Below are 57,671 nucleotides of genomic sequence, written 5' to 3'. Positions count from 1 at the left end.
CATGCGCGTTTCATGAACCCGTCTTTTCAATTCCTTTGCCTCAAACGACCTGACTCAGGGGACGCCATGTCACTCGAACCCTTCATCGATTCGAAACCGTTCACGTTCGGTATCGAACTCGAAATGCAGATCGTCAATACCCACGACTATGATCTGACCAAAGCCGGCACGGATCTGCTGCGCCTCATCAAGGACGAAAAAATTCCCGGCAACATCACGCCGGAAATCACCGAAAGCATGATCGAGCTGTCGACGGGCATCTGCACGTCGCACGAACAGGCGGTTGCCGATCTGCGCAAGATTCGTGACACGCTGGTATCCGCGGCCGACCATCTGAACGTCGGTCTGTGCGGCGGTGGAACGCATGCCTTCCAGCAATGGAGCGAGCGGCAGATCGTGGATACGCCGCGTTTTCAGTACATTTCCGAGCTGTACGGTTATCTCGCGAAGCAGTTCACGGTGTTCGGCCAACACGTGCACATCGGTTGCCCGAATCCGAACAGCGCGCTGTATCTGCTGCATTCGATGTCGCGCTTCATCCCGCATTTCATTGCGCTGTCCGCGTCATCGCCTTTCGTACAGGGTGTCGATACCGGATTTCATTCTGCACGGTTGAATTCCGTGTTCGCGTTTCCGCTGTCAGGCCGCGCGCCGTTCGTGCTGACGTGGGACAGCTTCGAGGAGTATTTCTCGAAGATGGTCCACACGGGCGTGGTCAACAGCATGAAGGATTTCTACTGGGATATCCGTCCGAAGCCGGGGTTCGGCACCATCGAGGTTCGTGTGATGGATACGCCGTTTTCGGTGGATCGTGCCGCGGCGATCGCCTGCTACATCCAGACGCTTGCGCGTCATTTGTTGCTCGACAAGCCGATCACGCCGCAAGAAGACGACTATCTGGTCTACACGTTCAACCGCTTCGAAGCCTGCCGTTTCGGACTCGGCGGCACCTGCATCAATCCGCAAACCGGTGAACGAAAGACAATTTCCGAAGATATCCTCGAAACGCTCGAACAGATCGCACCGCATGCGCAAGCGCTCGGCTCGGTCAATGCGCTGGCCGAAGTTGGCGCGATAGCGCGTGGACAGGTCAACGACGCGACGTGGTTGCGCAGTGTATTTGCCCAAGAAAAGTCCTTGCACGAAGCGGTCCGCCAGCAGTGTCTGCAGTGGCGCGCCTAGTCGCGAAGACCTGATGAAACCGTCATGAAACCGTTTGCGTGCGCCTGCTACGCGACGTTCCAACGAAAACCCGCCGCGTGCGGGTTTTTTTTCGTAAGAAAATTTTTATGATTTTTCACGCGTCCAACCCTTCAGGTTTTTCGAAAGTTTACGTATACCAGCGTAGTAGCAGTAAGCAGGTGCTGCCAATGGCTGTGGACAACTGAATAAATTCCTGCAAAGTCAATGCTCTGGGGAATTGATAACCGGGCTCCTAAAAGACGCTCTGGCCATGCCGGGCAGGCGCAATCGAGGAAACGTTCAATCCGCTGCAAATGCTTGTTGCAAGACGGTACACAGGCTGTCCAAGCGTTTTCCCCTGCTTATCCACAGCTCGCGTTGGATAAGTTAGCTGTACGATTTGCAGGTCTCGCATAGAATGTCGTTTTTTCGCCGCCTCGGAGTTTCAAGGCGGTGTATTTTTGAGATAGTACAAACGGCTTCCTCAGCGGTTGGACGAAGCTACCCACACACGCGACGGGCGTACCCGGTCAGGCAACCGCCGGCATCGCACCAGAGCGGTAAATAAACGAATCGAAGATTATGAGCGAAGGCGTATACGGAGAACAGGCGAACGGGCGAGTGACCCACAGCCTCTTGCGATTGAGCACGGCGATGCGAAGCCAGGCTTGGGAATGGGCGGAAGGCGCGGGCCTTACGCCGACCCAGGGTGAGATCCTCGTGCTGTTGATGCAACGCAAGGGGCCGATGCGTCTCGGCGAGATCGCGCGCGAAACGGCGCTGACCGCCGCGACCACCAGCGATGCGGTCAGCACGCTCGAGACCAAGGGTCTCGTCGAAAAGCGTCGCGCACTCGACGACGGTCGCGCGCTCGCGGTACGCCTGACCTCGCGTGGCCGCACCGCTGCCAAACGCGCCGCGCAATGGCCGGACTTCCTGTCCAAGGCGGTCGGCACGCTGCGCGAGGACGAACAGTCGGTGTTCTATCGCACGCTGCTCAAGACCATCTATCAGCTCGAAGCGCAAAACACGATTCCGTCGCATCGCATGTGCCTGAGCTGCACGCATTTCCAGGCGAGCAAGAATCCGAAGAAGACGCCGCATCACTGCGCGCTGCTCGACCTGAACATGTTGGATACCGATGTGCGTCTCGACTGCTCCGTGCACGAAACGGCGGACGTCGCCACCCAGAAGAAAACCTGGAAGATCTTCGCCCAGTAACCTGCGTCTTCCGTGGCAATCCGCTAACATGGCCTGGCCGGCTACGGCGGGCGGTGTACACCGCCTGCTTGCCGGCTGGTGCCATGCAAGGGTAGAGCCGTTGGCGGCAAGTCGTTAGTCAACCTGAAGATAGGGCAGGCCGATGAATCGGGAAGTACTCGCCATCCGCCATGTGCACTTCGAGGATCTGGGCAGTCTCGAGCTCGTGCTCGGCGAGCGCGGGCGGCCGGTCCGCTATCTCGATGTGGGCGTCGCCCGTATCGAGGCGCCCAATCCTGTTGGCGCGTCGCTGATGGTCGTGCTGGGCGGCCCCATCAGTGCCACCGACGACGCGCTCTACCCTACGCTCGCGCCGCTGCTGTCGTTGATCGAAAAACGTATCTCGGCCGGTTTGCCGACACTCGGTATCTGCCTCGGCGCACAACTGATCGCCCGGGCGCTCGGTGCGCGCGTCTACCCTGCGGCTCAGGCTGAACTAGGCTGGGCGCCGCTCACGCTGACCGATGCGGGCCGCGCTTCGCCACTGCGTCATCTCGATGGCGCTCACACGTCGATGCTGCATTGGCACGGCGATACCTTCGATCTGCCCGCCAACGCGACCCGTCTCGCATCGACTCCGACCTGCGAGAATCAGGCCTTCGCGTGGGGCGATCACGTGCTGGGCTTGCAGTGTCATCCCGAGATCCGCACCGACCGGTTCGAACCTTGGCTGATTGGCAATGCGAATGAACTTTCGGGCCACGGCATCGACGCCCGGCAGTTGCGCGCCGACACCGCACGATACGGTCCCGCGCTCGAAGCAGCCGGGTGCCGCATGTTCGGCGAATGGCTCGATCAGGTCGAGACGAAAGTCTGAATGGCTTGCCGAATGGAGACGTAAATGGCCAGCCAGGTGCCACGTTCATGCAGTAAACCGCGTGCGGTGCTATGCTCGATCGCTCTCAGGCTTTCACTGGACCTAATCCATGAGCGCGCTTTTTTCTCCGCTCACGCTGCGTAGCGTGACGCTTCCCAACCGTATCGTCGTCTCCCCGATGTGCCAGTACTCCGCCGAACGTGGCGAAGCGACCGCATGGCACATGATTCACCTCGGCGGTCTCGCGCTGTCCGGCGCAGGCATGCTGTGCATCGAAGCGACTGCCGTCGAGCCGGACGGCCGCATCACTCCCGGCGATCTCGGTTTGTGGGACGACGCGACCGAAGAGGCGCTCGTGCCGGTGCTGGCGGCGATCCGCAAGCATTCGCACATCAACGTGACGATGCAACTGGCACACGCGGGCCGCAAGGCATCGAGCCATGTGCCGTGGGAAGGCGGCCAGCTGATTCCCGTGTCGCAAGGGGGGTGGCTGCCGCATGCGCCGTCGGCGCTGCCGCACAAGCCGGGCGAGGAGCCGCCGCTTGCGCTCGATGTCGCCGGCCTGCACCGGATTCGCGAGGCGTTCGCCGCGTCCGCGCGCCGCGCCGCGCGTCTTGGCATCGATGCGCTCGAAGTGCATGCCGCGCATGGCTATCTGCTGCATCAGTTCCTGTCGCCGATTGCGAATCAGCGCACGGACGACTACGGTGGCTCGCTGGAAAACCGCATGCGTTTCCCGCTCGAAATCTTCGACATCGTGCGGGCCGCATTCCCTGCCGACAAACCGGTCGGCGTGCGCGTGTCGGCGACCGACTGGGTCGAAGGCGGCTGGACGCTCGAAGACACGATCGCGTTCGCACACGAGCTGGAAAGGCGTGGCTGCGACTGGATCGACGTGTCGTCGGGCGGTGTGTCGCCGCTGCAGAAAATTCCGCTGGAGCCGGGCTATCAGATTCCATTCGCGAAGGCGGTCAAGCACGCGACCGGTCTGGCGACGATCGGCGTCGGGCTCATCACCGATCCGCTGCACGCCGAGCAGTTGATCGAAGCGGGCGATGCCGACCTGATCGCGCTGGCTCGCGCGCTGCTCTATAACCCGCGCTGGCCGTGGCATGCCGCCGCCAACCTCGGTGCGACCGTCGAAGCGCCGCCGCAGTACTGGCGTTCGCAACCGCGCGACCAGAAAGCGCTGTTCGGCGACATTACGTTCGGTCAACGGTGACGCTCGTCGCACGTTGAACACACGCATCGGCTGACGGTTGAAGGAAGCCGTCGACAGCGTGTAGGATGCCGGTTGTGGCGCGATGCGCGTCGCAAGTCGACGCGGCGCTCGCAGGGCGCCGCGTTTGCTATTCGCGTCAGAAAAGGCCGCGCGCGAGACGCGCCTGACGATTGCCAGACTTGATCCCCCAGTTCTTCACAAGGATTCATTCAATGAATTCACGCAGGATCGCCGTGCGCCGTTCGGGTGTGCACGGCAAAGGCGTGTTTGCTCTCGAACCGATCGCGGCGGGCGAACGACTGATCGAATACAAGGGCGAGCGGATTACCTGGAAAGAAGCGTTGCGCCGTCATCCGCATAATCCGGCTGAACCGAATCACACGTTTTATTTCGCGCTGGATAACGGCAAGGTCATCGACGGCAAGGTGAACGGCAATAGCGCGCGCTGGATCAATCACTCATGCGCGCCGAACTGCGAGGCCGAGGAAATCGACGGGCACGTGTACGTGCATGCGCTGCGCGATATCGCGGAGGGCGAGGAAGTCTTTTACGACTACGGCCTTGTGATCGACGCGCGGCAGACCAAGAAGCTGAAAAAGGAATACGAATGCCGCTGCGGCGCACGCAAGTGCCGCGGCACGATGCTGGCGCCGCCGCAAAAGGGCAAGGGCGGCGGCAAGTCGGCAAAAGGCGCCGACAAGGCGGAAAAGTCGAGCAAATCGGCGAAGAAATCGAAGAAGAAATGAGCCGCGCCCCGGTGCGCGGCGTTCGCTGTCTGTGCTCATCGAAGCGCTGACGCGAACGCCGCCGCGGCAGTCCGGCAAACCTTCTACAAATCGACCGGCGCCGAGTGCGCCGGTTTTTTCGTGGCGCGCTGTGGGTTGGCATCGCTGGCGGTGGCAGCCCCTGCCGACGCACCGGGCGGCAGCAACGGAATCCTCACGATAAAGCGTGCGCCACCCTCCGGCGCGTCCTCGTAATGCACGCTGCCATGATGCAGCACCATGATGTCGTGGACGATCGCGAGGCCCAGACCCGCGCCGCTGTCGACGCCCGCCTCGGCCTGGCCGTCGCCGCGGAAGAACCGCTTGAACAGATCCGCCTGCTGCGAACGCGGCACGCCCGGCCCGTTGTCTTCGACGACGATCTCGGCCATGCGCAGATCATCGATCAGGGTCTGCGAAACCGTGACCGTGATACGCCCGCCGTCGGTCCGCGAAGGCGGCACATACTTCAGCGCGTTGTCGAGCAGATTCGCGATCACTTCGTGCAGCAGTACCGGGTTGCCGCGCGCCATCAGAGGGTCGTCGTTCGACGGATCGTCGAGGCGCTGGAAGCCGAGGTCCACGTGTACCGCTAGCGCGCGCGGCACCCATTCGGCGCCGGTGTCGAACGCGAGCGCGGCCATGTCGACATTGACGAAGCGGGCCGCCTGTTCGCCCGGCTCGGCGCGCGCGAGCGACAGCAATTGATTCGACAACCGCACGGCGCGATCGGCCGCAGCGCGCAGTTCGTGCACGGCGGCGAGCGTTTGCTGTGGATCGCGGGCGACCACCGCCTGCTCCGCATGCAGCTTCACCGCGGTGAGCGGCGTGCGCAGCTGATGCGCGGCATCGGCGATGAATTTACGTTGCGCATCGAGGGCGGCCTTCAGCCGATCGAGCAGCGCGTTCAGCGCGCCCGTCAGCGGGCGGATTTCGACCGGCACAAAGGTTTCGTCGACCGGCTCGAGCGACGTGTGCGTTTGCCGGTTCAGCGAATCGGCGAGCGCGGTGAGCGGATTTAGCTGCTGATTGACGACGCGCCACACGATCACCCAGCCGGCTAGCAGAAGCAGCAACAACGGCATCATGATCGCGATCAGGAACTCCGCGGCGATACGAAAGCGGTGGTGCACGGGCTGGCCGACTTCGACGACGATCGGATTGCCGGTCGGCTGATCGACGCGCACCTGAGCGACCCGCACGGTCACGCCTTCGTGCTGCGTCTCGAACACGTACGCGAAATGCATGCGGCGCACGTTGGTGCCTTGCAGCGGCAAATTGTGGTCGCCGGCGATTTCGCTGTCGCCGGTGCTGATGCGGTAGACCAGATGTTCGACCGGGTCCGAGAACATTGCTTGCGCGAGCGGCGGCACCGTGATCGGCGCTTCCGGTCCGGCAATCTGGATCTGTTTGGAGATCGCGGTCGCGAGGTCCGCGAGCGAACGGTCGACCACGTGCTGCGTGTACTGCCACGCGAGCCAGTAGGCGATCAGACCGCTCATCAGCGCGAGCAGCGACAGGGGAGCAGCGAGGCGCCGCAGCAGCGTGCGGCGCAGACTATTGGCGGCCGGCTGGTGCATGATCGTAGGCGCGGGAAAGTTGTGACCGAGTTGGAAACTGCGATAGCGACGGCGCTAGGCGCCTTAAGACAGTCCGGGGCCCGGCACCGGGCGCAGCGGGAACAGCCGATGCGCGGCGCCGGTCCGGCGCTGTCAGGCCGCGACGCGATGCGCGGCCTTCACGACGATTATGCGGCCTGGCGAATTTCCTGCAACAGATAGCCAAAGCCACGCACGGTGACGATTTCGACACGGCAGTTCTCGAGCTTCTTGCGCACACGGTGCACGTAGACTTCGATCGCGGTATCGCCGAGATCGCCGCCGAAGTGCGTCAGGTGATCCTGCAATTGCGCCTTGCTGACGACGCGGCCGTGACGCAGCAGCAGCATTTCGAGCACCGCGAATTCGCGCGGCGACAGTTCGAGCGGTTTGTCGTCGTTGAAGATGCGGCGGTCGACGCCCGACAGGCGCACGCCACCCAGTGACACTTCCGGACGCGGCATGTCGCCGTGCGGACCGCTGCGGCGCATCACCGCGCGAATGCGCGCTTCGAGCTCGGCCGGTTCGAACGGTTTCAGCATGTAGTCGTCCGCGCCGGAGTTAAGGCCTTGCACGCGGTCGTTCAGCTCGTCGCGCGCGGTCAGGATGATCACCGGGGTGTGACGGTTGCTCTGGCGGAAACGCGACAGCAGCGTCATGCCGTCGATGCCCGGCAGACCGAGGTCGAGGATCACGAGTTCGTGGCGGTTTTGCGTGAGGGCCTGTTCGGCAAAGATGCCGTCATGGACCATGTCGACGGTGAAGCCGGCTTGTTCGAGACTGCTTTGGATGCCGCGTGCGATGGGGCGGTCATCTTCGATCAGAAGGAGTCGCATGGATTTCGCTCAAGTACAATGGGTTTAGGCGTTTGGGCAAGCGGTTCGCCGGGGCGCCTGCAACACAGCCAGCGTGCGAAGCGGCGGCAGAGGCCCCACGAAGCAGCTGTCGAGCCGATTCGAAGCGCCGTTCCAGTCATCACGAAGTCATGTCCGAGATCAGCATTCACGAACTGGAAGCCGCGATCAACTTCTGGCGCGCCCGCTCACCTTCGAGCGGCGACGAACACGTTCTGTGCAAGGAGGCAAGCGCGCTCTCCAAGCCGTATGCGCTGCTGATTGTACAGCGTCAGCAGTCGCTATCACTCGATCGTTTTGACCCGATTGCAAGGCAGGCCTGGGAAGCTTACGTTCAACTTAAGAATAGCCTGTAGAACTGAAGGTTTGCCTAGGGTATTGCCTGCATTGTCCTTTCATTGTGGACCGATTACGCGGCAAGTGTATATAAACGCGCATCAGCGTCCGTAATTATTTGTATTACGTAGTAACACTGTCGATGAATGTGGCAAGCGCGATGTCGCGTTCAGTCACGCCGTTCGCTTCGTGGGTAGACAGCGTGATGTCGACCTTGTTGTACACGTTGAACCACTCCGGATGATGATCCATCTCCTGCGCCTTGATCGCCACGCGGGTCATGAAACCGAACGCCTCGTTGAAGTCGGCGAATTCGAAGGTGCGGCGAATCGCGTCACGCTCCGCCACGCTTTCCCAGCGATGCAGTTTCGCCAGTTGCTGGGTGCGCTCGTCGGAAGTCAGTTTCTGAATCATGGTGTTACCTCGCTGGTCGAACAGGCTCGCCGGCAGGCGGGCGAATCCGTTATTTTTTCACGGTTGCGCAACGCTCGCCGGACCTCGGGCCGGGTCGGTTTGCGGCGGCCTGACGTTCAAACGTCGCCGCTGGTGTGCCAACCCTGGCGGGTTCCACGCGTGATCACGCGGTCGCCGTCGAGCACGTCGCCCGCTGCGTAGGCCGGTGCATTGGCGAGCTGCGTCAGCAGCGGCGCGAAGTCGGTTTGTGCGACGCGGAACAGTTGCGCGAAGTCATCGATGACGAAGTAAGTTTGCTGGAACGTATCGATGCGGTAACGCGTGCGCATCACCCGTTCCAGCGCGAAGCCGAGCCGGTTCGGCGCCGCGCTTTGCTGGCTGTATACCGTTTCGGCCTTGCTCGAGACGATGCCGGCGCCGTAGATCTTGACGCCGTTAGAACTCGCGGCATCGCGGATCAGCCCGAACTCCACTGTGTACCAATAGAGCCGCGCGAGCAGCGGCAGCGCGCCCGCTTCATTGGCAGCGAGCGCGGCGCGGCCGTATGCGTGCATGTAGTCGGCAAACACCGGATTGATCAATAGCGGCACATGGCCGAACAGATCGTGAAAGCAGTCGGGCTCCTGCAGGTAGTCGACCTGATCGGGGCGGCGCATCCACCACGTGACCGGAAAGCGGCGATTCGCCAGATGCTCGAAAAACACCTGATCCGGCACGAGGCCAGGCACCGCGACGATGCGCCAGCCCGTGGCGGGCGTGAGCTTCGCGTTGACATCGTCGAAGCACGGCACGCGCTCGGACGGCAGGCCGATACGCTCGACGCCCGCGAGGAATTCATCGCAGGCACGGCCTTCGAGCAAGGCCGTTTGGCGCGCGTACAGCTGTTGCCAGACCGCATGGTCAACCGTGCCGTAGCGTTCGAGCGGCTGGTCGATCGTAAAGTCGGCGCGGGTCTCAAGACCGGCGTCGAACTGCTCTTTGAGTTTGGCGGTGCTGGCGGTGGACATGGCAAAGCTGCCTTGACAGGGGAAATCGCATGAAATCGGTATATGCGAGTGTAGAGCGGGGCTCACGCGCGAGGGGCGCAATATGGGCGCTAAATCGCACATATATGCGATAATCGTGCGTAAATTCGCCAATTAATGCGGGGCATCACCATGCTTGAACTCGACCACTTCGATCTCGCGCTGCTCGACGTGCTGCAGCGCTTCGGCCGCGCCACGCATCAGCAGCTGGCAGAGCAGGTGCCGCTGTCTCCGTCGCAGATCGGGCGACGGCTGCAGCGGCTGGAACAGGTCGGGGTGGTGGATGGCTATCGCGTCGTGCTGCGGCCCGAAAAGCTCGGCCTCGGCGTCACCGCTTTCACGAGCCTGAAGCTGAAGCATCACGGCGATTCGATCATCGAGCAGTTTCAGCAGCAGATCGACGTGCTGCCCGAAGTGCTTGAATGTCACGCGGTCGTCGGCGATGCCGACTATCTGTTGCGCATCGTCGCGCCGGATCTGAACTACCTGTCGACCTTCGTGATGAAGAAGCTGATGCGCGTGCCCGGTGTCGATAGCGTGCGCTCGAATATCGTGCTGACTACGTTCAAGCGCAATGGGCCGTTGCCGCTCGGGCATCTGGCGCCGGGGGCGGCGCCGGTTTGAGAGTTTGAGGCCGTCGCCGGCGGTGTCGACCGGCAGGTCTAGGGACCCGCGTTTGTGGCGCCGCGGCCCCGTAGGGACGCGATTTTTATGCCGCCTGCTTGGGCTCGTCGTCGGCATTCAGCAGATCGACATACGCGACCGGCACCAGATCCGCTTCGGATACGCCGAGGCTCTTGAACAGCGCTTCCGCTTCGGCGTGGCCGCCTTCTTCGTCGTCGTCCTGCGCGAGCACCACTTCGAGTTCGACGAAATCGCCGAGACCATCGACGCGATCCAGATGAATCCGCGTGCGCCCGCTCAGATACACGTGCCGCTCTTTCGAGACGATGCCGCGCGTGGTCAGCGCGGTCGCGAGCAGCGCATGCATCGCTTCGGGATTCGTGACCGGACTGCGCGTGTAGTACGACGCCTTCGGGCCGTCGCGGTCGTCGCGCTGGTAGAAGATCAGTTCGGCCGGCGTGCCGTCGTCGAACTGGCGCAGCTTCAGGCGGCCGCGCGGCACGTCGTAGAAAAAGTCCTGCTGGCGAAAGATCAGCGGCGCGTCCGGCGCGAGCTGCGCGGCGCGCTCGCGCAGTTGGTCGAAATGCCGGGCGCGGGCTTTGATTTCGATGTTGCGTGCCATGTCGGGCTCCTGTGGATGGACGGAGTGATCGGCGGCTTCCCGGGTTGCTGGGATTGCCGGGGCGAAGCCGCCGGGAAGGCGAAGTCAGGCGGAACGGAAAGCGATACGAGGGCGCTGCGCGAGCCCAAAACGACAATCTAGCAAAAACTTCGTGACGGAGTGGTTTCAGCTCGGCGGGCAGCAGGGAGAAGGGCGGGCATTAGCGGGACTCATATCGCAACGCGTCAGACCGTCCTCGCTCAAATCGCCCACTGCTGTTCGATCAGCTTCAAGGCCGCCGCGATCGCCGGCTCGTCCTTGCGCTCGTCGAGCGTGATGAAGCTCAGCTGCGTCGGCACCGTGATGCCATCGACGATCGTCAGCGCGTGTGCATGCGCCTCGGCGATCGCGGTTGCGTCGCGCGCAAGCGTGAGACCGACTCCCGACTTGACCAGATCGAGCATCGACGGCTCCTGGTCCACCTCGGCCACCTTGACCGGCTTCACTCCCGCTTCGCCGAAACAGCGCGACAGCAGCCGGTTGTGCGCGGACGCCGGCGGCGTCCAGATCCACGGTAGCGCCGCGAGCGAGCGCCAGTCCCGCGCACCCTTCACGCGATCTTTCCAGCCCGCCGGCGCGAGCACGCGATACTGGAAATGCGTGAGCGTGACCGCATGAAACGTGGCGCCGTCGCGTGTGTCGTCGTCGGAGGGCAGGCCGATGTAATAGCCGACGTCGAGTTCGCCCGCGCGAATCTGCTCGCGCACCCAGCCCGACATGCCGTGGCGCAGCGCCGTTTCGATCTGCGGCCAGGTTTCGACGAGCTGCTTCAGGAAACCGCCGAGGCGCAAAAACTCGGGGTCGAGAATGGTGCCGATCCGCAGACGTCCGCGCACTTCCTGGCGGAGCGTCTGCGCCGCGCGTTCTACGTCGGCTGCCGCGCCGAGCGCGCGTTCGGCGTGCGGCAGCAGCGCCTGGCCGTCGCGCGTCAGCGCGAGTCCGTGCGATGTCCGCGTGAACAGCGTCACGCCGAGCGTCTCCTGCAAGTGCTTGATTTGCAGGCTGACGGCAGGTTGGGTCAGATGCAGTTGCACCGCGGCACGCGTGAGGTTGCCCTCGCGTGCGACGGTGACGAAAGCCCTAAGAAGAGTCAGATCCATATCCTGATATTAGCGCGGCTTATAGCGCAGTTGAGCATTACTCATTGGATTTGTCGCTCGTAGACGCCGTACGCTGAGCGTTGAGCATGCTTCGGCGCGCGACATCGAGCGCGAAGTTGAAGATTTCACAGCAAAGAGGAACGAGATGAGCGAGACATATTCCGACGCAACCGCGCAGGACGCCGCCGCACGCAGCGCGGCGAGCGCACGCGCGCTGAGCCATTTCATCAACGGCAAGACCCTCGACGGCACGAGCGGGCGCTTCGGCGACGTCTTCAATCCGGCGCTCGGCAGCGTCAGCGCGCACGTGCCGCTCGCGAGCGTCGCCGAGGTCGACGCCGCGGTCGCCGCCGCCAAAGCCGCGTTTCCCGCCTGGAGCGAAACGGCGCCGATCAAACGCGCGCGGGTGCTGTTCAAGTTCAAGGAACTGCTCGACCGTCACCACGACGAACTCGCGGAGCTGATCACCCGGGAGCACGGCAAGGTGTTCTCCGACGCCAAGGGCGAGGTGATGCGCGGCATCGAGATCGTCGAATTCGCGTGCGGCATCCCGAACCTGCTGAAGACTGATTTCACCGATCAGATCGGCGGCGGCATCGACAACTGGAATCTGCGGCAGCCGCTCGGCGTGGTCGCGGGCATCACGCCGTTCAATTTCCCGATGATGGTGCCGTGCTGGATGTTCCCGGTCGCGCTCGCGTGCGGCAACACCTTCGTGCTGAAGCCGTCCGAACGCGATCCATCCGCGTCGATCCGGCTCGCCGAACTGCTGAAGGAAGCGGGCCTGCCGGACGGTGTGTTCAACGTCGTGCACGGCGACAAGGTCGCGGTCGATGCGCTGCTCGTGCATCCGGAAGTGAGTGCGCTGTCGTTCGTCGGCTCCACGCCGATCGCCGAATACATCTACACGGAAGGCACGAAGCACGGCAAGCGCGTGCAGGCATTGGGCGGCGCCAAGAATCACCTCGTCGTGATGCCCGACGCCGATCTTGACCAGGCCGTCGACGCACTGATCGGCGCCGCCTACGGTTCGGCGGGCGAGCGCTGCATGGCGATTTCGGTAGCGGTCGCGGTGGGGCATATCGCCGATGAGCTGATCGAGCGTCTGACGCCGCGCGTGAAGAGCCTGAAGATCCTCAATGGCATGGAAGCGGCGGCCGAGATGGGGCCGCTCGTCACCGGCGCGCATCGCGACAAGGTGGTCGGCTATATCGACGCCGGCGTCGCCGCAGGCGCGAAGCTCGTCGTCGATGGGCGCGCTCATCAGGTCGTGGGGCACGAGAAGGGTTTTTTCCTCGGCGGCACGCTGTTCGACGATGTGTCGCCCGACATGAAGATCTACCGCGAGGAGATTTTCGGGCCGGTGCTGTGCGTCGTGCGCGTGCCCGATTTCGCCTCGGCGGTGGAGCTGATCAACGCGAATCAGTTTGCGAACGGCGTGTCGCTGTTCACGTCCGACGGCGGCATTGCGCGTGCGTTTTCCCGACAGATCGAGATCGGCATGGTCGGCATCAACGTGCCGATTCCGGTGCCGATGGCCTGGCATTCGTTCGGTGGCTGGAAGAAGTCGCTGTTCGGCGATCATCATGCGTACGGCGAGGAAGGCGTGCGGTTCTACACGCGCTACAAGAGCATCATGCAGCGCTGGCCAGACAGCATCGCGAAGGGCGCGGAATTCACGATGCCGGTCGCCAAATAAGCTGGCGGCTTTGCGCCGCATCAAGTCGGCGAACGCGCGAGCAAAAGAGTAAAAGCGAATAAAAGCGCGTCGCGGCGTCAGCGTGGAAGTGATCGGGCTTCCACGCCTGCGTCGCAAATGCTTAGGAGGCTGAACGATGGGTCATACCGACAGTACGCCTCGCGCCGCACGTCGGCTCGAAGGCGAGTTCGACTACGTCATCGTCGGCGCGGGTACGGCCGGCTGCGTGCTGGCGAACCGGCTCACCGAAGATCCCGACATCCGCGTGCTGCTGCTGGAAGCCGGCGGGAAAGACGACTATCACTGGATTCATGTGCCGGTCGGCTACCTGTACTGCATCGGTAATCCGCGCACGGACTGGCTGTACAAGACTCAGGCCGAGCCGGGTCTGAACGGCCGCACGCTGTCGTATCCACGAGGGCGTGTGCTCGGCGGCAGTTCGTCGATCAACGGCATGATCTATATGCGCGGTCAGTGTGAAGACTACGACGAGTGGGCGCGCGTGACCAACGACAGCACGTGGTCGTGGAACGCGGTGTTGCCGGTCTTCAGGCGCAGCGAAGATCACCACGGTGGCGCCAACGAAGCGCATGGCGCGGGCGGACCGTGGCGCGTCGAGAAGCAGCGCCTCAAATGGAAGATTCTCGAAGAGTTCGCGCAGGCCGCGCAGCAAACCGGCATTCCCGCCACCGACGATTTCAATCGCGGCGACAACACCGGCGTCGGCTACTTCGACGTCAACCAGAAGCGCGGCATCCGCTGGAATGCGTCGAAGGCGTTTTTGCGGCCCGCGTTGAAGCGTGGGAACCTCACGGTTATTACGGGTGCCCATACGCAGCGTGTCGTGTTCGACGGCCGCCGCTGTACCGGGGTCGAATATCGTGGTGGCGACGTCGACTATTTCGCCAAAGCGCGTTGCGAAGTGATCCTTTCGGCCGGTGCGGTCAACTCACCCCAACTGCTCGAATTGTCCGGCGTCGGCAATGGTGCGCGTCTGCAGAATCTCGGCATCGAGGTCGTCCAGGATCTGCGCGGCGTCGGCGAAAATCTGCAGGACCATCTGCAACTGCGCATGGCGTATCAGGTGCAAGGCGTGCGCACGTTGAATACGATGTCCGCGCACTGGTGGGGCAAGCTGATGATCGGCATGCAGTACGCGTTGTTTCAGAGCGGACCGATGTCGATGTCGCCGTCGCAACTCGGCGCGTTCGCGAAGTCCGATGCCGACGATCGCTCGCTGTCGCGGCCCGATCTCGAGTATCACGTGCAGCCTTTGTCGCTCGATCGCTTCGGCGAGCCGTTGCATCGCTTCAATGCGTTCACGGCTTCGGTGTGTCATCTGCGCCCCACGTCGCGCGGCAGCATTCATATTGCGTCGGCCGATACTGCTGCACCACCGTTGATCGCGCCGAATTATCTGTCGACCGAGTACGACCGCCACGTCGCCGCGAACGCGCTACGTCTGACGCGCCGCATTGTCGCCGCGCCCGCGCTGGCGCGCTATCAGCCGCGCGAGATTCTGCCGGGCCTGCAGTATCAAAGTGAAGAAGAATTGCAGCAGGCCGCGGGCGCGGTCGGCACGACGATCTTCCATCCGGTCGGAACCTGCCGCATGGGTACGACCGACGATCCTGCCGCGGTCGTCGACAACCGGCTACGGGTTATCGGAGTCGAGGGCTTGCGTGTCGTCGATGCGTCGGTGATGCCCAACATCACATCGGGCAACACCAATTCGCCGACGCTGATGATCGCCGAGCGCGCGAGCGACATGATCCGCGAGGATCGTCGTGCGCGCGTGAGCGGCAGCATGGCCGCGCAAATCGGTGTCGCCGCGTCGATGTCGTCTGTGTGACATGCAACGTTCGATCGCAACCGAGCGGATCGGTCATGTTTTCCGCCGCGTACGTGAAGCGTGCTAACCGCATGCCACGTACGCACGGCGCGGGCCTCGTTCACTAAGTGCAAATCCCAATGAATGCGCTGCATCATTGGGGCGACAATGGCAGCCATGCTGCGTGCCGCGCCATGGATCACCGTCCGGATTGGTGCAGCACGCCAACGAGCGGCAAGGGGTGCCGCCAACATAACAAGTCGCGCAGAACTTCGCGCGGAAAGATCGTAGTGCTTCGCCTTACTCCGTATGGAAGGGAACATGATTCTCGGCGATACGATTCTCGAAACGCGCGGCCTCACCCGCGAGTTCAAAGGCTTTGTCGCCGTGAACGGCGTGAACCTGCGCGTGCGCCGTGGCTCGATCCATGCGCTGATCGGGCCCAATGGAGCGGGCAAGACCACCTGCTTCAATCTGCTCACCAAATTTCTCGAACCCACCGCGGGGCAGATCGTTTTCAACGGTGTCGATATCACCGGCGAACGTCCGGCGCAGATCGCGCGGCGCGGCATCATCCGTTCGTTCCAGATCTCCGCTGTATTCCCGCATCTGACGGCATTGCAGAACGTGCGCATCGGATTGCAGCGCTCGCTCGGCACCGCATTTCACTTCTGGAAGAGCGAGCGTACGTTGCGAAGCCTGAACGATCGCGCGATGGATCTGCTGACTCAGGTCGGCCTGACCGATTTCGCCGATGTGTTGACGGTCGAACTCGCCTACGGTCGCAAGCGCGCACTCGAAATCGCGACCACGCTCGCGATGGAGCCGGAACTGATGCTGCTCGACGAGCCGACGCAAGGCATGGGTCATGAGGACGTCGACCGCGTGACCGCGCTGATCAAGAAAGTATCGGCGGGCCGCACGATCCTGATGGTCGAGCACAACATGAATGTGATCGCCGGTATCTCCGACACGATCACCGTGCTGCAACGGGGCGAAGTGCTCGCCGAGGGCAGTTACGCGGAAGTGTCGAAGAATCCGCTCGTGATGCAAGCCTACATGGGCAGCGCCGACGCGGCGCTCGCCGGAGCCCACGCATGAATACGACGGTCGAGCGCGAAGGCCTCGAAGCGAACGAAACGAAAAGCGGCGCACCCGCGCTGGAAATCGCGGGACTGCAAGCCTGGTACGGGGAATCCCATATTCTGCACGGCGTCGATCTGTCGGTCGGCCGGGGCGAGGTCGTGACGCTGCTCGGGCGCAATGGCGCGGGCCGCACCACGACACTGCGCGCGATCATGGGCCTCACGGGCCGCCGTACCGGCTCCATCCGGATCGACGGACGCGAAACGATCGGCCTGCCCACGCATCGCATCGCGCATTGCGGCATCGGCTATTGCCCGGAAGAGCGCGGCATTTTTTCGAGCCTGTCGTGCGAGGAAAATCTGCTGCTGCCACCGCCCGTCGGCGACAAGGCACACATGATGTCGCTCGAGGAAATCTACGCGATGTTCCCGAATCTGCACGAGCGGCGCATGAGTCAGGGCACGCGGCTCTCGGGCGGCGAACAGCAGATGCTCGCGGTCGCGCGGATTCTGCGCACCGGTGCGAATCTGCTGCTGCTCGACGAAATTTCGGAAGGGCTCGCGCCCGTGATCGTGCAGGCGCTCGCGCGGATGATCATCACGTTGAAGGCGCGCGGCTACACGATCGTGATGGTCGAGCAGAACTTCCGCTTCGCGGCGCCGCTCGCGGATCGTTTCTATGTGATGGAGCACGGCATGATCGTCGAGCATTTCGGGGCTAGCGAGCTCGAAGGCAAGATGCCGGTGCTGCACGATTTACTGGGCGTATAGACACGAACTGACGCACGCCCGACTGCCTCTGATAACCACAAGCGAAGAACCAGGAGACATGCATGAAAAAGAACCCACTCGCGCGAATTGCCTCACTCTGCTTCGCGGTCGCCGCCGGCACCGCACTGACGCTGGGCAGCGCGCAAGCGGCCGACGATGCCGTGAAGATCGGCTTTATCACGGATCTGTCGGGACTGTACGCGGATATCGACGGGCAGGGCGGTCTTGAAGCGATCCGGATGGCGGTCGCCGATTTCGGCGGTAAGGTCAACGGCAAGCCGATCACGGTGCTGTACGCGGATCACCAGAACAAGGCGGACATCGCGGCGTCGCGCGCTCGCGAATGGTTCGACCGCGATGGCGTCGACATGCTGATCGGCGGCACCAACTCGGCGACCGCTCTGTCGACGAACACCGTCGCGGGCGAGAAGCACAAGGTCTACATCAACGTCGGCGCGGGCGCCGATACGCTGACCAACGAGCAATGCACGCCGTACACGATCCACTACGCATACGACACCACCGCGCTCGCAAACGGCACGGGCTCGGCGGTTACGAAGCAGGGTGGCAAGACGTGGTACTTCCTGACCGCCGACTACGCGTTCGGGAAGGCGCTCGAAAAAGCGACCTCGGACGTCGTGAAGGCGAATGGCGGTCAGGTGCTCGGCTCGGTGCGTCATCCGCTGTCGGCGTCGGACTTCTCGTCGTTCCTGTTGCAGGCGCAGGCGTCGAAGGCGCAGATCCTCGGCCTCGCGAATGCGGGCGGGGACACGATCAACTCGATCAAGGCCGCGAAGGAATTCGGCATCACGAAGACGATGAAGCTCGCCGCGCTGCTGATGTTCATCAACGACGTGCACAGCCTCGGTCTCGAAACGACGCAGGGTCTCGTGTTGACCGACAGCTGGTACTGGAACAAGGACGCCGACACGCGCAAGTGGTCGCAGCGCTACTTCGACAAGATGAAGAAGATGCCGTCGAGCCTGCAGGCTGCCGACTACTCGGCGACGATGAACTATCTGAAGGCGGTGCAGGCGGTGGGCTCGACCGACCCGGATAAGGTGATGGCGCAGCTGCGCAAGACCAAGATCGACGACTTCTACGCGAAGGGCTACATCCGTCAGGACGGCAGCATGATCCACGACATGTACCTGATGCAGGTGAAGACGCCGGCCGAATCGAAGGAGCCGTGGGACTACTACAAGATCATGGCGACGATTCCGGGCGATCAGGCTTTCACGACCAAGGCGCAGACTCGCTGCGCGCTGTGGAAGTAAGAGCGGACGGGCAGGATGCGGTCGAGGACCGCGCAGACCTGAGAGAACCGCCGGCGCTGCAGCGGTACGCGCTGGCGGGCAACCGTTTCAGATGCCGCACGCGATGGGCAGTGTCGCCGCTCGCCGCGTGCCGGCCGGATCGTGCGGTACCGATCTCACCTTGACGATGGCTTGAAGGGCTAAGGGCTTCAATGGACATCTTTGGCGTTCCGCTGCCGGCGATGCTGAGCCAGCTTCTGCTCGGGCTCGTGAATGGCTCTTTCTACGCGATTCTGAGCCTCGGCCTGGCTGTGATTTTCGGCCTGCTCAACGTGATCAACTTCGCGCATGGCGCACTGTTCATGCTCGGCGCGATGCTGGCGTGGATGGGGCTGTCGTATTTCGGTCTGCCGTACTGGGTGATGCTCGTGCTCGCGCCGCTGATCGTCGGGCTCGTCGGCGTCGCGATCGAGCGCTCGATGCTGCGCTGGCTTTACAAGCTCGATCATCTGTATGGCCTGTTGCTGACGTTCGGCATCACGCTCGTGATCGAAGGTGTATTTCATTCGATCTACGGCTCGTCGGGCCAGCCGTACGACGTGCCGTCGGCGCTGTCGGGCGCGACCAATCTCGGCTTCATGTATCTGCCGAACTATCGCGCGTGGGTTGTCGTCGCGTCGCTGATCGTGTGCTTCGTGACATGGTTCGTGATCGAGAAGACGCGGCTTGGCGCGTATCTGCGCGCGGGCACCGAAAACCCCAAGCTGGTCGAGGCATTCGGCGTCAACGTGCCTCTGATGATCACGCTGACCTACGGCTTCGGCGTCGCGCTCGCGGCGTTTGCCGGCGTGCTAGCCGCGCCGGTGATTCAGGTCTCGCCGCTGATGGGCCAGCCGATGATCATCACCGTATTCGCGGTGGTCGTGATCGGCGGCATGGGCTCGATCATGGGCTCGATTCTGACCGGCCTGATGCTGGGCGTAGTCGAAGGACTCACGCGTGTGTATTACCCCGAGGCGTCGGCGACTGTCGTCTTCGTGATCATGGCGCTCGTGTTGCTCGTGCGTCCGGCGGGTCTTTTCGGCAGGGAAAAATGATGCAGAGAAAAGTGCTCTACGGTCTGCTGCTGATCGTGCTGCTCGCGGTGCCGGTGCTCGGCATCTATCCGCTCTTCGTGATGAAGGTGCTGTGCTTCGCGCTGTTCGCGGCCGCCTTCAATCTGCTGATCGGCTATACCGGCTTGCTGTCCTTCGGTCATGCGATGTTTCTCGCGTCGGCCGGTTACGTGACCGGTTACGCGATGCAGACGCTCGGCTTTTCGCCTGAGCTGGGCGTGCTGAGCGGCACCGCGGCGGCGACGCTGCTTGGGCTCGTCGTCGGCTTCTTCGCGATTCGTCGTCAGGGCATCTACTTCGCGATGGTGACGCTCGCGCTCGCGCAGATGGTCTACTTCGTGTTCCTGCAGGCGCCGTTCACGCACGGCGAAGACGGTCTGCAAGGCGTGCCGCGGGGGAATCTGTTCGGCCTGTTGAGTCTGTCGTCGGATGTCGCGCTGTATTTCGTCGTGCTCGCGGTGATCGTCGCGGCGTTCCTGCTGATCGTGCGGATCGTGCATTCGCCGTTCGGGCAGGTGCTCGTCGCGATCAAGGAAAACGAGCCGCGCGCGGTATCGCTCGGCTACGACACCGACCGTTTCAAGCTGCTCGCATTCATTCTGTCGGCCGGTATCGCGGGTCTCGCGGGTTCGCTGAAAGTGCTGGTGCAAGGCTTCGAAACGCTGAGCGATGCCTATTGGACGATGTCGGGCCTCGTGATCCTGATGACGCTGGTGGGCGGCATGGGCACGCTGTTCGGGCCGTTGCTCGGCGCCGCGCTGATCGTGTCGCTCGAAGACAGGCTCGGCGATATCGGCGCGGCGCTCGCGTCAATGACCGGCATCGACTGGTTCCGCTCGCTCGGTGAATCGGTGACGATCGTCACGGGGCTGATTTTCATCGCATGTGTGCTGGCGTTCCGGCGGGGCATCGTCGGTGAGATCGTCGCGCGAGTGCGACCGTTGCGGGCTTGAGGTTGGCTGCCTGGTTCCCGCCCGCGAGGGCGCTTGCTTGATGCAGTGCGATACGCGATTGCTTCGACATCCGATCCAATTGTGGCTCGTGCCGAAGGTCCGCTGGATCGGGACTCGAGCAAACCTCTGGCAAACCGTGTGACGAAATGAGCCTTTCGCGCCCCAATCCGGTGCCGCAGTGCACCACTAGGGTAATTGCTAGTTGTGACTGCTGGGGTGGTCGTTTAATCTTCATCCAGTTCTGATGCACCACGAATTTGCAGGTGGAGAACGAGGAGACAATTGAGGCACTCAGTGCCCAGAAGAAAGCGCTGTTGGATTGATATCCAACAGCGCTTTTTTATTTGTTTTTTTCGAATGTCTCGATGCGAATGCTCGCTTATTTCGCGCGCCCTTTTTTATTCCTCGGCAGCCGCTGCAGCTAAACATCAAAAGCCTGCGAAACGCTTGCAGCACGGCGCTTGGGTCCGCTAAACTCGCTATTCACCGACCACTGGGTTGGCAATTAAATCCGTGGATTTAATTGCAATTGAATAACGGGTTTAATAGAGGAGCAGGATGAAGTCGGCATTGCGTTGGATCAGCGCGGCATTGGTCGCCACTGGGGTTTCGGCTGCATGGAGCGGCCATGCTTTCGCGGACGTGAAAATCGGCGTCACGGTGTCGGCAACAGGACCGGCCGCATCGCTCGGTATTCCGGAAAAGAACACGATTGCGCTGCTGCCGAGAGAAGTCGCGGGCCAGAAGATCGACTACATCGTTCTCGACGACGCAACCGATTCCACTCAGGCAGTCAAGAACGCCCGTAAGCTCACTAGCGAAGACCACGTCGATGCATTGATAGGCTCGACTGTCGTACCGAACTCGCTCGCCATGATCGACATCGCCGCCGAAACTTCCACGCCGATGATCTCGCTGGCCGCGGCTGCGGGCATCGTCGAACCGATGGACGCGAAACGCGCATGGGTCTTCAAGACGCCGCAGAACGACATTCTGATGGCCACGGCGATCGCGCAGCACATGGCCAATCACGGCGTGAAAACGGTCGCGTTCATCGGCTTTTCCGACGCGTACGGCGAGAGCTGGTTCAAGGAATTCAGCAAAGCCGCTGACCTCGCGAAGATCAAGATCGTCGCGAACGAGCGCTTCGCGCGCAACGATGCGTCGGTCACGGGTCAGGTGCTGAAGATGATGTCGCAGAACCCGGACGCAGTGCTGATCGCCGGTGCGGGTACGCCGGCCGCGCTGCCGCAGAAAACGCTGAAGGAACGCGGCTACAAGGGCAAGTACTATCAGACGCACGGCGTCGCGAACAACGACTTCCTGCGCGTGTGCGGCAAGGATTGCGAAGGCACGTGGCTGCCCGCCGGCCCGCTGCTGGTCGCCGAGCAACTGCCCCAGGCGAATCCGGTGAAGAAGAGCGCGCTCTCGTACAAGCACGCGTATGAAACGGCGTACGGCGCGGGTTCGGTGTCGACGTTCGGTGGTCACGCGTGGGACGCGGGTCTGCTGCTGCAGCGTGCGATCCCGCTCGCGTTGAAGAAGGGCCAGCCCGGCACGCCGGCATTCCGCGACGCGCTGCGTGCCGCAGTCGAAGGCACGAAAGATTTGCCGGCGTCGCACGGCATCTTCAACATGAGCGCGAACGACCACGCCGGTCTCGATCAGCGCGCGCGCGTGATGGTGCAGATCGTCGATGGCAAGTGGAAGCTCGCCGGCGACTGAGCGAAGGCTCTGCGCCACGGGACCTCATCGAAGAAGACGCGTGCAGTTGACGCGTCTTTTTTATTGCCCGTGCCAGGTGTCTGCAGCGCGCAAAAGTGTGGTTTCGCTGCTTCAGGACAAACCCGCATTTGGCGCACGCTCTCTTGACCGTCGATATTGCAGACCGCAAGCTACTAACATATTAGTGGTTTAGGAAGGTCCGGATGGAATAGAGCCGCGGCAAAGAAACGCGGCGTATGACGCGAATGCGCATTCGCGCGACGCGAGAGGAGCGGTACCCAACAAAGCGGGGAAGGTATGCGTGCCGAGCAGGGAAAACCATGCTTGGCACACCTGAACTCGCTCACTAGATTCAGACACCCGGCCAAGCAAGCCGGCTTATAGATAGGCGCTTTTGAAGGCGTTTGGAGACTCGCAATGAAAAAGACAAGGCATTGGGTACGCACCGGCATCGCGATGGCGCTGATGTGCGGCGCGGGGGCGGCATTCGCGCAGGTGAAGATCGGCGTCACGTTGTCGACGACGGGGCCGGCCGCGTCGCTCGGAATTCCCGAGAAGAACACGATCGCGTTGTTGCCGAAGGAGATCGGCGGCAAGAGCGTGCAGTACATCATCCTCGACGACGGATCGGACACCAGCAAGGCCGTGCAGAATACGCGCAAGCTGATCGACGAAGACCACGTCGACGCGATCATCGGCTCGACCGTGACGCCGAATTCGCTCGCGATGCTCGATCCGGCCGCCGAGGGCAAGACGCCGGTGATCTCGCTCGCGGCGTCGGCGGCGATCATCCAGCCGATGGATGCGAAGCGCGCATGGGCGTTCAAACCGCCTCAGAACGACAGCCTGATGGCCGACGCGATCGCCGATTACATGCAGCACCACGGCGTGAAGACGGTCGGCTTCATCGGTTTCTCGGACGCCTATGGCGACAGCTGGAACGCGACGTTCGACGCCGTCGCGAAAGCGCACAACCTGAAGATCGTGTCGAACGAGCGCTTTAACCGCACCGATGCTTCGGTGACGGGCCAGGTGCTGAAGACGATGGGCGCGAATCCCGACGCGGTGCTGATCGCGGGCTCGGGTACGCCGTCGGCGCTACCGGCCAAGACGCTGAAGGAGCGTGGCTACAAGGGCAAGATCTATCAGACGCACGGGGTCGCGAACAACGACTTCCTGCGCGTGTGCGGCAAGGATTGCGAAGGCGAACTGCTGCCGGCTGGGCCGATCCTCGTCGTCGATCAATTGCCGGATTCGAACCCGGTGAAGAAGTCGTCGGAAGCCTATAAGAACGCGTATGAGAAGGCCTATGGCGCAGGGTCGGTCGCGACCTTCGGCGGTCACGCATGGGATGCGGGCCAGATGCTGCAGGCGGCGATTCCGGTCGCGCTGAAGACCGCACAGCCAGGCACGCCCGAGTTCCGCGTGGCGCTGCGCAACGCACTCGAAAACATCAAGGAGCTGCCGGTGTCGCACGGCATCATGAACACCACCGCGAACGACCACAACGGCCTCGACCAGCGCGCGCGCGTGATCGTGCAGATCGTCGACGGCAAGTGGAAGCTGCAGAACGACTAGGACGATTTACAAAAGCAACTAGCGGTACGCGCCTCTCGCGCAATCTGCGGTGCATGACGCCGCATTGCCATTGTGTTCGACGACAATGGCATCGACCGCCGCGCCGTGACCCGGCGCGGCGGTTGTCTTTTCAGACATTGCAGATCGATGGCCGGCTACGCGCCGCGCCGTCACGACTGTTTCCCGATTTTTCGATTTCGACGCTTCAGGACGAGGAAGTATGGATCTATCAATTGCGGCGATCCTCGCGCAAGACGGCATCACGACCGGCGCGATCTACGCGCTGCTCGCGCTTGCGCTGGTGCTGGTGTTCTCCGTCACGCGGGTGATCTTCATCCCGCAAGGGGAGTTCGTTTCGTACGGCGCGTTGACGCTCGCCGCACTGCAAACGCAGAAGTTTCCTGCCACCTGCTGGCTGTTGATGGCGATGGGCGCAGCATGCTTCGTCGTCGAGACGGTGGCCGTATTGCGGCACGCTGAGCGGCGTCGACATGCGGCGCGCACGCTGCCTGTGCTGGCAGGGAAGTACCTGCTGTTTCCGATCGCGGTCTACGCGCTCACGCGCGGCATCTTTTTGCAGCCGCTGCCGATGATCGTGCAGATCGCGCTGACACTGCTGATCGTGATTCCGATGGGTCCGTTCGTTTATCGCCTTGCCTATGAGCCGATCGCCGAGTCGCCCACGCTGCTGCTGTTGATCGTCGCGGTGGCCGTGCATTTCGCGATGGTCGGTCTCGGCCTCGTGATGTTCGGCGCCGAAGGCTCGCGCACCACCGCGTTTTCCGATGCGACGTTCAGCATCGGCTCGTTGTCGATCTCCGGGCAGAGCCTGTGGGTGATCGGCACCGCGGTCGTGCTGATCGGCGCGCTGTATCTGTACTTCGATCGCTCGATCTCGGGCAAGGCGTTGCGCGCGACGTCGGTGAACCGGCTCGGCGCACAACTCGTCGGCATTGGCACGACGCAGGCGGGACGGCTCGCGTTCACGCTTGCGGCGGGTCTCGGCGCACTGTGCGGCATCCTCGTCGCGCCACTGACGACGATCTACTACGACTCGGGCTTCCTGATCGGTTTGAAGGGCTTCGTCGGCGCGATCATCGGCGGTCTGGTCAGCTATCCGCTGGCGGCGGCCGGCTCGATTCTCGTCGGTCTGCTGGAGTCGTATTCGTCGTTTTGGGCCAGTGCTTATAAGGAAGTGATCGTGTTCACGCTAATCATCCCGGTACTGCTGTGGCGCAGTCTTGCGAGCCCACATGCCGAAGAGGAAGAGGAGTGACACGATGAAACGGATCATGCAAAAGAAGTTCTTCTGGTTGTTCCTCGTGGTGCTGTTCGCTTTGCCGGTTCTGCCGCAACCGATTCATGTGCCCGAGTACTGGGTCACGCTGCTGAACTACATCGGTCTCTATTCGATCGTCGCGATCGGCCTCGTGCTGTTGACGGGTATCGGCGGCATGACGAGCTTCGGGCAGGCCGCGTTCGTCGGCATCGGCGCTTATGCAACCGCGTATCTGACGACGAACTTCGGTGTGTCGCCGTGGCTCGCACTGATCGCGGGCGTGATCGTGACTGCGCTGATCGCGCTGATGCTCGGTCTCGTGACGATGCGTTTGTCCGGCCACTTCCTGCCGCTCGGCACGATTGCGTGGGGGCTCGCGCTGTTCTACCTGTTCGGCAATCTCGACATGCTCGGCAAGTACGACGGCATCAACGGCATCCCGGTGCTGAATGTTTTGGGGATCAACCTCGAGTCCGGCCGCCATATCTATTACCTGATCTGGCTGGTCGTGCTCGGCGCGGTCGTCTCTGTTCAGAATCTGCTTAATAGCAGGCCGGGTCGCGCAATTCGTGCGCTGCGCGGCGGGGGGCTGATGGCCGAGGCGATGGGGGTCAACACCGGCTGGATGCGCGTCGTGATATTCGTCTACGCGGCGGTGCTGGCGTCGGTGTCGGGCTTCCTGTACGCGCACTTGCAGCGCGCGGTGAATCCGACGCCGTTCGGGCTGAATCACGGCATCGAGTTTCTGTTCATGGCGGTGGTGGGCGGTGTCTCGCACGTCTGGGGCGCGGTGCTCGGCGCGGCGATTCTGACCGTACTGCAGGATTATCTGCAGACGTTGCTGCCGAAACTGCTCGGCGAGAACGGCAACTTCGAAGTGATCGTGTTCGGCATCATCATGGTGCTGCTGCTGCAGTATGCGCGGCAGGGCGTCTGGCCGTTCGTCGCGCGCTTTTTTCCGCGTGGCCCGCGGGCGCATCTCGCGAATCACGCCGATTCTCTGCCGCAACGCAACAAGCCGCAGGCCGGCGAAGAGTTGCTGACAGTGAACAAGGCGCGCAAGCAGTTCGGCGGTCTGGTTGCGGTGAACGACGTCAGCTTCGAGGTCAAAGCGGGGCAGATCATCGGGCTGATCGGGCCGAACGGCGCCGGTAAGTCGACGACGTTCAATCTCGTGACCGGAGTGCTGCAGCCGACGAGCGGAGAGATTACATTCCGCGGCGAGCGCATCGATGCGCTGAGTTCACGTGAAATCGTCAAGCGAGGCATCGGCCGGACGTTTCAGCACGTAAAGCTGCTGCCGGGCATGACCGTGCTCGAGAACGTGGCGATCGGCGCTCATCTGCGTGGGCATGCGGGTGTATGGCGCAGTATCGTGCGGCTGAACAGCTCGGAAGAGGCGGGATTGATGGCGGAAGCCGCTCGGCAGATTCGCCGCGTCGGCCTCGAACAGCACATGTATGACGAAGCGGGCAGTCTCGCGCTCGGTCAACAGCGGATCCTCGAGATTGCGCGCGCGTTGTGCTGCGATCCGACGCTGCTATTGCTCGACGAACCGGCAGCCGGTCTGCGCTATCAGGAGAAGTTGCAGCTCGCCGATCTGCTGCGGCGACTCAAAGCGGAAGGGATGAGTGTGCTGCTTGTCGAGCACGACATGGATTTCGTGATGAATCTGACGGACCGGCTCGTGGTGATGGAATTTGGCACGCGAATCGCTGAAGGTCTGCCGCAGGAAGTGCAGCAGGATCCGGCGGTGCTCGAAGCGTATCTGGGTGGGGTGGAATGATGGACAACACGACAACGACCGGCGTGGCGGCAGCGGGACCGATTCTCGAAGTGGACCATCTGTCGGTCCGTTACGGCAAGGTCGAGGCGCTGCACAATGCAGCGATCAAGGTGCGGGCGGGGCAGATCGTCTCCGTGATCGGCCCGAACGGCGCGGGGAAGTCGACGCTGCTGAATGCGATCATGGGGGCGTTGCCGACGTCCGGTCATGCGAAAGGCGTGGTTTCCTATCAGGGAGAGGACGTCAGCGCAATGCCCGTGGAAAAACGGGTTGCACTGGGGATGTGCCTGGTGCCGGAAAAGCGCGAGCTTTTCGCTTCGATGACCGTCGAGGACAATTTGCTGCTTGGCGCCTACCGACGCAAGCGGGCAGGGGAGCGCAACTTTCTCGATCAACTGGAACCGGTGTTCGAACTGTTCCCACGGCTGAAGGAGCGGCGCAAGCAGGCGGCGGGCACGCTTTCGGGTGGCGAACGGCAAATGCTCGCGGTGGGCCGCGCGCTGATGGGCAAGCCCGATCTGCTGATGCTGGACGAGCCGAGCCTCGGCCTCGCGCCGCTCATCGTGAAGGAAATCTTCCATATCATCAGCGCGTTGCGCCAGACGGGCGTCGCGACGCTATTGATCGAGCAGAATGCGCGCGCCGCATTGCAGATCTCGGACTACGGCTACGTGCTGGAAACCGGCGAACTGGCGTTGGAAGGGCCGGCGGCCGAACTGGCACAGAATCCTCGGGTGATCGAAACCTATCTAGGCCTGGCGAAAAAAGTCGCTTAAGTTCGCACTTTTTTCAGCGATCGCTGTCTTTGGAAGCGGTGTGTTTCACGTGAAACACACCGCTTTTTTATTGTTTCACCATTCGGACGAAATTCGGGCCGAAACCGAACCCGTTATAATTCGGCCATACATTTTCCTTTGAAGGCTCACGCGACGATCTGGCGTGAGATCCCGCGATGCTTTTTCCCACAGAATTTGACGTAATCGTCGTCGGCGGCGGTCATGCCGGCACCGAAGCCGCTTTGGCGTCGGCGCGCATGGGCAATAAAACGCTGCTTTTGACCCATAACATAGAGACCCTTGGTCAAATGAGCTGCAATCCGTCGATTGGCGGCATCGGCAAAGGCCATCTGGTCAAGGAAGTCGACGCGCTCGGCGGCGCCATGGCGGCTGCCACCGATGAGAGCGGCATCCAGTTCCGTATCTTGAATTCGTCGAAAGGGCCGGCGGTCCGCGCCACGCGGGCTCAGGCCGACCGCGTGCTGTACAAAGCGGCGATCCGCCATCGTCTGGAGAATCAGCCGAATCTGTGGCTGTTCCAGCAGGCGGTCGATGATCTGATCGTCGAGGGCGACCGCGTGGTCGGCGCCGTTACGCAAGTAGGTATTCGTTTCCGGTCGCGCGCGGTGGTGCTGACGGCTGGCACGTTCCTCGACGGCAAGATTCACGTGGGCTTGAACAACTACACCGGCGGCCGCGCGGGTGACCCCGCCGCAGTCTCGCTATCGGCGCGATTGAAAGAGCTGAAACTGCCGCAGGGCCGGCTGAAGACGGGTACGCCGCCGCGGATCGATGGTCGCACAATCGACTATTCGCAGCTCGAAGAGCAGCCGGGCGATCTGGACCCGGTGCCGGTGTTCTCGTTCCTGGGGCGCGTCGAGCAGCACCCGCGCCAAGTTCCGTGCTGGGTCACGCATACGAATCAACGGACACACGACATTATTCGTGGCGGTCTCGATCGTTCGCCGATGTACACGGGCGTGATCGAGGGGGTGGGGCCGCGTTATTGCCCGTCGATCGAGGACAAGATTCACCGGTTTGCGTCGAAGGAATCGCATCAGATCTACCTCGAGCCGGAAGGTCTGACCACGAACGAGTTCTATCCGAACGGAATCTCGACGAGCCTGCCGTTCGACGTACAACTTGAACTGGTGCGATCTATGCGCGGTCTCGAGCACGCGCACATACTGCGGCCTGGCTATGCGATCGAGTACGACTATTTCGACCCGCGTGGACTCAAGGCATCGCTGGAAACGAAGGTGATCAATGGCCTGTTCTTCGCCGGACAGATCAACGGTACGACCGGCTACGAAGAGGCGGCCGCCCAGGGCGTTCTGGCCGGCATCAATGCCGGCCTGTTCGTGCAAGGCAAGGAAGCATGGTGCCCGCGGCGCGACCAGGCTTATCTCGGCGTGCTCGTCGACGATCTGGTCACGCGCGGGGTGTCCGAGCCGTACCGAATGTTCACGAGCCGTGCGGAGTACCGTCTGAGTTTGCGCGAGGACAATGCCGACATGCGGTTGACGGAGATGGGGCGCGAGCTGGGTGTAGTCGATGACGCCCGCTGGGACGCCTTCAGTCGCAAGCGGGACGCTGTTTCACGTGAAACACAGCGCTTGCGTTCAACGTGGGTCAATCCTAAGACCTTATCCGCGGAACAAGCGACCGCATTGCTCGGCAAGCCGATCGACCACGAATACAGTCTCGCGGACCTGCTGCGTCGTCCGGGTGTCAGCTACGACGGCGTCTGCGCGCTGCGTGACGGCACTTGTGGCGCGCCCGAAGCACTTGCGGAAGACCCCGTGCTGCTCGGGCAGATCAAGGAACAGATTGAAATCGGCGTCAAATATCAAGGCTATATCGATCGACAGGCCGGTGAAATCGAACGCAACGAGGCCCAAGAGAATACCCGTTTGCCAGAAGGGTTGGACTACACCGAGGTGCGTGGACTGTCGTTCGAAGCACGCCAGAAGCTGATGCAGTTCCGGCCGGAAACGATCGGCCAGGCGTCGCGTATTTCGGGCATCACGCCTGCCGCGATCTCGCTGCTGATGGTTCATCTGAAGCGTGGCCTCGGGCGTCGCCCGTCGAAACCCGCCGAACCCGGCGCCGACAGCACGCCGGTGGTGCAATGACGGCAGCGCAAAGAGGAGTCGACCAGCAGGCCTTGGCGTCATTGCTGGCGGACGGTGTCCGTGAACTTGGCCTCGAACTCAGCGACGCCCAGCAGCGCAAGCTACTCGATTACGTCGCGCTGCTCGCGAAGTGGAACAACGTCTACAACCTGACGGCAATCCGCGATCCGCGGCAGATGCTGATTCAGCACATCCTCGATTCGCTGTCGATCGTGCCGCACCTGGCGCCGCGCGGACCTTCGTCGGTGCTCGACGTGGGCTCGGGCGGTGGCATGCCGGGCATCGTGCTCGCGATTGTGCTGCCCGATTGGACCGTCACGACGAACGACATCGTCCACAAGAAGACGGCATTTCAATCGCAGGCGAAGGCCGAACTGGGCCTCGCGAACCTGTCGGTCGTGACCGGCCGCGTGGAGACGCTGCAGCCTGGCGCCGAAGTACCGGCAAAGTTCGACGTAATCGTCTCGCGCGCATTCGCAGAACTCGCGGATTTCGTTACACTGGCCCGTCATCTGGTTGCGGAGCAGGGCGCGATCTGGGCGATGAAGGGTGTGCGGCCGGATGCCGAAATCGCGCGTCTGCCGGCGGGCGCCCACGTTGAACAGATCGTCCGACTGAATGTGCCGTCGCTCGACGCCGAACGGCACCTGATTGAGGTACGAGTGGACACCGAAAGCTAACGGACGCCGAGGCCTCCAAGTACCCTCAGTAATTTTCACTTCATCCAAGCAGCAAAAGGGACACACCAACGATGGCAAAAATCTTCTGCGTTGCGAACCAGAAGGGCGGTGTCGGCAAGACGACCACCACAGTCAATCTGGCCGCAAGCCTGGCAGCGCAGGGACAGCGAGTCCTTCTCATCGATCTGGACCCGCAAGGCAACGCCACGATGGGCAGCGGTATCGACAAAGCCGAATGTGCGAACACGGTCTACGAGGTGCTCGTGGACAGCGTGTCCGTGGCCGATGCGCGCGTGCGGCCCGAGGCGGTCGGCTACGACGTGCTGCCGGCGAACCGTGAGCTCGCGGGCGCCGAAGTCGAACTCGTCAGCATGCAGAATCGCGAGCGTCAACTGAGGACGGCGCTGGCTGCGGTCGAGGGCGAATACGATTTCGTGCTCATCGATTGCCCGCCGGCTCTGTCGCTGCTGACGCTCAACGGACTATGCGCCGCGCACGGGGTCGTCATCCCGATGCAGTGCGAATACTTCGCGCTCGAAGGGCTGTCCGACCTCGTCAACACGATCAAGCAAGTGCACGCGAACCTGAATCGCGACCTCAAGGTGATCGGTCTGCTGCGCGTGATGTTCGATCCGCGCATCACGTTGCAACAGCAAGTCTCGGATCAATTGAAAGAGCACTTCGGCGACAAGGTGTTCGACGCGGTGATTCCGCGCAATGTGCGATTGGCCGAGGCGCCCAGCTACGGGCTGCCCGGTGTGGTGTTCGATAGGGCGTCGCGAGGCGCGCAGGCGTACGTGCAGTTCGGCGTTGAAATGATTGAACGGGTGCGCGCGCTGAATGACGCGCCCCAGGCATCCTAAGCGGATCGAGGAAGCACGATGAACGCAGTAGCAAGAAAGAAGGGACTAGGCCGCGGTCTGGAGGCATTGCTCGGCGGCACCGCGGATATCACCGAAGCAGCGGTGATCGACGGCGCGCCGAACGTGCTGCCCCTCGGCAAGATGCAGGCCGGCAAATACCAGCCGCGCACGCGCATGGACGAAGGCGCGCTGCAGGAACTCGCGGCGAGCATCCGCGCTCAAGGGCTGATGCAGCCGATCCTCGTGCGTCCGATCGCGGCGGATCGCTACGAGATCATCGCGGGCGAGCGGCGTTTTCGCGCGGCGCGACTCGCTGGCCTCGACGAGGTGCCGGTGCTTGTGAAGGACGTGCCCGACCAGGCCGCAGCGGCGATGGCGCTGATCGAAAACATTCAGCGCGAGGATCTGAATCCGCTGGAAGAGGCCCAAGGCATCCAGCGCCTGCTGGACGAATTCAATTTCACGCATGAGCAGGCGGCAGAGTCGGTGGGTCGTTCGCGCAGCGCGGTGTCGAACCTGCTGCGTCTGCTGAACCTCGCGACGCCGGTACAGACGATGTTGCTCGCCGGAGATCTCGACATGGGCCACGCTCGCGCGCTGCTCGCCGTCGATGCCGCGACGCAAATCACGCTGGCCAACCAGGTCGTCAACAAGCGCCTATCTGTGCGCGAGACCGAAAAGCTGGTCGCGATGACCATGAAGGTGACGCCGGCGGCAAAGGCGCGCGCGAACCCGGATGGCGGCCGTGACACGCGACGGCTAGAAGAGGAACTGTCGGACCTGTTGTCGGCGACGGTGAAAATCAAGCTCGGCCGACGCGGTCGCGGCCAGGTGCTGGTGGACTTTGGCAATCTCGACGCGTTGGAAGGCATTCTTGTTCGGTTGCGCGGGAACGCGAACGTTTGAGTGCCAATTGGCGCTTAGTAGGGAAGGGTGGTGAACGGCTGGCGGCCTGTGCATGAGCACTGCCGCGAGTTGGTTTACCGCAGCGCGAGCGACCACCGTCGGTTTCAAAATCAGCCAATGCAAAAATAATCAGTAATCCTAGTTTCAAACGTTCGACATTGTGCGGTAATCATCCCTACGAGCCGCTATCACAAAGCGGCTCGATCATCATCGAAAATCGCGGCGAAAAAAGAATCACGTCAATTGAAGAACTGCGCGGTTCAGCCCTTAAAAAAGCGGCATTTGTTGCATTTTCGAGACGTCCGCCGCAGCGTCAAAACGCCCTGCCAACGGGCTTCAATCCACGCGACTACCCCCGCAGGTTTTGCCTTGCCCCGCCCGCCTTACATTTCACGTGTTTCGCGTCTTTCGCATACGTTTTACCGCATCGTGAAGGCACGTTTCACGCCGTTATAGGTTGGCCTAAAGTCTTGAATTGCCTGCAACTATCGCTTACAATCGCCCGGATTTAATTGCACGGCAACCCCGTAAGCGCTGCGTAAACTCGCGGGCTGAACGAGACTTTCGGAACATTGCGATGGCGGTTAAAACGTCGAATCTGTCGCCGGAAAATGGTGACGACAGACACCGCGCTGAACGCTCCGCACCCGAGACGTCCGCCAGTCGGAAGTTCGATCCGGCCGAAGCGTGGGATGACGCGCAGGAAGATAACAATATCGTTCCGCTCACGCGGGCCGAGGCGGAAAAGCTGTTTGGTCCCGGCGTGGGTCGTCCATCGCGCGTGACGCCGTTCAGGGTCGTCGCAGCGCAAATGGTTTTGTCCCTGGTTGCAACGCTGTTGTGGTGGCTGTTCTACAAGCCGCCGGGCGCTGCTGCGCTGTCAGCGTTCCTGGGGGGGGCGATCTGCTGGGTACCGGGCGCGCTGTTCGCGGCGCGACTGAAAAAGCTGGGCGGCGCCGAGACCGTGATGAGTTGGATGATCGGCGAAGCACTAAAGATGGGGACAACGATTGCGATGTTTGTCGCAATCGCCTTCTGGTATCACGACGTACGTTGGATTCCGCTGCTGGTGACCTACCTCATCGCGCTGAAGACTTACTGGATCGCGTTGGCGTGGCGCTAAGGTAGCAGCACAAAAAATAGCAGCAAAAAGAATTTAAGGCCGGCGCGCAGCGCCGGCGAGGGTGTGCGGATGAGATAGGGCCGCACCCGGCGCGTTCCCGCAACACGGTATTTCGGCGGGAACGGCCTCAAACGATTTTCGACAATTTGGGTGGCTTTAACGATATGGCAGCTAGCGAAGGCACGCGCGCAATGGATCCGTCCGAGTACATCGCGCACCACTTGCAGAACTTTTCCACCGCACACCAGACGTCGATTTTCGACATCCACGTGTGGAATCTCGACACCCTTTTCTGGTCGATCGTGTGCGGTCTCGTCACGATCCTCGTGCTGCACCTGGCAGCACGCAAGGCAACGTCCGGCGTGCCGGGCCGCTTCCAATGCGCGATCGAAATGCTGGTCGAAATGGTCGAGGATCAATCGAAGGCGATGATCCACGGCTCACGGACTTTCATCGCGCCGCTCGCGCTGACAGTGTTCGTCTGGGTCGCGCTGATGAATTCGCTCGACTTCATCCCCGTCGACCTGCCGGGCCGCTTGATCGGCTGGCTGGGTCTCTCCGAAGTCATTCCGCACCACCGCCTCGTGCCGACCGCCGACCTGAACGGCACGATCGGCATCGCGCTCGGCGTGTTCGTGCTGATGATTTACTACAACTTCAAGATCAAGGGCGCCGGTGGCTTCGTGCATGAGCTGCTGTCCGCTCCGTTCGGCGCGCATCCGCTGCTGTGGATCCCGAACCTGGCACTGAACATCATCGAGTTCGTCGCGAAGACGGTCTCGCTCGGCATGCGGCTGTTCGGCAACATGTACGCGGGCGAACTGTTGTTCCTGCTGATTGCCCTGCTCGGCAGCATCTGGAGCTTCGGCGCGGACACGACGGTGCTTGGCTTCATCGGCCACGTGGTCGCCGGCACAGTGTGGTCAATCTTCCACATCCTGATCGTTCTGCTGCAGGCGTTCATTTTCATGATGCTGACGCTGGTGTACATCGGCCAGGCACACGACGCGCACTAACCTGCGTTGTCGGCAAAGAATCGTAGTTTTTTAATTCCCAGTTCCAACCAGTTCTAAAAGACTTTTCACAAAGGAGTGATCATGCAAGCTTTCATCGCCAACATCCAGGGTCTGACCGCCATCGGTATCGGCATCATCATCGGCCTGGGTGCTATCGGCGCCTGTATCGGTATCGGTCTGATGGGCGGCAAGTACATCGAAGCATGCGCCCGTCAACCGGAACTGATGAACCCGCTGCAAACCAAGATGTTCCTGCTGGCTGGTCTGATCGATGCGGCGTTCCTGATTGGCGTTGGTGTGGCAATGCTGTTTGCGTTCGCGAACCCGCTGCTCTCGAAGCTGGCAGGCTGAGGTTCCTCGGAGGTTTGCGCCTGAGCTATAACAGGTAAAGGCGCAGGGCGGAACGGGTACTGGGGCGCTGATCGAGCAGAATCGATGAGCGCCTTGCCGTTTCACTTTCCGAACAAGCAACGTTTAAGGAAACACCGTGAATCTCAACGCAACCCTGTTTGCGCAAATGGTCGTGTTCCTGATCCTCGCGTGGTTCACGATGAAATTCGTGTGGCCGCCGCTGATCAACGCCCTCGACGAGCGCGCGAAGAAGATCGCCGACGGTCTGTCCGCCGCGGAAAAGGGCAAGCAGGAACTCGAAGCCGCTCACAAGCGCGTCGACCAGGAACTGGCTCAGGCTCGCAACGATGGCCAGCAACGCATCGCCGACGCTGAAAAGCGCGCTGTCGCCGTCGCCGACGAAATCAAGGCTCAGGCACAGGTGGAAGCCGCCCGCATCATCGCGCAGGCGAAGGCCGATGCGGAGCAGCAAGTCGTGAAGGCGCGCGAAGCGCTGCGTGGCGAAGTCGCTGCACTCGCTGTGAAGGGCGCTGAACAGATCCTGAAGCGCGAAGTCGACCAGGCAGCCCACGCTGACCTGCTGAATCAACTGAAAGCCGAGCTCTGATCATGGCCGAACTTGCAACCATCGCCCGTCCGTACGCGGAAGCGCTGTTTGGCGTGGCCGAAGCTGGTGACATCGCCGCCTGGTCCACGCTCGTGCAGGAGCTGGCACAGGTTGCGCGTCTGCCCGAAGTGCTGTCGATCGCCTCGAGCCCGAAAGTGAGCCGTGCCCAGGTTAGCGATCTGCTGCTGGCCGCGGTCAAGTCGCCGCTCAAGGACAACGCGCAAGCGAAGAATCTGGTGCAGATGCTGGTGGATAACCATCGCCTGCAGCTGCTGCCGGAAATCGCCTCGCAGTTCGAAGAGTTGAAGAACGCCCGCGAAGGGGCGGCAGATGTGCTGGTCGTCAGCGCATTCCCGCTCGAAGGTGCGCAGTTGAACGAACTCGTCGCAAGCCTCGAACGCAAGTTCAAGCGCAAGCTGAAACCGACGGTCGAAGTCGATCAGTCGCTGATCGGCGGCGTACGCGTGACAGTCGGCGACGAAGTGCTCGATACCTCGGTCCGCGCGCGGCTCGCCAGGATGCAAACGGCCCTGACGGCCTGAAGCGCTTCGCGCTTTAGCGGCTGGCACGCAACAGAATTGACTATCAGGAGCGAATAATGCAACTCAATCCCTCTGAGATCAGCGAGCTGATCAAGAGCCGGATCCAGGGCCTTGAAGCGAGCGCAGACGTTCGCAATCAAGGCACCGTGATCTCCGTGACCGACGGTATCGTGCGTATCCACGGTCTGTCGGAAGTGATGCAGGGCGAAATGCTCGAATTCCCGGGCAACACCTTCGGTCTGGCACTGAACCTCGAGCGCGACTCGGTCGGCGCCGTGATTCTGGGTGAATACGAACACATTTCGGAAGGCGACATCGTCAAGACGACGGGCCGCATTCTCGAAGTGCCGGTTGGTCCGGAACTGCTCGGCCGTGTGGTCGACGCGCTCGGTAACCCGATCGATGGCAAGGGCCCGCTCAATGCGAAGATGACCGACGCAATCGAAAAGATTGCACCGGGCGTGATCTGGCGTAAGTCGGTTTCGGAACCGGTCCAAACCGGTTTGAAGTCGATCGACTCGATGGTGCCGATCGGCCGTGGCCAGCGTGAGCTGATCATCGGCGACCGTCAGTGCGGCAAGACCGCAGTTGCAGTCGACGCGATCATCAACCAGAAAGGCAAGAACCTCGTCTGTATCTACGTCGCGATTGGCCAGAAGGCTTCGTCGATCATGAACGTAGTGCGCAAGCTCGAAGAATCGGGCGCGCTCGAATACACGATCGTCGTGGCTGCTTCGGCTTCGGATTCGGCCGCGATGCAATACCTCGCGCCGTACGCCGGCTGCACGATGGGCGAATACTTCCGCGATCGCGGTCAGGACGCGCTGATCGTTTATGACGACTTGACCAAGCAGGCTTGGGCATACCGTCAGATCTCGCTGCTGCTGCGCCGTCCGCCGGGCCGTGAAGCTTACCCGGGTGACGTTTTCTATCTGCACTCGCGTCTGCTCGAGCGTGCTGCTCGCGTGTCGGAAGAGTACGTAGAGAAGTTCACCAACGGTGAAGTGAAAGGCAAGAGCGGTTCGCTGACGGCACTGCCGGTCATCGAAACGCAGGCAGGTGACGTGACCGCATTCGTTCCGACGAACGTGATCTCGATTACCGACGGCCAGATCTTCCTTGAAACCGACCTCTTCAACGCAGGTATCCGCCCGGCAATTAACGCTGGCGTGTCGGTGTCGCGTGTGGGTGGCGCGGCTCAGACGAAGGTCGTGAAGAAGCTGTCGGGCGGTATCCGTACCGACCTCGCGCAGTACCGTGAACTCGCTGCATTCGCGCAGTTCGCATCGGACCTCGACGAAGCAACCCGCAAGCAGCTCGAGCGCGGCCGCCGCGTGACGGAACTGCTGAAGCAGCCGCAGTATCAGCCGCTGCAAGTGTGGGAACTGGCTGTGTCGCTGTTCGCGGCGAACAACGGCTATCTCGACGACCTCGAAGTTGCTCAAGTCCTGCCGTTCGAGAAGGGCCTGCGCGATCACCTGAAGTCGAGCCATGCTGACCTGGTGAAGCGTATCGAAGATACCAAGGAACTCTCGAAGGACGACGAAGGCTTGCTGCACACGGCCGTCAAAGACTTCAAGAAGTCCGGCGCTTATTGATCCGCAAGGCATAAACGGACCTTGAAGCGGCGCGGGCCGCATGCGAATGCTCCCGCGCTGCTTCGATCAAGGAGCAAGCAATGGCTGGAATGAAGGAAATTCGCGGCAAGATCAAGAGCGTGCAAAACACGCGCAAGATCACGAAAGCGATGGAGATGGTGGCCGCATCGAAGATGCGCCGCGCTCAGGAGCGCATGCGCGCTGCTCGCCCGTATGCCGACAAGGTCCGCGACATCGCCGCGCACATGAGCCGTGCGAACCCGGAGTATCGTCACCCGTTCATGGTGTCGAACGAAGGCGCGAAGGCGGCTGGCATCATCCTCGTCACGACTGACAAAGGTCTGTGCGGCGGGATGAACACCAACGTGCTGCGCGCGTCGCTGCAGAAGTTCAAGGAACTGGAAGGCCAGGGCAAGACGATCGAGGCAACTGCGATCGGCAGCAAGGGTCTGGGTTTCCTGAACCGTCTGCAGGCGAAGGTCGTGTCGAACGTCGTGCAACTGGGCGATACGCCGCATCTGGAAAAACTGATCGGCGCCGTGAAGGTGCAGCTCGACCTGTTCTCGGAAGGCAAGATTTCGGCGGTGTACCTTGCGTACACGCGCTTCGTCAACACGATGAAGCAGGAGCCGGTGATCGAGCAACTGCTGCCGTTGTCGGCGGACCAGTTCGAGCGCACGGAAGAAGACGGTACAACGCCGAGCACGCAGTGGGACTACATCTACGAGCCGGATGCGCAGGCAGTGGTGGACGAACTGCTGGTGCGTTATGTCGAAGCGCTGGTCTATCAGGCTGTCGCTGAAAACATGGCATCGGAGCAGTCGGCCCGCATGGTCGCGATGAAAGCCGCTTCGGACAACGCGAAGACGGTCATCAGCGATCTGCAGCTCGTCTACAACAAGAGCCGTCAGGCCGCGATCACGAAAGAACTGTCGGAAATCGTCGGTGGAGCGGCGGCCGTCTGACCTCGGTCAGACAGGTCGTTGCGTGTGCGCCCGAGTGGCGCACCCATCGGAGAAACTGCGCCTTTGCGCGAGTGAAGAATTGAGTATCTAAAGGAAAAGCGATGAGTACTACTGCTTTGGTAGAAGGCAAGATCGTACAGTGCATCGGCGCGGTGATCGACGTGGAATTTCCGCGTGAATCCATGCCGAAGATCTACGACGCGCTCATTCTCGAAGGTTCGGAGCTGACGCTCGAAGTCCAGCAGCAGCTGGGCGACGGCGTGGTCCGTACCATCTGTCTGGGTGCTTCGGACGGTCTGCGCCGCGGCACGGTCGTCAAGAACACGGGCAACCCGATCAGCGTGCCGGTCGGCAAGCCGACCCTCGGCCGTATCATGGACGTGCTGGGCCGTCCGATCGACGAAGCCGGTCCGATCTCGAGCGAAACCACGCGTGCGATCCACCAGAAGGCTCCGGCGTTCGACCAACTGTCGCCGTCGACCGAGCTGCTCGAAACCGGTATCAAGGTTATCGACCTGATCTGCCCGTTCGCAAAGGGCGGTAAGGTGGGTCTGTTCGGTGGCGCCGGTGTGGGCAAGACCGTGAACATGATGGAACTGATCAACAACATCGCGAAGGAACACGGCGGTTACTCCGTGTTCGCCGGTGTGGGCGAGCGTACCCGTGAAGGGAACGATTTCTATCATGAAATGAAGGACTCGAACGTTCTCGACAAGGTCGCGCTGGTGTACGGCCAGATGAACGAGCCGCCGGGCAACCGTCTGCGCGTCGCGCTGACCGGGCTGACCATGGCCGAGCACTTCCGTGATGAAGGCCTCGACGTGCTGTTCTTCGTCGACAACATCTACCGTTTCACGCTGGCCGGTACCGAAGTGTCGGCGCTGCTCGGCCGTATGCCGTCGGCAGTGGGTTATCAGCCGACGCTGGCTGAAGAAATGGGTAAGCTGCAAGAGCGTATTACGTCAACGAAGACTGGCTCGATTACGTCGGTGCAGGCCGTGTACGTCCCTGCGGACGACTTGACCGACCCGTCGCCGGCTACGACCTTCGGCCACCTGGACGCAACCGTCGTGCTGTCGCGTGACATCGCTTCGCTCGGTATCTACCCCGCGGTGGACCCGCTCGATTCGACCTCGCGTCAGATCGACCCGCACGTGATCGGGGAAGAGCACTACTCGATCACGCGCGGCGTGCAGCAAACGCTGCAGCGCTACAAGGAACTTCGCGACATTATCGCGATTCTGGGCATGGATGAACTCGCGCCGGAAGACAAGCTTGCTGTCGCGCGCGCTCGTAAGATCCAGCGTTTCCTGTCGCAGCCGTTCCACGTCGCTGAAGTGTTTACGGGTTCGCCGGGCAAGTACGTGCCGCTGAAGGAAACGATCCGTGGCTTCAAGATGATCGTCGAAGGCGAGTGCGATCACCTGCCGGAGCAAGCGTTCTACATGGTCGGCACGATCGACGAAGCCTTCGAAAAGGCCAAGAAGATCCAGTAAAGGTCGGGTGTAACGAAGCGGGCGCGGGCCTCGCGCATCACGACTGCTTAGACGGTAGTGTTGCGCAAAGCCGGCGTCTCTGATTACGCTCAACCCGCCTTGCATGGGACGGGAGTCAGCACCCAACCGCTAACTCTCGTCGACAGGAGTCGACACATATGGCAACCATTAAAGTAGACGTCGTCAGTGCGGAAGAGGAAATCTTCTCGGGCCAGGCGAAGTTCGTCGCGCTGCCAGGCGAAGCGGGTGAACTCGGCATTCTGCCGGGCCACACGCCGCTCATCACGCGGATCCGTCCGGGTGCGGTGCGCATCGAAGTGGAAAATGGCGAAGAAGAGTTTGTCTTCGTCGCCGGCGGCATCCTCGAAGTTCAGCCGGGCGCAGTGACGGTTCTTGCCGACACCGCGATCCGCGGCAAGGATCTCGACGAAGCCAAGGCCGAAGACGCACGCAAGCGTGCGGAAGAGGCGCTGCAAAACACGGGCTCGAACCTCGAGTACGCGACCGCACAGGCGGAACTTGCGTACGCGACGGCGCAGCTCGCGGCAATCCAGCGTCTGCGCAAGCTGCGCGGCCAGCACTAAAGCAGCACGTAGTAGAAGAAAGCAGCCCGCGTGGCTGCTTTTTTTTGATATCTGATTGACGTTTACGTAAAGGTCGGCAAAATCCACGAGGTGGGAGACAGAGGCGTCGGTCTGCAGGGGCGGTGCGGGTAAGACTTCATTCCGGCCCGATACGCGCTGGTGCACAATCGATTTCAAATTCATTTCAATCGAGCGCGCTGGCGCTCACGGAGACAACACCATGGCAACGCATAGCTCGGGCGAAGGTGCACTCATCGAACCCGCGGATCGACTGTCGTATGTGCGCGGGTCGACTGAAAACCCGCTGAGCGAAGCGACCGTTGGCGAGTTTCTGCGCGACACCGCCGTGCGCTTCCCGGACCGGCCGGCCGTGGTGTTTCGCGAACAGCGCATCCGCTGGACGTGGAGCGAATTTGCGCAAGAAGTGGATATGCTTGCGTCCGGGCTGCTTGCACTTGGCATCGCTAAGGGCGATCGCGTCGGCATCTGGTCACCGAACCGCATCGAGTGGCTGCTGACGCAGTTCGCGACCGCGCGGATCGGTGCGATCCTCGTCAATATCAATCCGGCCTACCGGCTCGCGGAGCTCGAATATGCGCTGAACAAGGTCGGTTGCAAGGCGATCATCACCGCAGAGCGCTTCAAGACGTCGATGTACCTGGAGATGCTGCAGGAACTCGCGCCCGAACTCGCGACGCAGCCGCCGGGCGAACTGCACGCCGCGCGGCTGCCGGATCTCCGCTACGTGATCCGCATGTGCGACACGGAGACGCCAGGCATGCTGAGCTTTTCCGACGTGATCGAGCGCGGGCGGGCCTCGTTCGACGCCGCCCGGCTCGATGCGATCGGTGCGACGCTGTCCTGCCGTGAACCTATCAACATCCAGTTCACGAGTGGCACGACGGGCAATCCGAAGGGCGCGACGCTGACGCATCGCAACGTCGTGAACAACGCGCGCTATATCGCGATGGCGATGCGGCTCGGCGAGCAGGACGGCCTGTGCATTCCAGTGCCGCTGTACCACTGCTTTGGGATGGTGCTGGCGGTGCTCGCGTGTGTGTCGGTCGGGGCGAACATGGTGTTTCCGGGCGAGGGCTTCGATCCGGCCGCGACGCTCGCTGCGACCGCCGAGGAAAAATGCACCGCGCTGCACGGCGTGCCGACGATGTTCATCGCCGAACTCGACCATCCGACCTTCGCCTCATACGACTTCTCGCGGCTGCGCACCGGCATCATGGCGGGCTCGCCGTGCCCGATCGAGACGATGAAGAAGGTCGTCTCGAAGATGCATCTGAGTGAGATCACGATTGCCTACGGCATGACGGAAACTAGCCCGGTCTCGTTCCAAAGCTCGACGACCGACCCGCTCGACAAGCGGACCACGACGGTCGGGCGCATCCAGCCGCATCTCGAAGTGAAAATCGTCGATCCGCTCGGCAATATCGTCCCGGTTGGCGAAACCGGCGAGCTATGCACGCGCGGCTACTCGGTGATGCTCGGTTACTGGGACGACGAGGCGAAGACGCGCGAGAGCATCGTCGACGGCTGGATGCACACGGGCGATCTGGCGACGCTCGACGCCGAAGGCTATTGCAACATCGTCGGTCGGCTGAAGGACATGCTGATTCGCGGCGGCGAAAACATCTATCCGCGCGAGATCGAGGAGTTTCTGTTCCGCCACCCGAAAATCCAGAGCGTACAGGTGTTCGGCGTGCCCGATACCAGGTACGGCGAAGAAGTATGCGCGTGGATCGTGCTGCGTCCGGGCGAACAGGCAACGCCAGAAGAGATCCAGCAGTTCTGCCAGGGACAGATTGCGCACTACAAAGTGCCGCGCTACATCCGCTTCGTCGACGAACTGCCGATGACCGTGACCGGCAAGGTGCAGAAATTCGTGATGCGCGAGCGCATGATCGGCGAATTGAAGCTCAGGGAGGACAAGACGGCATGACGCTGCCGCGGAGCGCTGCGCAGGCAAGGATGAGCAATAGGAAGAGGGCCGAACTGGAGTTGCGCGCCGAGGATTCGTCGCGCGCAAACGTTTGAGCAGACGAAAAAAAAGCGGGCCTGGAGCCCGCTAAAAACCACACGCTACGGGGTTAGCGCGAGGAGACCAATGATGGGACGGTTACGCCGACGACCCTGCGTCGATTACGGCCCCAGCAGGGATGCCCCTTCACAGGGCTTCGGCAAGCGCCGACCGGCAAGTGCATCGTATCCGCTCACACCACGCACACAGCCACATCCGTGTTGAAACCGTTGAGGGCATTGTGGGCGAATTAACCTACGAAGGCGGTAACAAAGTGTTTCAGGTTGTAACGCCCGCCAGATAAGGCGTTGCGGGATTTATTGCCAAAATAAAGCATATGAAACGTAGTTTTTACCGATGACTACGCCGCAATTTAATATGCATGATTGATGCCATTCATGACGCATATTGCGGTAGGAATGAGGTCACTTATTAGCGTGAAATAGTTGCGTCTGCAGCTTTTTGAGGGACGCACTTCATGTATAACAAGCACTCCGACTCTGCCCCGAAATACCTCGCACTCCGGCGAGAAGTTAATCGGCGATGCAGCAATGCGAATCCGCTTGTGCTGGTTGTTAAAAAGGGGCGCAACGCTTCCTCGGAGAGCTGATCCGAAAGTTATTACGGCCCGACGACGTCGCTCTTGGTTACATCCTCGCCGACACGCAGCCGTCAGGCTTGCACAGGCCGCCCATGCCGCAATCAGTTGGACGGCCTGGCATGGACACGGTCGGCTTACTTCAGCCACTTGTCCGAAATAGCCTGATACTCGCCGGTCGCCCGAGCGAGGTGCAGCCACTGATCGACGTATTGCTGGAACGCGACGTCGCCCCGCGGCACGAGCCACGCCTTTTCGCCGTACTGGAACGGCTTGTCCGGATGCACGGAGCATAGGCCGGGATTGAGCTTCTGCTGCAGCAGCGTTTCCGACGCATCCGTCACCATCACATCCGCCTTGCCCGCGAGGATTTGCTTGAAGATCGTCACGTTGTCCGGATAAACGGTCACGTTCGCGTGCGTGAAGTATTGCTTCGCGAACTTCTCGTTTGTGCCACCGGGATTGACGATCACTCGCGTGGACGGTTGATCGATCTGCGCGACCGTCTGATATTTGTTGACGTCGTCGCAACGGACGATCGGCGTCTTGCCGTCGATCATGTAAGCCTGAGTGAAGAACGCATGCTTTTGGCGCTCGAGCGTTGGCGACACACCGCCGATGCCGATGTCGCACTTCGCGACGAAGTCGTTCATCAGGTTCGACCACGACGTCTTGACGAATTCGACCTTCACGCCGAGCGACTTCGCGAGCGACTCAGCCATGTCGATATCGATGCCCTCGAACTGGCCATCGCCTTTGTAAAACGAGTACGGCTTGTAGTCGCCGGTAGTGCAGGCGCGTATCGTGCCGCGGCTGACGATGTCGTCGAGCCTGGACGGCGCGGCCGCGGCGCTTTGCGCGTTCGCCACGCCGACATGCATCAGGACGCCGGCGAGCGCGCCGAGCATTGCGAGTGCTGCCTTCTTCATCGAGTCTCCTGTGGTGTGTAGTGTGTAATTCATCGGTAAAGCTGTCGGATAGTAGCTTGGCAGCGAGGGCTTGAACATCGGCCATTCAACCAGGGCGACGCGGGCAGCGGAAGACAGCGACCACGAAGCCGTGCACGCAGTGTCGGCCGGTAGCCGACAGAGGTGCGCCCTAGCCGCACCCCGCCCGCTTTCCACGACGCGCCGTCGCAACATCGATCACCCCGCGATGCGCGATGTCCGCAGCCGCCTCCGGTAAAATGCTCCTTTGCCCTCAGCTCTCCAGTCGCACGCAACGTGGCCCATCAACTCCTGAACGACACTTTCCTGCGCGCGCTGCTGCGCCAGCCCACCGACTACACGCCGATCTGGCTGATGCGGCAAGCTGGCCGCTATCTGCCGGAATACAACGCCACGCGTGGCCGCGCGGGCAGTTTCCTCGGTCTCGCGAAGAATCCGGCTTTCGCGACGGAAGTCACGTTGCAGCCGCTCGATCGGTATCCGCTCGACGCCGCGATCCTGTTCTCCGACATCCTGACCGTGCCCGACGCGATGGGCCTTGGTCTCGAGTTCGTCAACGGCGAGGGGCCGAAATTTGCCCGTCCGGTGCGCACCGAAGACGACGTCGCGCGCCTCGCGGTGCCGGATATCGACGCGACACTGCGCTACGTGACCGACGCCGTGCGTGAAATCCGCTTGGCGCTCAAGGACGCGCAAGGCCGCCAGCGCGTGCCTCTGATCGGCTTCTCAGGCAGCCCTTGGACGCTCGCGTGCTACATGGTCGAAGGCGGCGGCTCGGCGGACTTTCGCACGGTCAAATCGATGCTCTACGCTCGTCCCGATCTGCTGCAGCGGATTCTCGAGATCAACGCGCGCGCCGTCGCCGCCTATCTGAACGCGCAGATCGAAGCCGGCGCACAAGCAGTGATGATTTTCGACACATGGGGCGGAGCACTCGCCGACGGCATCTATCAGCGCTTTTCGCTGCGCTACATCGAGCAGGTGGTCAGTCAGCTGAAGCGCGAGCACGACGGCGAAAAAGTGCCCGTGATCGCCTTCACGAAGGGCGGCGGCCTGTGGCTCGACGACATCGCCGCGAGCGGCGTCGACGCGGTGGGCCTTGACTGGACCGTGAACCTCGGCAAGGCGCGCGAGCGTGTCGGTGACAAGGTGGCGCTCCAGGGCAACATCGATCCGTCGGTGCTGTTTGCACCGCCCGCCGCGATCCGCATGGAAGCGCGCGCGGTGCTCGACAGCTTCGGCAATCATCCCGGCCACGTTTTCAATCTGGGTCACGGGATTTCGCAGTTCACGCCGCCAGAGCATGTTGCCGAGCTGGTCGACGAAGTGCATCGTCACAGCCGCGCTATTCGTAGTGGCGCACATACGCCTGCGTGAGACTGTAATCGTTACCGTTTCGTGTTGCGTCGCAGCGAATTGGGCTCTGGGCCTAAGGACCGTAGTTCCGCGAAGAGGCCGTCAGATGGTGGTCTTACGAAAGTCAAGAGCTGACTTATGCACACTTCGCACGCTGCGGCGCAGTAGAGGGTTTGATCGTGGCCCGACCCTTGCACATACCCGGCGCATTTGATCTAAGCCTTGTCGGGCAAGGCTTTGCGGGGAGCGGGAGGAAATGTGCGGAATCCCACACAAGGCCGTGGCCACGCCGTTTGCGGCCTATCGAGGCGAAGTTCTCAACAAAGTTATCCACAGGGCCGCGAGCGAGCGCAATTGTTCAGTCGAATCCAAAACTTAGCGGTGAAATTAAGGTTTTACTTTAACTTCGACGGCTTTGGGTCCCGGGCGAGCCACTCCGCGCCGCGATTCGGCCTCGTGCCGGCTCATCCTTAGAGTCACGCCGAGTGAACGAAGTGTTCGTCCGCGTCGCGCTTGATCATCCGCTGCCGACCCTGTTTGACTACCGCTGCGGCACATCCCTGGCGGCTGTCGTGGGCACGCTCGTCAGCGTTCCGTTCGGCAAGCGGCACGTGGTGGGTTTGGTCTGCGAAGTGGCCGCCCGCAGCGACGTGCCCGCCGAACGTCTGCGGGATGTGGACAAGGTCTGCACGTCGTGTCCGCCGGTATCAGCGCATTGGCTCGCGCTCGCCGCGTTCGCCGCTGACTATTATCAACGCGGTCTCGGGGAAGTAGCGCTGCCCGCGCTGCCGCAGGCGCTGCGCGACGCGTCGCGCTGGGCGCGGCTGTTCGCGCCGGAAGAGCGCTATCGGTTGACGGCCGAGGGCCGCAGGGCCTTGCCTGACGCGTTGCCGGCCCGCGCGACGGCGCTCAGAGCGCTCGCGCAAGCACTTGCGCAAGCCGACTTCCTGCTCGCCGCTGACGCGCGCGCGCTGCATCCGAAGGCGCTCGCGACACTCGACACATGGCAGACCGCCGGCTGGGTGACGCTCGAAGTGATCGACGCCGCCGCCGTGCCCGCCGCGCCTTCACTGCCGGGCGCGCCAGCGCCGGTCCTGCCGACTCTCACCGACGAGCAGGCGAGTGCCGTCGAAGCGATCCGCGACGCCGACGGCTTCGCGCCGTTCCTGCTGCACGGCGTGACGGGCAGCGGCAAGACGGAGGTGTACCTGCGCGCACTGGCCGCGATTTTGGCGGCCAAGCCCGATGCGCAGGCGCTTGTGCTGGTGCCGGAAATCAACCTGACGCCGCAGTTCGAGGCGGCGTTCCGCGCCCGCTTCGCCGCGCTCGACGCCAGCGCGATCGTCACGCTGCATAGCGGCCTCGCCGAAGGCGAGCGCGCCTGCAACTGGTTCGCCGCGCACACCGGACGCGCGCGCATCGTGCTCGGCACGCGGCTCGCGGTGCTCGCGTCGCTGCCTCGGCTGGAAATCATCGTCGTCGACGAGGAGCATGATCCCGCCTACAAGCAGCAGGAGGGCTTGCGCTATTCGGCGCGCGATCTCGCAATCTATCGGGCTAAGCAGCTCGGCGTGCCGGTCGTGCTCGGCTCGGCGACTCCATCGCTCGAGAGCTGGTGGCAGGCCGATCAGGGCCGCTACAAGCGGCTCACGCTGTCGCGCCGGGCCGTCGCCGACGCCGCCCTGCCGACCGTGCGCCTGATCGATCTCGAAGACGAGCGCCGGCGCGGGCGGGCGTCGATCGAAGGCTTGTCAGGTCCGTTGATCGCCGCGATGAAAGCGCGGCTCGAACGCGGTGAGCAGAGCCTCGTGTTCCTGAACCGTCGTGGCTACGCGCCGCAACTCGCCTGCGACGCGTGCGGCTGGGTGGCCGGTTGTCCGCGCTGCAGCGCCTACGTCGTGCTGCACAAGCCCGAGCGCGCGCTGCGCTGCCATCACTGCGGCTGGGAGTCTCGTATCCCGCGTTCGTGCCCGGAGTGCGGCAACGTCGATATCGCACCGCTGGGGCGTGGCACGCAGCGCGTCGAGGAAACGCTCGCTAGCGCGGTGCCGGGCGCCCGCGTGCTGCGTATCGATGCCGACAGCACCCGCCGCAAGGGCAGTGCGCAGGCGTTGTTCTCGGATGTGCACGCTGGCGAAGTCGATATTCTGGTCGGTACGCAGATGATCGCGAAAGGGCACGACTTCCAGCGCGTGTCGCTGGTTGGCGTGCTGAATGCCGATACCGCGCTGTTTTCGCACGATTTCCGCGCGAGCGAGCGCCTGTTCGCGCAGCTGATGCAGGTGAGCGGCCGCGCTGGCCGCGCCGGTCTGCCGGGCGAAGTGCTGGTGCAGACGCGCTATGCGCGTCACGCGCTGTATCACGCGCTGGGTCGCCACGACTACGTCGGCTTCGCCAATGCCACGCTCGCCGAGCGGCGCGACGCGCACCTGCCGCCGTTCGTCTACCAGGCGCTGCTGCGCGCCGAAGGCCGCACGCTCGAAGCGGCGCTCGCGTTTCTGGAGCAGGCCGCCGCCGAGCTTGGGCAGATTCCGGCCGCCGAGCGCGTCACAGTCTACGACGCGGTGCCGCTTACTATCGTCAAGGTGATGCACGTGCATCGCGCGCAGCTGCTGATCGAAAGCGCGTCGCGCGCGGCGCTGCAGGCTACGCTGCGCGCGTGGCAGCCCCTGTTGCGCGCCGTCAAGGGCGTGCTGCGCTGGAATCTCGAGGTCGATCCGCTCGACATCTGACGCCACGGGCCGGTTACGCCGGCCTTACTTCTTTGAGTCATATCCATAGAGCGAATGGTCGTTTCGCTTTGCGATCGCGCTCGCCTATATTCGCCAAATCGGCGCATTTTGCGGCTAAACGACAATAACTTCGCGCCGATGCCATCCAACCTTCTCGGGGCATCTGCAATGAGCGACAGCCATCACACCGTGCCGGCGGGCACCGCGCCGGGTCAGCGGCAAGGTACACAAGACGCGCAAACGACACGAGGCAGCGGCTTTTCGCTGACCGAAGACTGGCTCGCTGCCGGGGTCGGCCTGCTCGTGATCGTGATTGCGTGGGCGTTGTTTGCGTCGGGCAGCAGCATCAAGTGGCTAGCGGTCGCGCCGGCCAAATGGTCGAGCGTGCCACAGGCCGCGCAGGACATCGGCAAACATCTACCCAACTACCTCGCGCTGTTCGCGACATTCGCCGTGCTGTTCGGTGCGAGCGTCGCTCTGCTGAGGCAGCGTGTCGGGGCGTTTCTGGCCGCGTTCGTCGTCGTGTTCGTCGCTTCCGCGCTGATTCTGACGCTCGGCGCGTGGGTCGACGCATCGAAGTACAACCTCGAGCCGCCGCTCGTCGCGCTCGCGCTCGGGCTGCTCGTGTCGAACCTGTTCACGCTGCCGCAGTGGCTCGGGGCCGGGTTGCGTGTCGAGTTTTACATCAAGGTCGGCATCGTGCTGCTCGGCGCGACGCTGCCGTTCACACTGCTCGTGTGGGCGGGGCCGGTCGCGGTCGTGCAGGCGAGCATCGTGTCGTTGGTGACCTTCTTCGTAATTTTCTTCGTTGCGCGCGCGTTCGGGCTCGATCGGCGCTTCGCCGCCGTGCTTGGTGTCGGCGGCGCGGTGTGCGGCGTATCGGCGGCGATCGCGATTGCCGGTGCGGTACGGGCGAAGCGCGAGCAGGCGTCGGTCGCGATCACGCTGGTCGTGCTGTGGGCGATTGTGATGATCTTCGTGCTGCCGTTCGTGTCGCGCTCGCTAGGACTGTCGACGGCGGTTGCCGGCGCCTGGATCGGCACGTCCGAATTCGCCGACGCCGCGGGCATCGCCGCCGCCCAGGCCTACGGCGATTTCGCGCGGCACGCGGGCGGCGCGATCGCCGGCGCGCCGGAAGCGTCGTTGCAGGCGTTCACGCTGATGAAGGTGGTCGGCCGCGACATCTGGATCGGCATCTGGGCGTTCGTGCTCGCAATCGTCGCGACGACGCGCTGGGAAGCGCAGGACAGCGGCGTTACCGCGCGCGCGAATGCCGGTGAGATCTGGGCGCGTTTCCCGAAGTTCGTGCTCGGTTTCGTGATCGCGTCGGCGTTGGTCACGTGGATCGCGAGTCATTATTCGCTCGCCGATTACCGCAAGGTCGTCACGCCGGAGTTCGTCGCGCCGATCACGGTGCTGCGCACGTGGGCGTTCACCTTCTGCTTCCTGAGCATCGGTCTGACGACGCGCTTCCGCTCGCTTGCCGCGACCGGTCTGAAACCGTTCCTCGCGTTCACGGCGGGCGTGGTGGTCAATATCGGCATCGGTTATGCCTTGTCCGCGCACGTATTCGCGTCGTACTGGAACAGCCTCGGATAGCGCCCATGAAGATTTCGATCGGTCGTGGCGCCGGCGGTGCCCCATACACAGGCGCCGTAGAGGGGGGCGGTGCAACTGACGCGCCGTGCTGTGCAGGATGCCGGCATCGCGTGAGCGAACGGGACGCGCTCGAGCTGCGCATTCCGGGGCTTGTCGCGTTTAGTTCGGGGTTCGGCGCGAGTGTCGCCGATAGCAGGCTGTGCCGTCTGCACGACCAGCTGGTATCACCCGGCGATGTCTGTGCGCAGTTCGAGTCGGTTGCGCCGTCGCTCCGGCCGCGCTGACCCGTCAGCGATCTTCGGGCGCCAAGCTCGGCGCCAACCCAGCCGCGAGCGCACCCATCCGCGCGCATTCGGCTTCATGAACCGTCGCGCGGGCTCCCCTGATCTCAGTCGTTGAGCACGTTTTGCGCATCGCCCGCCGATCCACGCGAGGCCACGCTTGCCTGTTTGCGCTCCTGTTCGCGCCGATTCGAGCTTCTGGTCGCGCCTCGAATAAAAAATACCGCACAGGCCGCGCACATCACCCAGAGGCCCAGTATTACCAGCCACTTTTCCATCACACCAACCCTCGGGAACCCCGTTTATCTTTTCTGCATGCCCTGAAACCGACGTTTCGGGCTGTCCGCCATCGTGCTTTCTGTATATCGGCGCGCGAAGTCGTTTGATAAGGCTTATTTCAAAAAGAATCACGCCAGGGAAAGTACCGATCGAAAACACCCCGGTCCAACTCTCGCGCACCTCCCGGAAACCCCCGCCCCATAAGGCTCCCGGCGTGGTGCAACCAGTCTGTCGATTTGGTTGCACCTTTTTATTTGTAGGCGTACGATTCGCCCAACTTTTTAGTCTTTCGCCAGGCTCACGCCCGGTATCAAAGAAGGAAACATGGCTAGCACCACCCTTGGCGTCAAGGTCGACGACCTCCTGCGTTCCCGGCTCAAAGATGCCGCCACCCGCCTCGAACGCACCCCGCACTGGTTGATCAAGCAGGCGATTTTCGCCTACCTCGAAAAGATCGAGCACGGCCAGTTGCCGGCCGAACTGTCGGGCGCAGCCGGCACGGCCGATCTGGCCGACGGCGCGGCGGTCGAGAACGAGGAAGACGGCGCGTCGCATCCGTTCCTCGATTTCGCGCAGAACGTGCAGCCGCAGTCGGTGCTGCGTGCGGCGATCACCGCCGCGTATCGCCGCCCCGAGCCCGAGTGCGTGCCGTTCCTGCTCGGCCAGGCGCGTCTGCCGGCGAACCTCGCCGGCGACGTCCAGGCGATGGCCGGCAAACTCGTCGAAACGCTGCGCACGAAGAGCAAAGGCGGCGGCGTCGAAGGGCTGATCCACGAATTTTCGCTGTCGAGCCAGGAAGGCGTTGCGCTGATGTGCCTCGCCGAGGCGCTGCTGCGCATTCCCGACCGCGCGACCCGCGACGCGCTGATCCGCGACAAGATCAGCAAGGGTGACTGGAAATCGCACGTCGGCCAGGCGCCGTCGCTGTTCGTCAACGCGGCGACCTGGGGTCTGATGATCACCGGCAAGCTGGTGACGACTAATAGCGAGACGAGCCTGTCGTCGGCGCTCACGCGGCTGATCGGCAAGGGCGGCGAGCCGCTGATCCGCAAGGGCGTCGACATGGCGATGCGCCTGATGGGCGAGCAGTTCGTCACCGGCGAGAACATCTCCGAAGCGCTCGCGAACAGCCGCAAGTACGAGGCGCGCGGTTTCCGCTATTCGTACGACATGCTCGGCGAAGCGGCCACCACCGAAGCCGACGCGCAGCGCTACTACGCGTCGTACGAGCAGGCGATCCACGCGATCGGCAAGGCCGCCGGCGGCCGCGGCATTTACGAAGGCCCGGGCATTTCGATCAAGCTGTCGGCGCTGCATCCGCGCTACTCGCGCGCCCAGCAGGAACGCACGATGAGTGAGCTGCTGCCGCGCGTGCGTTCGCTCGCGATCCTCGCGCGCCGCTACGACATCGGCCTCAATATCGACGCCGAAGAAGCCGACCGCCTCGAATTGTCGCTCGATCTGCTCGAAGCGCTGTGCTTCGATCCGGAACTGCAAGGCTGGAACGGTATCGGCTTCGTCGTGCAGGCGTATCAGAAGCGCTGCCCGTTCGTGATCGACTACATCGTCGATCTGGCGCGCCGCAGCCGTCACCGCATCATGGTGCGGCTTGTGAAGGGCGCGTACTGGGATACGGAAATCAAGCGCGCGCAGGTCGACGGCCTCGAGGGCTATCCGGTTTACACGCGCAAGGTCTACACCGACGTGTCGTACCTCGCCTGCGCGAAAAAACTGCTCGGCGCGCCCGATGCCGTGTATCCGCAGTTCGCGACGCACAACGCGCACACGCTGTCGGCGATCTATCACCTCGCCGGCAACAACTACTACCCCGGCCAGTACGAGTTCCAGTGCCTGCACGGCATGGGCGAGCCGCTGTACGAAGAAGTCACCGGGCGCGACAAACTGAACCGCCCGTGCCGCGTGTACGCGCCGGTCGGCACGCATGAGACGCTGCTCGCGTACCTCGTGCGCCGGCTGCTCGAAAACGGCGCGAACACGTCGTTCGTGAATCGCATCGCCGACGAATCCGTCGCGATCAAGGACCTGGTCGCCGATCCGGTCGAGGAAGCGTCGAAGATCGTGCCGCTCGGCGCGCCGCACGCGCGCATTCCGCTGCCGCGCAATCTGTACGGTGCCGAACGGCTCAATTCGATGGGCCTCGATCTATCGAACGAGCATCGGCTCGCGTCGCTGTCCTCGGCGCTGCTCGCGAGCGCGCATCATCCGTGGCGCGCCGCGCCGATGCTTGAAGACAACGAGATCGCCGTCGGCGCCGGGCGTGACGTGCGAAACCCGGCCGACCAGCGTGACCTCGTCGGCACCGTCGTCGAAGCGACGCCGGAGCACGTGAGCGCGGCGCTCGGCCATGCGGTGGCCGCCGCGCCGATCTGGCAGGCGACGCCGGTCGAGGCGCGCGCCGATTGCCTCGCGCGTGCCGCCGATCTGCTCGAAGCGCAGATGCACACGCTGATGGGGCTCGTGGTGCGCGAAGCGGGCAAGTCGCTCGCCAACGCGGTCGCGGAAATCCGAGAGGCGATCGACTTCCTGCGCTACTACTCGACGCAGATCCGCGACGAGTTTTCGAACGACACGCATCGGCCGCTCGGTCCGGTGGTCTGTATCAGCCCGTGGAATTTCCCGCTGGCGATTTTCATGGGCCAGGTGGCTGCCGCGCTCGCGGCCGGCAACACGGTGCTCGCGAAGCCGGCCGAGCAGACGCCGCTGATCGCCGCTCAAGCGGTGCGGATTCTGCGCGAAGCGGGCGTGCCGGCGGGCGCGGTGCAACTGCTGCCGGGCAATGGCGAGACAGTCGGCGCCGCGCTGGTCGCCGATCCGCGCACGCGTGCGGTGATGTTCACCGGCTCGACCGAAGTCGCGCGTCTGATCAACAAGACGCTGTCCGGCCGGCTCGATCCGGATGGCAAGCCGATTCCGCTGATCGCCGAAACCGGCGGCCAGAACGCGATGATCGTCGACTCGTCGGCGCTCGCCGAGCAGGTCGTCGCCGACGTGCTGCAATCGTCTTTCGACTCCGCCGGTCAACGGTGTTCGGCGTTGCGCGTTCTATGTCTGCAGGACGATATCGCGGACCGCACGCTCGAAATGCTGACCGGCGCGATGCGCGAGCTCGCGCTCGGCAACCCGGACCGGCTGTCGACCGACGTCGGCCCCGTGATCGACCTCGACGCGAAGCGCGGCATCGACGCCCACATCGCGGCGATGCGCGACAAGGGCCGCAAGGTCGAGCAACTGCCGCTGCCGGAAGGCGCGACGCAAGGCACTTTCGTGCCGCCGACGCTGATCGAACTCGACAGCATCGACGAGCTGAAGCGCGAAGTGTTCGGCCCGGTGCTGCACGTGGTGCGCTATCGTCGCAGCCAGCTCGACAAGCTGCTCGAACAGATTCGCGCGACGGGTTACGGTTTGACGCTCGGCATTCACACGCGCATCGACGAAACGATCGCGCACGTGATCAGCCGCGCACACGTGGGCAACATCTACGTGAACCGCAACGTGATCGGCGCGGTGGTGGGGGTGCAGCCGTTCGGCGGCGAAGGACTGTCGGGTACGGGGCCGAAGGCCGGTGGCGCGCTGTATCTGCAGCGTCTGCTCGCGAAGCGTCCGGCTGGTCTGCCGAAGTCGCTCGCGCAGGCGCTGGTGGTCGAAGTACCGCAGACGGCGCAGGCCGCGGAAAAGGGCGACAATCCGGCGGCCGCGCTGACCGCATTGCGCGACTGGCTGATCGCCGAGCGCGAGCCGCAGCTTGCCGCGCGTTGTGACGGCTATCTGTCGCATGTGCCAGCGGGCGCGACTGCGGTACTGTCGGGGCCGACCGGCGAGCGCAATACCTACACGCTGGGCCCGCGCGGCACGGTGCTGTGTATCGCGTCGACGGCGAGCGGCGCGCGCGTGCAGTTCGCGGCAGCGCTGGCTACGGGAAATCGTGCGTTGTTCGAAGGCGCGGCCGGTGAGCAATTGGTCTCGCAATTGCCGGCGTCGCTGAAGGCGCACGCGAGCGTGAAGAAGAGCGCCGACGCGCCGTTCGACGCCGTGCTGTTCGAAGGCGACAGCGACGAACTGCTCACGCTCGTGAAAGAGGTCGCGAAGCGCGCGGGGCCGATCGTGTCGGTGCAGGGCGTCGCGGCCCGGGCGCTCGCGAGCGGCGACGAGGACTACGCGCTCGAGCGTCTGCTGACCGAGCGCTCGGTCAGCGTGAATACCGCGGCGGCAGGCGGTAATGCGAATTTGATGACGATCGGTTGAGCGAACCTCGGCGATTTCTTCAATAGAAAGGAAGCGGGCACGGCGACCCCGACACCGCTTCATCCACACCTGGTATCAAGGAGAAGCTATGCAACACAAAATGAAACAGCTGGCAGGCGCAGCTCTGGTTGCCGCTATGTCGCTGGCGGGGACGGCCAACGCTCAATCGACGGAAGACGTGAAGATCGGCTTCGCCGGTCCGATGACGGGCGCACAGGCGCACTACGGCAAGGACTTCCAGAACGGCATCACGCTCGCGGTCGAAGAGTTCAACGCGACGAAGCCGGTGATCGGCGGCAAGCCGGTTCGCATCGTGCTCGACTCGGCCGACGACCAGGCCGACCCGCGTACCGGCACGACGGTCGCGCAGAAGCTCGTGGATGACGGCATCAAGGGCATGCTCGGCCACTTCAACTCGGGCACGACGATTCCGGCCTCGCGCATCTACGCGAACGCGGGCATTCCGCAGATCGCGATGGCGACCGCGCCGGAATACACGCAGCAGGGCTTCAAGACGACCTTCCGCATGATGACGTCGGACACGCAGCAAGGCTCGGTCGCCGGCACGTTCGCGGTGAAGAACCTCGGCATGAAGAAGATCGCGATCGTCGACGATCGCACCGCGTACGGCCAGGGTCTGGCGGATCAGTTCGAGAAGGCAGCGAAGGCGGCTGGCGCGACGATCGTCGATCGTGAATACACGAACGACAAGGCCGTCGACTTCAAGTCGATCCTGACCAAGCTGAAGTCGTCGAACCCGGATCTGATCTATTACGGCGGCGCGGATTCGCAAGCCGCACCGATGGTCAAGCAGATGAAGCAGCTCGGCGTGAAGGCGCCGCTGATGGGCGGCGAAATGGTCCACACGCCGACCTTCATCAAGCTCGCCGGCGACGCGGCGAACGGCACGGTGGCTTCGCTCGCCGGTCTGCCGCTCGAAGAGATGCCGGGCGGCAAGGCGTATGTCGAGAAGTACAAGGCGCGCTTCAACGAAGACGTGCAAACGTACTCGCCGTACGCGTTCGATGGCGCGATGGCGATGTTCGCCGCGATGAAGAACGCGAACTCGACCGATCCGGCCAAGTACCTGCCGGTGCTCGCGAAGACCTCGAAGCCGGCCGTCACGTCGAGCAACCTCGCGTACGACGAGCGCGGCGATCTGAAAAACGGCGGTATCACGCTGTACAAGGTCGTCGATGGCAAGTGGACGACGCTGCAAAGCGTGGGCGGCAAGTAAGTTTTTTGCTGAACCCGGTTGACCACAAAAAACCCCGCTTCGGCGGGGTTTTTTCATGAGCGGCGCATTCGACGCGCTATCCGGTCACGCGGCCACTTTCACTCCCCTCGCATCTTCCTCCCCTGCTCACGAATCATCTCGAGCGTCGCCGCCGGCGTGCTGGCTTCCTGCGGCATCCGAATTTCGATCACGGCCGGCAGCTGCGATTCGATCGCGCGCTGCAACGCCGGCAGAAAATCCTCGGTACGCTCAACGGTCTCGCCATGCGCGCCGAACGATCGCGCGAATGCAGCGAAGTCCGGATTCGTGAGACCGGTGCCATGCACGCGATGCGGATAGTGCCGCTCCTGGTGCATGCGGATCGTGCCGAAATGGCTGTTGTTGACGACGATGAACAGCACGCGCAGGTCGTACTGCATCGCGGTTGCCAGCTCCTGCGCGGCCATCATGAAGCACCCGTCGCCGGCGAGCGCGACCACCGCGCGTTGCGGATACAGCGACTTTGCCGCGAGCGCCGCCGGCACGCCGTAGCCCATCGCGCCGCTCGTCGGTGCGAGCTGCGAACGGAAGTGTCGATATGAGAAATGCCGATGCAGCCACGTCGCGTAATTGCCCGCGCCGTTGGTGAGGATCGCGTCCTCGGGCAAGTGCGCGCGCAATTGCTGGATCACTTCGCCCATCTGTACGTCGCCGGGAATTGGACGCGGCTTGCGCCATTCCAGATACACGCGATGCGCTTCCCCGGCAGCACCGGCCCAAGCCAGCTTGCCTGACGATGACGGCTTCAGCTCCGCAAGCATCGCCGCAAGTTCAGGCATGCCGGAGACGATCGGCAGATCGGCCGCATAGACGCGCCCCAGTTCTTCCGCTCCCTGATGCACGTGCACGAGAGTCTGCTTCGTCTTCGGAATGTCGAGCAGCGTGTAGCCGTTGGTCGTCGCTTCGCCGAGGCGCGGACCGAGAGTGAGCAGCAAGTCCGCGTCGCGAATGCGCTGAGCGAGCGCGGGATTGATGCCGAGACCGACGTCGCCCGCGTAGTTCGGATGCTCGTTGTCGAAAGTGTCCTGGAAGCGGAACGCGAGGCCGATCGGCAACTGCCAGTTTTCGATGAAACGCCGCAGGTCCGCGCATGCGCCCTCTGTCCAGCCGCTGCCGCCAGCGATCACCATCGGCCGTTGCGCGCCTTCGAGCAACTCGCGCAGTCGCGCGATCTGCGCTGCCGACGGCGACGCCGCCACGCGATGATAAGCGGGCACGCCAGGCACCGCATCGCAGGCATCGCTCAATACGTCTTCGGGCAATGCCAGCACGACCGGCCCCGGCCGCCCCGAAGTGGCCGTATGAAACGCATGGCTCAGATATTCGGGGATACGCTTCGGGTCGTCGATCTGCGCGACCCACTTCGCCATCTGACCGAACATGCGCCGGTAATCGATCTCCTGGAACGCCTCGCGATCGAGATGCTCGCGCGCGCACTGGCCGATCAGCAGGATCATCGGCGTGGAGTCCTGAAACGCGGTGTGCACGCCGATCGACGCATGCGTCGCGCCCGGTCCGCGCGTGACCAGCGCGACACCCGGACGGCCGGTCAGCTTGCCGACCGCTTCGGCCATGTTCGCGGCCGCGGCTTCGTGACGGCAGACGATCGTCTGGATGCGGTCGGTTTCGTCGTGCAGCGAATCGAGCACGGCGAGAAAGCTTTCGCCGGGAACGCAGAACACGCGTTCGACGCCGTGCGTGAGCAACGCATCGACGACGAGGCGCGCGCCGGTC

The 57,671-nt window shown here is 62.7% G+C and carries 48 protein-coding genes (1 of these 48 cut by a window edge); 39 read left to right on the top strand and 9 right to left on the bottom strand.

What is annotated here, in order from left to right:
- Positions 1-66: 66 nt before the first annotated feature.
- The 5 genes from GCT19_RS17360 to GCT19_RS17340 all read left to right on the top strand — a co-directional run bounded on the left by GCT19_RS17360 (position 67) and on the right by GCT19_RS17340 (position 5,227).
- The gene (locus GCT19_RS17360; RefSeq protein ID WP_018432428.1) at positions 67-1,182 is read left to right on the top strand and encodes a YbdK family carboxylate-amine ligase; all 1,116 of its coding nucleotides are present in this window, start codon (positions 67-69) and stop codon (positions 1,180-1,182) included.
- 582 nt (positions 1,183-1,764) lie between these two features.
- A complete protein-coding gene (locus GCT19_RS17355; protein WP_013090985.1) occupies positions 1,765-2,403 on the top strand; it encodes a MarR family winged helix-turn-helix transcriptional regulator in 639 nt (212 codons plus the stop codon).
- A gap of 142 nt (positions 2,404-2,545) precedes the next feature.
- Complete coding sequence (locus GCT19_RS17350) at positions 2,546-3,259, top strand: glutamine amidotransferase (RefSeq protein ID WP_018432430.1); 714 nt, start codon at positions 2,546-2,548, stop codon at positions 3,257-3,259.
- A 109-nt stretch (positions 3,260-3,368) separates the two neighbouring features.
- The gene (locus GCT19_RS17345) at positions 3,369-4,481 is read left to right on the top strand and encodes an NADH:flavin oxidoreductase/NADH oxidase (protein WP_152852608.1); all 1,113 of its coding nucleotides are present in this window, start codon (positions 3,369-3,371) and stop codon (positions 4,479-4,481) included.
- Between the two features lie 212 nt (positions 4,482-4,693).
- Positions 4,694-5,227: an SET domain-containing protein gene (locus tag GCT19_RS17340; RefSeq protein WP_018432432.1), complete on the top strand. Its 534-nt coding sequence runs from the start codon at positions 4,694-4,696 to the stop codon at positions 5,225-5,227.
- 83 nt (positions 5,228-5,310) lie between these two features.
- Here the strand turns inward: GCT19_RS17340 and GCT19_RS17335 are convergent, their stop codons facing one another.
- Both GCT19_RS17335 and GCT19_RS17330 read right to left on the bottom strand, forming a co-directional pair.
- On the bottom strand, positions 5,311-6,825 hold the full coding sequence (locus GCT19_RS17335) for a sensor histidine kinase (RefSeq protein WP_152852607.1): 1,515 nt from the start codon (positions 6,823-6,825) through the stop codon (positions 5,311-5,313).
- Positions 6,826-6,992: 167 nt separating this feature from the next.
- On the bottom strand, positions 6,993-7,679 hold the full coding sequence (locus GCT19_RS17330; RefSeq protein ID WP_013090980.1) for a response regulator: 687 nt from the start codon (positions 7,677-7,679) through the stop codon (positions 6,993-6,995).
- 149 nt (positions 7,680-7,828) lie between these two features.
- On the opposite strand from GCT19_RS17330, the gene GCT19_RS17325 reads away from it, so the two are divergent.
- Positions 7,829-8,053: a DUF3717 domain-containing protein gene (locus GCT19_RS17325; protein WP_013090979.1), complete on the top strand. Its 225-nt coding sequence runs from the start codon at positions 7,829-7,831 to the stop codon at positions 8,051-8,053.
- A 103-nt stretch (positions 8,054-8,156) separates the two neighbouring features.
- On the opposite strand, the gene GCT19_RS17320 is transcribed toward GCT19_RS17325, so the two are convergent.
- Both GCT19_RS17320 and phhA read right to left on the bottom strand, forming a co-directional pair.
- Positions 8,157-8,471: a 4a-hydroxytetrahydrobiopterin dehydratase gene (locus GCT19_RS17320; protein WP_260185933.1), complete on the bottom strand. Its 315-nt coding sequence runs from the start codon at positions 8,469-8,471 to the stop codon at positions 8,157-8,159.
- Between the two features lie 92 nt (positions 8,472-8,563).
- Positions 8,564-9,454, bottom strand: coding sequence for a phenylalanine 4-monooxygenase (gene phhA / locus GCT19_RS17315; protein ID WP_018432434.1), 891 nt, complete (start codon positions 9,452-9,454; stop codon positions 8,564-8,566).
- 150 nt (positions 9,455-9,604) lie between these two features.
- Here phhA and GCT19_RS17310 point away from each other — a divergent pair, with 150 nt between their 5' ends.
- Entirely contained in the window at positions 9,605-10,096 is a 492-nt protein-coding gene (locus tag GCT19_RS17310; RefSeq protein ID WP_013090976.1) for an Lrp/AsnC family transcriptional regulator, read from the top strand.
- Positions 10,097-10,181: 85 nt separating this feature from the next.
- Here the strand turns inward: GCT19_RS17310 and GCT19_RS17305 are convergent, their stop codons facing one another.
- Both GCT19_RS17305 and GCT19_RS17300 read right to left on the bottom strand, forming a co-directional pair.
- Positions 10,182-10,718: a class IV adenylate cyclase gene (locus GCT19_RS17305; protein ID WP_018432435.1), complete on the bottom strand. Its 537-nt coding sequence runs from the start codon at positions 10,716-10,718 to the stop codon at positions 10,182-10,184.
- Positions 10,719-10,957: 239 nt separating this feature from the next.
- On the bottom strand, positions 10,958-11,857 hold the full coding sequence (locus GCT19_RS17300; RefSeq protein ID WP_018432436.1) for a LysR family transcriptional regulator: 900 nt from the start codon (positions 11,855-11,857) through the stop codon (positions 10,958-10,960).
- Between the two features lie 145 nt (positions 11,858-12,002).
- On the opposite strand from GCT19_RS17300, the gene GCT19_RS17295 reads away from it, so the two are divergent.
- The 26 genes from GCT19_RS17295 (at position 12,003) to GCT19_RS17170 (ending at position 42,528) form a co-directional block, all read left to right on the top strand.
- A complete protein-coding gene (locus tag GCT19_RS17295; RefSeq protein ID WP_018432437.1) occupies positions 12,003-13,556 on the top strand; it encodes a CoA-acylating methylmalonate-semialdehyde dehydrogenase in 1,554 nt (517 codons plus the stop codon).
- Positions 13,557-13,692: 136 nt separating this feature from the next.
- Positions 13,693-15,408 (top strand): GMC family oxidoreductase, encoded by a 1,716-nt coding sequence (locus tag GCT19_RS17290; protein ID WP_018432438.1) that lies wholly within the window; start codon positions 13,693-13,695, stop codon positions 15,406-15,408.
- 300 nt (positions 15,409-15,708) lie between these two features.
- Entirely contained in the window at positions 15,709-16,488 is a 780-nt protein-coding gene (locus GCT19_RS17285; RefSeq protein WP_013090971.1) for an ABC transporter ATP-binding protein, read from the top strand.
- Positions 16,485-17,243: an ABC transporter ATP-binding protein gene (locus GCT19_RS17280; RefSeq protein ID WP_018432439.1), complete on the top strand. Its 759-nt coding sequence runs from the start codon at positions 16,485-16,487 to the stop codon at positions 17,241-17,243. The genes GCT19_RS17285 and GCT19_RS17280 overlap by 4 nt, the downstream gene beginning before the upstream one ends.
- A gap of 62 nt (positions 17,244-17,305) precedes the next feature.
- A complete protein-coding gene (locus GCT19_RS17275) occupies positions 17,306-18,520 on the top strand; it encodes an ABC transporter substrate-binding protein (protein ID WP_018432440.1) in 1,215 nt (404 codons plus the stop codon).
- Positions 18,521-18,711: 191 nt separating this feature from the next.
- Positions 18,712-19,596 (top strand): branched-chain amino acid ABC transporter permease, encoded by an 885-nt coding sequence (locus GCT19_RS17270; RefSeq protein ID WP_013090968.1) that lies wholly within the window; start codon positions 18,712-18,714, stop codon positions 19,594-19,596.
- A complete protein-coding gene (locus GCT19_RS17265; RefSeq protein WP_018432441.1) occupies positions 19,596-20,567 on the top strand; it encodes a branched-chain amino acid ABC transporter permease in 972 nt (323 codons plus the stop codon). The genes GCT19_RS17270 and GCT19_RS17265 overlap by 1 nt, the downstream gene beginning before the upstream one ends.
- A 558-nt stretch (positions 20,568-21,125) precedes the next feature.
- Positions 21,126-22,292 (top strand): ABC transporter substrate-binding protein, encoded by a 1,167-nt coding sequence (locus GCT19_RS17260; RefSeq protein ID WP_152852606.1) that lies wholly within the window; start codon positions 21,126-21,128, stop codon positions 22,290-22,292.
- A 417-nt stretch (positions 22,293-22,709) separates the two neighbouring features.
- Entirely contained in the window at positions 22,710-23,870 is a 1,161-nt protein-coding gene (locus GCT19_RS17255; protein ID WP_013090965.1) for an ABC transporter substrate-binding protein, read from the top strand.
- 220 nt (positions 23,871-24,090) lie between these two features.
- Entirely contained in the window at positions 24,091-25,146 is a 1,056-nt protein-coding gene (locus GCT19_RS17250) for a branched-chain amino acid ABC transporter permease (protein WP_152852605.1), read from the top strand.
- Positions 25,147-25,150: 4 nt separating this feature from the next.
- On the top strand, positions 25,151-26,935 hold the full coding sequence (locus GCT19_RS17245) for a branched-chain amino acid ABC transporter ATP-binding protein/permease (protein WP_152852604.1): 1,785 nt from the start codon (positions 25,151-25,153) through the stop codon (positions 26,933-26,935).
- Complete coding sequence (locus GCT19_RS17240; protein ID WP_018432446.1) at positions 26,935-27,711, top strand: ABC transporter ATP-binding protein; 777 nt, start codon at positions 26,935-26,937, stop codon at positions 27,709-27,711. The genes GCT19_RS17245 and GCT19_RS17240 overlap by 1 nt, the downstream gene beginning before the upstream one ends.
- Before the next feature lie 176 nt (positions 27,712-27,887).
- The gene (gene mnmG / locus GCT19_RS17235; RefSeq protein WP_026228091.1) at positions 27,888-29,846 is read left to right on the top strand and encodes a tRNA uridine-5-carboxymethylaminomethyl(34) synthesis enzyme MnmG; all 1,959 of its coding nucleotides are present in this window, start codon (positions 27,888-27,890) and stop codon (positions 29,844-29,846) included.
- On the top strand, positions 29,843-30,526 hold the full coding sequence (gene rsmG, locus GCT19_RS17230) for a 16S rRNA (guanine(527)-N(7))-methyltransferase RsmG (RefSeq protein WP_152852603.1): 684 nt from the start codon (positions 29,843-29,845) through the stop codon (positions 30,524-30,526). The genes mnmG and rsmG overlap by 4 nt, the downstream gene beginning before the upstream one ends.
- Positions 30,527-30,597: 71 nt before the next feature.
- Positions 30,598-31,389, top strand: coding sequence for a ParA family protein (locus GCT19_RS17225; protein WP_013090959.1), 792 nt, complete (start codon positions 30,598-30,600; stop codon positions 31,387-31,389).
- Between the two features lie 18 nt (positions 31,390-31,407).
- On the top strand, positions 31,408-32,295 hold the full coding sequence (locus GCT19_RS17220) for a ParB/RepB/Spo0J family partition protein (protein WP_013090958.1): 888 nt from the start codon (positions 31,408-31,410) through the stop codon (positions 32,293-32,295).
- Positions 32,296-32,872: 577 nt separating this feature from the next.
- Positions 32,873-33,418 carry an ATP synthase subunit I gene (locus GCT19_RS17215; protein WP_018432451.1) on the top strand — a complete coding sequence of 182 codons (546 nt, stop codon included), beginning with the start codon at positions 32,873-32,875 and terminating at the stop codon, positions 33,416-33,418.
- A 164-nt stretch (positions 33,419-33,582) separates the two neighbouring features.
- Complete coding sequence (gene atpB / locus GCT19_RS17210) at positions 33,583-34,434, top strand: F0F1 ATP synthase subunit A (protein ID WP_013090956.1); 852 nt, start codon at positions 33,583-33,585, stop codon at positions 34,432-34,434.
- An 81-nt stretch (positions 34,435-34,515) separates the two neighbouring features.
- On the top strand, positions 34,516-34,785 hold the full coding sequence (gene atpE / locus GCT19_RS17205) for a F0F1 ATP synthase subunit C (protein ID WP_007180033.1): 270 nt from the start codon (positions 34,516-34,518) through the stop codon (positions 34,783-34,785).
- A gap of 136 nt (positions 34,786-34,921) precedes the next feature.
- Positions 34,922-35,392, top strand: a complete 471-nt coding sequence (locus GCT19_RS17200) for a F0F1 ATP synthase subunit B (RefSeq protein WP_013090955.1) — start codon at positions 34,922-34,924, stop codon at positions 35,390-35,392.
- Between the two features lie 2 nt (positions 35,393-35,394).
- Positions 35,395-35,934, top strand: coding sequence for a F0F1 ATP synthase subunit delta (locus GCT19_RS17195; protein ID WP_013090954.1), 540 nt, complete (start codon positions 35,395-35,397; stop codon positions 35,932-35,934).
- Positions 35,935-35,990: 56 nt separating this feature from the next.
- Complete coding sequence (gene atpA, locus GCT19_RS17190) at positions 35,991-37,532, top strand: F0F1 ATP synthase subunit alpha (protein WP_018432453.1); 1,542 nt, start codon at positions 35,991-35,993, stop codon at positions 37,530-37,532.
- An 80-nt stretch (positions 37,533-37,612) separates the two neighbouring features.
- Complete coding sequence (atpG, locus tag GCT19_RS17185) at positions 37,613-38,497, top strand: F0F1 ATP synthase subunit gamma (RefSeq protein WP_013090952.1); 885 nt, start codon at positions 37,613-37,615, stop codon at positions 38,495-38,497.
- 101 nt (positions 38,498-38,598) lie between these two features.
- On the top strand, positions 38,599-39,993 hold the full coding sequence (gene atpD, locus GCT19_RS17180) for a F0F1 ATP synthase subunit beta (protein ID WP_013090951.1): 1,395 nt from the start codon (positions 38,599-38,601) through the stop codon (positions 39,991-39,993).
- A 158-nt stretch (positions 39,994-40,151) separates the two neighbouring features.
- Complete coding sequence (locus GCT19_RS17175; protein ID WP_008917918.1) at positions 40,152-40,577, top strand: F0F1 ATP synthase subunit epsilon; 426 nt, start codon at positions 40,152-40,154, stop codon at positions 40,575-40,577.
- A gap of 220 nt (positions 40,578-40,797) precedes the next feature.
- Complete coding sequence (locus tag GCT19_RS17170; RefSeq protein ID WP_152852602.1) at positions 40,798-42,528, top strand: AMP-binding protein; 1,731 nt, start codon at positions 40,798-40,800, stop codon at positions 42,526-42,528.
- A gap of 813 nt (positions 42,529-43,341) precedes the next feature.
- On the opposite strand, the gene GCT19_RS17165 is transcribed toward GCT19_RS17170, so the two are convergent.
- Positions 43,342-44,133: a transporter substrate-binding domain-containing protein gene (locus GCT19_RS17165; protein ID WP_018432457.1), complete on the bottom strand. Its 792-nt coding sequence runs from the start codon at positions 44,131-44,133 to the stop codon at positions 43,342-43,344.
- A 294-nt stretch (positions 44,134-44,427) separates the two neighbouring features.
- Here GCT19_RS17165 and hemE point away from each other — a divergent pair, with 294 nt between their 5' ends.
- The 4 genes from hemE to GCT19_RS43355 all read left to right on the top strand — a co-directional run bounded on the left by hemE (position 44,428) and on the right by GCT19_RS43355 (position 50,122).
- Positions 44,428-45,528 carry a uroporphyrinogen decarboxylase gene (gene hemE / locus GCT19_RS17160; protein ID WP_018432458.1) on the top strand — a complete coding sequence of 367 codons (1,101 nt, stop codon included), beginning with the start codon at positions 44,428-44,430 and terminating at the stop codon, positions 45,526-45,528.
- A 464-nt stretch (positions 45,529-45,992) separates the two neighbouring features.
- The gene (locus GCT19_RS17155; RefSeq protein ID WP_321576817.1) at positions 45,993-48,239 is read left to right on the top strand and encodes a primosomal protein N'; all 2,247 of its coding nucleotides are present in this window, start codon (positions 45,993-45,995) and stop codon (positions 48,237-48,239) included.
- 168 nt (positions 48,240-48,407) lie between these two features.
- Positions 48,408-49,838 (top strand): YeiH family protein, encoded by a 1,431-nt coding sequence (locus GCT19_RS17150; RefSeq protein ID WP_152852601.1) that lies wholly within the window; start codon positions 48,408-48,410, stop codon positions 49,836-49,838.
- A 110-nt stretch (positions 49,839-49,948) separates the two neighbouring features.
- On the top strand, positions 49,949-50,122 hold the full coding sequence (locus tag GCT19_RS43355) for a hypothetical protein (protein WP_018432461.1): 174 nt from the start codon (positions 49,949-49,951) through the stop codon (positions 50,120-50,122).
- Between the two features lie 104 nt (positions 50,123-50,226).
- Here GCT19_RS43355 and GCT19_RS42750 read toward each other — a convergent pair whose 3' ends face one another.
- Positions 50,227-50,397: a hypothetical protein gene (locus tag GCT19_RS42750; RefSeq protein WP_193727406.1), complete on the bottom strand. Its 171-nt coding sequence runs from the start codon at positions 50,395-50,397 to the stop codon at positions 50,227-50,229.
- Positions 50,398-50,722: 325 nt separating this feature from the next.
- Between GCT19_RS42750 and putA the strand changes: the two genes are divergently transcribed.
- Entirely contained in the window at positions 50,723-54,661 is a 3,939-nt protein-coding gene (gene putA / locus GCT19_RS17140) for a trifunctional transcriptional regulator/proline dehydrogenase/L-glutamate gamma-semialdehyde dehydrogenase (RefSeq protein WP_152852599.1), read from the top strand.
- 88 nt (positions 54,662-54,749) lie between these two features.
- Positions 54,750-55,898 (top strand): branched-chain amino acid ABC transporter substrate-binding protein, encoded by a 1,149-nt coding sequence (locus GCT19_RS17135; RefSeq protein ID WP_013090942.1) that lies wholly within the window; start codon positions 54,750-54,752, stop codon positions 55,896-55,898.
- 98 nt (positions 55,899-55,996) lie between these two features.
- Here GCT19_RS17135 and GCT19_RS17130 read toward each other — a convergent pair whose 3' ends face one another.
- Positions 55,997-57,671 carry the 3' portion of a thiamine pyrophosphate-binding protein gene (locus tag GCT19_RS17130; RefSeq protein ID WP_018432464.1) on the bottom strand. The gene runs 53 nt beyond the window's last position, so only the last 1,675 of its 1,728 coding nucleotides appear in the window; its start codon lies off the right edge, out of view — the gene reads right to left on this strand; the stop codon is at positions 55,997-55,999.

Origin of the sequence: Paraburkholderia atlantica (assembly GCF_009362785.1) — a bacterium.
In the GTDB taxonomy this organism is placed as follows: domain Bacteria; phylum Pseudomonadota; class Gammaproteobacteria; order Burkholderiales; family Burkholderiaceae; genus Paraburkholderia; species Paraburkholderia atlantica.
The sequence above is the reverse complement of the archived record's forward strand: the minus strand, read 5'-3'. Positions and strand labels throughout refer to the sequence as shown.

Excerpts from the sequence above, each read along its gene's own strand:
- GCT19_RS17240 (WP_018432446.1), top strand. The coding sequence starts at position 26,935 with ATGGACAACACGACAACGACCGGCGTGGCGGCAGCGGGACCGATTCTC.
- GCT19_RS17285 (WP_013090971.1), top strand. The coding sequence starts at position 15,709 with ATGATTCTCGGCGATACGATTCTCGAAACGCGCGGCCTCACCCGCGAG.
- GCT19_RS17245 (WP_152852604.1), top strand. The coding sequence starts at position 25,151 with ATGAAACGGATCATGCAAAAGAAGTTCTTCTGGTTGTTCCTCGTGGTG.
- GCT19_RS17270 (WP_013090968.1), top strand. The coding sequence starts at position 18,712 with ATGGACATCTTTGGCGTTCCGCTGCCGGCGATGCTGAGCCAGCTTCTG.
- GCT19_RS17360 (WP_018432428.1), top strand. The coding sequence starts at position 67 with ATGTCACTCGAACCCTTCATCGATTCGAAACCGTTCACGTTCGGTATC.
- phhA (WP_018432434.1), bottom strand. The coding sequence starts at position 9,454 with ATGTCCACCGCCAGCACCGCCAAACTCAAAGAGCAGTTCGACGCCGGT.
- atpD (WP_013090951.1), top strand. The coding sequence starts at position 38,599 with ATGAGTACTACTGCTTTGGTAGAAGGCAAGATCGTACAGTGCATCGGC.
- GCT19_RS17330 (WP_013090980.1), bottom strand. The coding sequence starts at position 7,679 with ATGCGACTCCTTCTGATCGAAGATGACCGCCCCATCGCACGCGGCATC.
- atpA (WP_018432453.1), top strand. The coding sequence starts at position 35,991 with ATGCAACTCAATCCCTCTGAGATCAGCGAGCTGATCAAGAGCCGGATC.
- GCT19_RS17300 (WP_018432436.1), bottom strand. The coding sequence starts at position 11,857 with ATGGATCTGACTCTTCTTAGGGCTTTCGTCACCGTCGCACGCGAGGGC.
- atpE (WP_007180033.1), top strand. The coding sequence starts at position 34,516 with ATGCAAGCTTTCATCGCCAACATCCAGGGTCTGACCGCCATCGGTATC.
- GCT19_RS17290 (WP_018432438.1), top strand. The coding sequence starts at position 13,693 with ATGGGTCATACCGACAGTACGCCTCGCGCCGCACGTCGGCTCGAAGGC.
- GCT19_RS17335 (WP_152852607.1), bottom strand. The coding sequence starts at position 6,825 with ATGCACCAGCCGGCCGCCAATAGTCTGCGCCGCACGCTGCTGCGGCGC.
- GCT19_RS42750 (WP_193727406.1), bottom strand. The coding sequence starts at position 50,397 with ATGGAAAAGTGGCTGGTAATACTGGGCCTCTGGGTGATGTGCGCGGCC.
- GCT19_RS17305 (WP_018432435.1), bottom strand. The coding sequence starts at position 10,718 with ATGGCACGCAACATCGAAATCAAAGCCCGCGCCCGGCATTTCGACCAA.
- GCT19_RS17220 (WP_013090958.1), top strand. The coding sequence starts at position 31,408 with ATGAACGCAGTAGCAAGAAAGAAGGGACTAGGCCGCGGTCTGGAGGCA.
- mnmG (WP_026228091.1), top strand. The coding sequence starts at position 27,888 with ATGCTTTTTCCCACAGAATTTGACGTAATCGTCGTCGGCGGCGGTCAT.
- GCT19_RS17295 (WP_018432437.1), top strand. The coding sequence starts at position 12,003 with ATGAGCGAGACATATTCCGACGCAACCGCGCAGGACGCCGCCGCACGC.
- GCT19_RS17340 (WP_018432432.1), top strand. The coding sequence starts at position 4,694 with ATGAATTCACGCAGGATCGCCGTGCGCCGTTCGGGTGTGCACGGCAAA.
- GCT19_RS17325 (WP_013090979.1), top strand. The coding sequence starts at position 7,829 with ATGTCCGAGATCAGCATTCACGAACTGGAAGCCGCGATCAACTTCTGG.
- putA (WP_152852599.1), top strand. The coding sequence starts at position 50,723 with ATGGCTAGCACCACCCTTGGCGTCAAGGTCGACGACCTCCTGCGTTCC.
- GCT19_RS17215 (WP_018432451.1), top strand. The coding sequence starts at position 32,873 with ATGGCGGTTAAAACGTCGAATCTGTCGCCGGAAAATGGTGACGACAGA.
- GCT19_RS17195 (WP_013090954.1), top strand. The coding sequence starts at position 35,395 with ATGGCCGAACTTGCAACCATCGCCCGTCCGTACGCGGAAGCGCTGTTT.
- GCT19_RS17260 (WP_152852606.1), top strand. The coding sequence starts at position 21,126 with ATGAAGTCGGCATTGCGTTGGATCAGCGCGGCATTGGTCGCCACTGGG.
- GCT19_RS17350 (WP_018432430.1), top strand. The coding sequence starts at position 2,546 with ATGAATCGGGAAGTACTCGCCATCCGCCATGTGCACTTCGAGGATCTG.
- GCT19_RS17280 (WP_018432439.1), top strand. The coding sequence starts at position 16,485 with ATGAATACGACGGTCGAGCGCGAAGGCCTCGAAGCGAACGAAACGAAA.
- GCT19_RS17250 (WP_152852605.1), top strand. The coding sequence starts at position 24,091 with ATGGATCTATCAATTGCGGCGATCCTCGCGCAAGACGGCATCACGACC.
- rsmG (WP_152852603.1), top strand. The coding sequence starts at position 29,843 with ATGACGGCAGCGCAAAGAGGAGTCGACCAGCAGGCCTTGGCGTCATTG.
- GCT19_RS17170 (WP_152852602.1), top strand. The coding sequence starts at position 40,798 with ATGGCAACGCATAGCTCGGGCGAAGGTGCACTCATCGAACCCGCGGAT.
- GCT19_RS17225 (WP_013090959.1), top strand. The coding sequence starts at position 30,598 with ATGGCAAAAATCTTCTGCGTTGCGAACCAGAAGGGCGGTGTCGGCAAG.
- GCT19_RS17175 (WP_008917918.1), top strand. The coding sequence starts at position 40,152 with ATGGCAACCATTAAAGTAGACGTCGTCAGTGCGGAAGAGGAAATCTTC.
- GCT19_RS17265 (WP_018432441.1), top strand. The coding sequence starts at position 19,596 with ATGCAGAGAAAAGTGCTCTACGGTCTGCTGCTGATCGTGCTGCTCGCG.
- GCT19_RS17150 (WP_152852601.1), top strand. The coding sequence starts at position 48,408 with ATGAGCGACAGCCATCACACCGTGCCGGCGGGCACCGCGCCGGGTCAG.
- atpB (WP_013090956.1), top strand. The coding sequence starts at position 33,583 with ATGGCAGCTAGCGAAGGCACGCGCGCAATGGATCCGTCCGAGTACATC.
- GCT19_RS17345 (WP_152852608.1), top strand. The coding sequence starts at position 3,369 with ATGAGCGCGCTTTTTTCTCCGCTCACGCTGCGTAGCGTGACGCTTCCC.
- GCT19_RS17355 (WP_013090985.1), top strand. The coding sequence starts at position 1,765 with ATGAGCGAAGGCGTATACGGAGAACAGGCGAACGGGCGAGTGACCCAC.
- GCT19_RS17135 (WP_013090942.1), top strand. The coding sequence starts at position 54,750 with ATGCAACACAAAATGAAACAGCTGGCAGGCGCAGCTCTGGTTGCCGCT.
- GCT19_RS17275 (WP_018432440.1), top strand. The coding sequence starts at position 17,306 with ATGAAAAAGAACCCACTCGCGCGAATTGCCTCACTCTGCTTCGCGGTC.
- GCT19_RS17165 (WP_018432457.1), bottom strand. The coding sequence starts at position 44,133 with ATGAAGAAGGCAGCACTCGCAATGCTCGGCGCGCTCGCCGGCGTCCTG.
- atpG (WP_013090952.1), top strand. The coding sequence starts at position 37,613 with ATGGCTGGAATGAAGGAAATTCGCGGCAAGATCAAGAGCGTGCAAAAC.
- GCT19_RS17310 (WP_013090976.1), top strand. The coding sequence starts at position 9,605 with ATGCTTGAACTCGACCACTTCGATCTCGCGCTGCTCGACGTGCTGCAG.
- GCT19_RS17255 (WP_013090965.1), top strand. The coding sequence starts at position 22,710 with ATGAAAAAGACAAGGCATTGGGTACGCACCGGCATCGCGATGGCGCTG.